This window comes from Hominiventricola filiformis (genome assembly GCF_020686965.1).
GTDB lineage: Bacteria > Bacillota > Clostridia > Lachnospirales > Lachnospiraceae > Hominiventricola > Hominiventricola filiformis.
This window is the reverse complement of sequence record NZ_JAJEPS010000003.1, coordinates 57,672-115,342: the sequence shown is the minus strand read 5'-3', so window position 1 is coordinate 115,342 and position 57,671 is coordinate 57,672. Positions and strand designations below refer to the sequence as shown.

At 47.5% G+C, this 57,671-nt stretch carries 53 protein-coding genes, 1 tRNA gene and 1 riboswitch (2 of these 55 cut by a window edge); of the genes, 49 read left to right on the top strand and 5 right to left on the bottom strand.

What is annotated here, in order from left to right; translation table 11 throughout:
- The 31 genes from LKD36_RS04870 to LKD36_RS04720 form a co-directional block, all read left to right on the top strand.
- A protein-coding gene (locus LKD36_RS04870) for an Ldh family oxidoreductase (RefSeq protein ID WP_308458919.1) crosses the window boundary here: on the top strand, positions 1-228 show its final stretch. 843 nt of this gene lie to the left of the window's left edge; 228 of the gene's 1,071 nt are visible here — the last part of the coding sequence; the start codon falls outside the window, past its left edge; its stop codon occupies positions 226-228.
- A gap of 26 nt (positions 229-254) precedes the next feature.
- Positions 255-1,046, top strand: coding sequence for an aldolase/citrate lyase family protein (locus LKD36_RS04865; protein ID WP_118769305.1), 792 nt, complete (start codon positions 255-257; stop codon positions 1,044-1,046).
- A gap of 1 nt (position 1,047) precedes the next feature.
- Positions 1,048-2,565, top strand: coding sequence for a xylulokinase (locus tag LKD36_RS04860; protein ID WP_118769306.1), 1,518 nt, complete (start codon positions 1,048-1,050; stop codon positions 2,563-2,565).
- A 30-nt stretch (positions 2,566-2,595) separates the two neighbouring features.
- Positions 2,596-3,648 carry a DctP family TRAP transporter solute-binding subunit gene (locus LKD36_RS04855; RefSeq protein WP_308458918.1) on the top strand — a complete coding sequence of 351 codons (1,053 nt, stop codon included), beginning with the start codon at positions 2,596-2,598 and terminating at the stop codon, positions 3,646-3,648.
- Positions 3,649-3,737: 89 nt separating this feature from the next.
- The gene (locus LKD36_RS04850; protein ID WP_308458917.1) at positions 3,738-4,337 is read left to right on the top strand and encodes a TRAP transporter small permease; all 600 of its coding nucleotides are present in this window, start codon (positions 3,738-3,740) and stop codon (positions 4,335-4,337) included.
- A gap of 2 nt (positions 4,338-4,339) precedes the next feature.
- The gene (locus tag LKD36_RS04845; protein ID WP_308458916.1) at positions 4,340-5,623 is read left to right on the top strand and encodes a TRAP transporter large permease; all 1,284 of its coding nucleotides are present in this window, start codon (positions 4,340-4,342) and stop codon (positions 5,621-5,623) included.
- An 11-nt stretch (positions 5,624-5,634) separates the two neighbouring features.
- Positions 5,635-6,099, top strand: a complete 465-nt coding sequence (locus LKD36_RS04840; RefSeq protein ID WP_308458915.1) for a flavin reductase family protein — start codon at positions 5,635-5,637, stop codon at positions 6,097-6,099.
- Positions 6,100-6,113: 14 nt separating this feature from the next.
- Positions 6,114-6,440, top strand: coding sequence for a cupin domain-containing protein (locus tag LKD36_RS04835; protein ID WP_308458914.1), 327 nt, complete (start codon positions 6,114-6,116; stop codon positions 6,438-6,440).
- A gap of 175 nt (positions 6,441-6,615) precedes the next feature.
- Positions 6,616-8,454 carry an ATP-dependent zinc metalloprotease FtsH gene (gene ftsH / locus LKD36_RS04830; RefSeq protein WP_308458913.1) on the top strand — a complete coding sequence of 613 codons (1,839 nt, stop codon included), beginning with the start codon at positions 6,616-6,618 and terminating at the stop codon, positions 8,452-8,454.
- A gap of 31 nt (positions 8,455-8,485) precedes the next feature.
- A riboswitch (cobalamin riboswitch) is annotated at positions 8,486-8,671 on the top strand.
- Positions 8,672-8,792: 121 nt separating this feature from the next.
- Positions 8,793-9,548, top strand: a complete 756-nt coding sequence (gene cobM / locus LKD36_RS04825; RefSeq protein ID WP_118769313.1) for a precorrin-4 C(11)-methyltransferase — start codon at positions 8,793-8,795, stop codon at positions 9,546-9,548.
- A complete protein-coding gene (hemA, locus tag LKD36_RS04820) occupies positions 9,548-10,729 on the top strand; it encodes a glutamyl-tRNA reductase (RefSeq protein WP_308458912.1) in 1,182 nt (393 codons plus the stop codon). The genes cobM and hemA overlap by 1 nt, the downstream gene beginning before the upstream one ends.
- A 3-nt stretch (positions 10,730-10,732) precedes the next feature.
- Positions 10,733-11,464 carry a precorrin-3B C(17)-methyltransferase gene (gene cobJ / locus LKD36_RS04815; protein ID WP_118769315.1) on the top strand — a complete coding sequence of 244 codons (732 nt, stop codon included), beginning with the start codon at positions 10,733-10,735 and terminating at the stop codon, positions 11,462-11,464.
- Positions 11,465-11,501: 37 nt separating this feature from the next.
- On the top strand, positions 11,502-13,904 hold the full coding sequence (gene cobA, locus LKD36_RS04810; protein WP_308458911.1) for a uroporphyrinogen-III C-methyltransferase: 2,403 nt from the start codon (positions 11,502-11,504) through the stop codon (positions 13,902-13,904).
- A gap of 26 nt (positions 13,905-13,930) precedes the next feature.
- Entirely contained in the window at positions 13,931-14,992 is a 1,062-nt protein-coding gene (cobD, locus tag LKD36_RS04805; RefSeq protein WP_308458910.1) for a threonine-phosphate decarboxylase CobD, read from the top strand.
- 5 nt (positions 14,993-14,997) lie between these two features.
- Entirely contained in the window at positions 14,998-16,494 is a 1,497-nt protein-coding gene (locus tag LKD36_RS04800; RefSeq protein WP_308458909.1) for a cobyric acid synthase, read from the top strand.
- Positions 16,494-17,123, top strand: a complete 630-nt coding sequence (locus LKD36_RS04795; protein ID WP_308458908.1) for a precorrin-8X methylmutase — start codon at positions 16,494-16,496, stop codon at positions 17,121-17,123. Before LKD36_RS04800 ends, LKD36_RS04795 begins: the two co-directional genes overlap by 1 nt.
- Positions 17,124-17,128: 5 nt before the next feature.
- Positions 17,129-18,190 (top strand): nicotinate-nucleotide--dimethylbenzimidazole phosphoribosyltransferase, encoded by a 1,062-nt coding sequence (gene cobT, locus LKD36_RS04790; RefSeq protein WP_308458907.1) that lies wholly within the window; start codon positions 17,129-17,131, stop codon positions 18,188-18,190.
- 19 nt (positions 18,191-18,209) lie between these two features.
- Positions 18,210-19,385, top strand: coding sequence for a cobalt-precorrin-5B (C(1))-methyltransferase CbiD (gene cbiD / locus LKD36_RS04785; RefSeq protein ID WP_118769320.1), 1,176 nt, complete (start codon positions 18,210-18,212; stop codon positions 19,383-19,385).
- The gene (locus LKD36_RS04780) at positions 19,382-20,437 is read left to right on the top strand and encodes a cobalt-precorrin 5A hydrolase (protein ID WP_308458906.1); all 1,056 of its coding nucleotides are present in this window, start codon (positions 19,382-19,384) and stop codon (positions 20,435-20,437) included. Before cbiD ends, LKD36_RS04780 begins: the two co-directional genes overlap by 4 nt.
- Positions 20,438-20,440: 3 nt before the next feature.
- Entirely contained in the window at positions 20,441-22,513 is a 2,073-nt protein-coding gene (gene cobK / locus LKD36_RS04775; RefSeq protein WP_308458905.1) for a precorrin-6A reductase, read from the top strand.
- Entirely contained in the window at positions 22,510-23,883 is a 1,374-nt protein-coding gene (locus LKD36_RS04770; RefSeq protein WP_308458904.1) for a cobyrinate a,c-diamide synthase, read from the top strand. The genes cobK and LKD36_RS04770 overlap by 4 nt, the downstream gene beginning before the upstream one ends.
- The gene (locus LKD36_RS04765) at positions 23,877-24,416 is read left to right on the top strand and encodes a bifunctional adenosylcobinamide kinase/adenosylcobinamide-phosphate guanylyltransferase (protein ID WP_308458903.1); all 540 of its coding nucleotides are present in this window, start codon (positions 23,877-23,879) and stop codon (positions 24,414-24,416) included. The genes LKD36_RS04770 and LKD36_RS04765 overlap by 7 nt, the downstream gene beginning before the upstream one ends.
- The gene (locus tag LKD36_RS04760) at positions 24,413-25,177 is read left to right on the top strand and encodes an adenosylcobinamide-GDP ribazoletransferase (RefSeq protein WP_308458902.1); all 765 of its coding nucleotides are present in this window, start codon (positions 24,413-24,415) and stop codon (positions 25,175-25,177) included. The genes LKD36_RS04765 and LKD36_RS04760 overlap by 4 nt, the downstream gene beginning before the upstream one ends.
- On the top strand, positions 25,174-25,554 hold the full coding sequence (locus LKD36_RS04755; RefSeq protein WP_118769326.1) for a bifunctional adenosylcobinamide kinase/adenosylcobinamide-phosphate guanylyltransferase: 381 nt from the start codon (positions 25,174-25,176) through the stop codon (positions 25,552-25,554). The genes LKD36_RS04760 and LKD36_RS04755 overlap by 4 nt, the downstream gene beginning before the upstream one ends.
- The gene (locus LKD36_RS04750) at positions 25,547-26,164 is read left to right on the top strand and encodes a histidine phosphatase family protein (protein WP_308458901.1); all 618 of its coding nucleotides are present in this window, start codon (positions 25,547-25,549) and stop codon (positions 26,162-26,164) included. The genes LKD36_RS04755 and LKD36_RS04750 overlap by 8 nt, the downstream gene beginning before the upstream one ends.
- A complete protein-coding gene (cbiB, locus tag LKD36_RS04745) occupies positions 26,140-27,108 on the top strand; it encodes an adenosylcobinamide-phosphate synthase CbiB (protein WP_308458900.1) in 969 nt (322 codons plus the stop codon). The genes LKD36_RS04750 and cbiB overlap by 25 nt, the downstream gene beginning before the upstream one ends.
- On the top strand, positions 27,096-27,629 hold the full coding sequence (locus tag LKD36_RS04740) for a cob(I)yrinic acid a,c-diamide adenosyltransferase (protein ID WP_308458899.1): 534 nt from the start codon (positions 27,096-27,098) through the stop codon (positions 27,627-27,629). The genes cbiB and LKD36_RS04740 overlap by 13 nt, the downstream gene beginning before the upstream one ends.
- Positions 27,629-28,546, top strand: coding sequence for a radical SAM protein (locus LKD36_RS04735; protein WP_308458898.1), 918 nt, complete (start codon positions 27,629-27,631; stop codon positions 28,544-28,546). The genes LKD36_RS04740 and LKD36_RS04735 overlap by 1 nt, the downstream gene beginning before the upstream one ends.
- On the top strand, positions 28,543-30,096 hold the full coding sequence (locus LKD36_RS04730) for an ABC-F family ATP-binding cassette domain-containing protein (protein ID WP_308458897.1): 1,554 nt from the start codon (positions 28,543-28,545) through the stop codon (positions 30,094-30,096). Before LKD36_RS04735 ends, LKD36_RS04730 begins: the two co-directional genes overlap by 4 nt.
- Before the next feature lie 94 nt (positions 30,097-30,190).
- The gene (gene galE, locus LKD36_RS04725; protein WP_308458896.1) at positions 30,191-31,213 is read left to right on the top strand and encodes a UDP-glucose 4-epimerase GalE; all 1,023 of its coding nucleotides are present in this window, start codon (positions 30,191-30,193) and stop codon (positions 31,211-31,213) included.
- 14 nt (positions 31,214-31,227) lie between these two features.
- Positions 31,228-31,551, top strand: coding sequence for a PTS sugar transporter subunit IIB (locus tag LKD36_RS04720; RefSeq protein WP_308458895.1), 324 nt, complete (start codon positions 31,228-31,230; stop codon positions 31,549-31,551).
- A gap of 49 nt (positions 31,552-31,600) precedes the next feature.
- Here the strand turns inward: LKD36_RS04720 and LKD36_RS04715 are convergent, their stop codons facing one another.
- A complete protein-coding gene (locus tag LKD36_RS04715) occupies positions 31,601-33,241 on the bottom strand; it encodes an ABC-F family ATP-binding cassette domain-containing protein (protein ID WP_308458894.1) in 1,641 nt (546 codons plus the stop codon).
- A gap of 170 nt (positions 33,242-33,411) precedes the next feature.
- Here LKD36_RS04715 and glgA point away from each other — a divergent pair, with 170 nt between their 5' ends.
- On the top strand, positions 33,412-34,863 hold the full coding sequence (gene glgA / locus LKD36_RS04710) for a glycogen synthase GlgA (protein WP_308458893.1): 1,452 nt from the start codon (positions 33,412-33,414) through the stop codon (positions 34,861-34,863).
- A gap of 116 nt (positions 34,864-34,979) precedes the next feature.
- Here glgA and LKD36_RS04705 read toward each other — a convergent pair.
- Positions 34,980-35,052: transfer RNA gene (locus tag LKD36_RS04705), tRNA-Thr, on the bottom strand.
- Between the two features lie 250 nt (positions 35,053-35,302).
- Between LKD36_RS04705 and LKD36_RS04700 the strand changes: the two genes are divergently transcribed.
- The 10 genes from LKD36_RS04700 to LKD36_RS04655 all read left to right on the top strand — a co-directional run bounded on the left by LKD36_RS04700 (position 35,303) and on the right by LKD36_RS04655 (position 47,756).
- Positions 35,303-36,076, top strand: coding sequence for a formate/nitrite transporter family protein (locus LKD36_RS04700; RefSeq protein ID WP_118769335.1), 774 nt, complete (start codon positions 35,303-35,305; stop codon positions 36,074-36,076).
- Between the two features lie 137 nt (positions 36,077-36,213).
- The gene (gene argH, locus LKD36_RS04695) at positions 36,214-37,590 is read left to right on the top strand and encodes an argininosuccinate lyase (protein ID WP_308458892.1); all 1,377 of its coding nucleotides are present in this window, start codon (positions 36,214-36,216) and stop codon (positions 37,588-37,590) included.
- A 130-nt stretch (positions 37,591-37,720) separates the two neighbouring features.
- On the top strand, positions 37,721-38,806 hold the full coding sequence (gene asd, locus LKD36_RS04690; protein WP_118769337.1) for an aspartate-semialdehyde dehydrogenase: 1,086 nt from the start codon (positions 37,721-37,723) through the stop codon (positions 38,804-38,806).
- 144 nt (positions 38,807-38,950) lie between these two features.
- A complete protein-coding gene (gene recA / locus LKD36_RS04685; RefSeq protein WP_118769338.1) occupies positions 38,951-40,054 on the top strand; it encodes a recombinase RecA in 1,104 nt (367 codons plus the stop codon).
- Positions 39,969-40,496, top strand: a complete 528-nt coding sequence (locus LKD36_RS04680; protein ID WP_308458891.1) for a regulatory protein RecX — start codon at positions 39,969-39,971, stop codon at positions 40,494-40,496. Before recA ends, LKD36_RS04680 begins: the two co-directional genes overlap by 86 nt.
- Positions 40,497-40,624: 128 nt before the next feature.
- Positions 40,625-42,172: a ribonuclease Y gene (gene rny / locus LKD36_RS04675; protein ID WP_308458890.1), complete on the top strand. Its 1,548-nt coding sequence runs from the start codon at positions 40,625-40,627 to the stop codon at positions 42,170-42,172.
- A gap of 87 nt (positions 42,173-42,259) precedes the next feature.
- Positions 42,260-43,054 carry a pyrroline-5-carboxylate reductase gene (gene proC / locus LKD36_RS04670; protein ID WP_308458889.1) on the top strand — a complete coding sequence of 265 codons (795 nt, stop codon included), beginning with the start codon at positions 42,260-42,262 and terminating at the stop codon, positions 43,052-43,054.
- A 52-nt stretch (positions 43,055-43,106) separates the two neighbouring features.
- Positions 43,107-43,664, top strand: a complete 558-nt coding sequence (locus tag LKD36_RS04665) for a hypothetical protein (protein ID WP_308458888.1) — start codon at positions 43,107-43,109, stop codon at positions 43,662-43,664.
- Between the two features lie 67 nt (positions 43,665-43,731).
- Positions 43,732-44,613 (top strand): tyrosine recombinase, encoded by an 882-nt coding sequence (locus LKD36_RS04660; protein ID WP_308458887.1) that lies wholly within the window; start codon positions 43,732-43,734, stop codon positions 44,611-44,613.
- A gap of 77 nt (positions 44,614-44,690) precedes the next feature.
- Entirely contained in the window at positions 44,691-47,756 is a 3,066-nt protein-coding gene (locus LKD36_RS04655; protein WP_308458886.1) for a gamma-glutamyl-gamma-aminobutyrate hydrolase family protein, read from the top strand.
- 68 nt (positions 47,757-47,824) lie between these two features.
- On the opposite strand, the gene LKD36_RS04650 is transcribed toward LKD36_RS04655, so the two are convergent.
- Together LKD36_RS04650 and LKD36_RS04645 are read right to left on the bottom strand one after the other, a co-directional pair.
- Entirely contained in the window at positions 47,825-48,853 is a 1,029-nt protein-coding gene (locus LKD36_RS04650; protein WP_308458885.1) for a 3-deoxy-7-phosphoheptulonate synthase, read from the bottom strand.
- 68 nt (positions 48,854-48,921) lie between these two features.
- Positions 48,922-50,418, bottom strand: a complete 1,497-nt coding sequence (locus tag LKD36_RS04645) for a polysaccharide biosynthesis protein (protein WP_308458884.1) — start codon at positions 50,416-50,418, stop codon at positions 48,922-48,924.
- Between the two features lie 122 nt (positions 50,419-50,540).
- On the opposite strand from LKD36_RS04645, the gene LKD36_RS04640 reads away from it, so the two are divergent.
- Genes LKD36_RS04640 through mnmA form a run of 4 tightly spaced genes read left to right on the top strand, consistent with a single transcriptional unit; the run spans position 50,541 to position 53,768 of the window.
- Positions 50,541-51,005 carry an RrF2 family transcriptional regulator gene (locus LKD36_RS04640; RefSeq protein ID WP_118769347.1) on the top strand — a complete coding sequence of 155 codons (465 nt, stop codon included), beginning with the start codon at positions 50,541-50,543 and terminating at the stop codon, positions 51,003-51,005.
- Between the two features lie 6 nt (positions 51,006-51,011).
- Positions 51,012-52,202: a cysteine desulfurase NifS gene (gene nifS / locus LKD36_RS04635; RefSeq protein ID WP_308458883.1), complete on the top strand. Its 1,191-nt coding sequence runs from the start codon at positions 51,012-51,014 to the stop codon at positions 52,200-52,202.
- Positions 52,203-52,249: 47 nt separating this feature from the next.
- Positions 52,250-52,687: a Fe-S cluster assembly scaffold protein NifU gene (gene nifU, locus LKD36_RS04630; RefSeq protein ID WP_118769349.1), complete on the top strand. Its 438-nt coding sequence runs from the start codon at positions 52,250-52,252 to the stop codon at positions 52,685-52,687.
- Between the two features lies 1 nt (position 52,688).
- Complete coding sequence (gene mnmA, locus LKD36_RS04625) at positions 52,689-53,768, top strand: tRNA 2-thiouridine(34) synthase MnmA (protein ID WP_118769350.1); 1,080 nt, start codon at positions 52,689-52,691, stop codon at positions 53,766-53,768.
- 61 nt (positions 53,769-53,829) lie between these two features.
- Here mnmA and LKD36_RS04620 read toward each other — a convergent pair whose 3' ends face one another.
- On the bottom strand, positions 53,830-54,636 hold the full coding sequence (locus LKD36_RS04620) for a histidinol-phosphatase HisJ family protein (RefSeq protein WP_308458882.1): 807 nt from the start codon (positions 54,634-54,636) through the stop codon (positions 53,830-53,832).
- A gap of 226 nt (positions 54,637-54,862) precedes the next feature.
- Between LKD36_RS04620 and gap the strand changes: the two genes are divergently transcribed.
- The 3 genes from gap to tpiA form a co-directional block, all read left to right on the top strand.
- Positions 54,863-55,876, top strand: a complete 1,014-nt coding sequence (gene gap / locus LKD36_RS04615) for a type I glyceraldehyde-3-phosphate dehydrogenase (protein ID WP_117497233.1) — start codon at positions 54,863-54,865, stop codon at positions 55,874-55,876.
- A 99-nt stretch (positions 55,877-55,975) separates the two neighbouring features.
- The gene (locus LKD36_RS04610; RefSeq protein ID WP_118769352.1) at positions 55,976-57,199 is read left to right on the top strand and encodes a phosphoglycerate kinase; all 1,224 of its coding nucleotides are present in this window, start codon (positions 55,976-55,978) and stop codon (positions 57,197-57,199) included.
- 31 nt (positions 57,200-57,230) lie between these two features.
- On the top strand, positions 57,231-57,671 hold the 5' portion of the coding sequence (gene tpiA / locus LKD36_RS04605; RefSeq protein ID WP_117497228.1) for a triose-phosphate isomerase. The gene runs 309 nt beyond the window's last position; only the first 441 of its 750 coding nucleotides appear in the window; the start codon lies at positions 57,231-57,233; the stop codon falls past the right edge of the window.

The following is a 57,671-nucleotide window of genomic DNA, read 5'->3' as shown; positions in this document are numbered from 1 at the left end:
TTCCAGAAGAATGCAGAAGAGTACATTGACAGACTTCATGCACTTCCGATGAAGGAAGGAATGGGGGCTGCCAAATATCCGGGCGAGATTGAGTACGGATGCAAACAGATCAATGAAAAAGAGGGAATTGTCCTTCCGGAGACATTGGTAGAAGATCTTATTAAAACAGGCGAAAAGCTTGGTGTAGACGGAAACTTTTTGAAAGAAACTGTCACAGACAGACAATAAATTATATTTTTAGGAGGGCATTTATTATGGTAACAATGGAGAACAAAATCAGAAAACTTATCAACGAGGGAACTCCGATGGTGAATACCCGTATCTGGAGCCCGTGGGGAACCACCGCAGAGTCTGCTGCTGCATCCGGAAGCTTTGATTATCTGGAGTTTCTTGCAGAATATGTTCCGTATGATATGAGAGAACTTGAGAATTTGGTAAGAGCATGTGAGAATCAGGGTGTTGGTTCCATGCTGAAAGTTGATTTCCAGAATCGTGCATATATGGCTCAGAAGGCAATGGCTATGGGATTCCAGGCAATCCTTTTCACTGACCATCAGAATGCTGAGCAGGTAAAAGAGACGATCTACCTGACTACTCCGGAAACTCCGAAATATAATGGTCGCTTTGGATATCCGAATGGAAGATGGCTTGGATACAATCCGGAACCGTCTCAGATGGAATATGTAGAGATGAATGCAAGCGTTGTAAAAGCATTCATGATTGAGAAAAAATCTGCAGTAGATGATATTGAGAACATCTGTAAAGTTCAGGGTGTAGACATGATCCAGTTCGGACCGTCTGACTACTGCATGAGCATTGGATGCAACTCCGCAGAGCACAAAGAAGAGTGGAAAGCAGCTGAGAAGCACTGTATTGAAGTTGCACTTGCTAACGGCGTTCGCCCGAGAGTAGAACTTTACAATCCGGAGGATGCTGAATACTACAAAGAGCTTGGTGTAAAAGATTTCTGTATCGGTGATGAGTTCGACATTCTGAAAGATTACTGGAGCAATGTCGGCGGCAAGATGAAGAGCATGGTGAAATAATATGAAATTACTGATTGGACTGGATATTGGCACAACCGCATTGAAGGCCGCAGTCTTTGATACTGCCGGGAAACTCCTGGCAGTATCCACTCAGGAATATGACCTCATCACTCCGCAGGTAAATTATGTAGAGGAAAAGGGTGAAGTGTACTGGAATGCATTTAAACATGCGGTTGCGGATCTGAAAGAAAAACATCCCATGAGCGAAGAGGATGAAGCGGCATTGGCAATTTCCGCACAGGGCGAGACGATTTTCTTCTTAGATAAAGATGGAAAAGATCTGAGAAATGCAATTGTATGGATGGACAACCGGGCACAAGAGGAGGCGGAGTTCTTCAAAGAAAAATTTGGAGATGAGACCTGCTATAAAGTAACCGGACAGGTAAGCTTTGAACCGTGCTGGCCGGCATCTAAGATTCTCTGGGTGAAGAACCATGAGCCGGAAGTATTTGCAAAGACTGCAAAATTTCTGCTGATCGAGGATTACTTTATCTACCGTATGACGGGGAAGTTTGCAACAGAAGGTTCTCTGGTATGTTCTTCCACTTACTGGGATATTATTAAAAAAGAATATTGGCCGGAAATGTTAGAATGTCTTGGAGTTAAAGAAGATCAGCTGGCACCGGTATATGAGTCCGGAGAAGTGGTTGGAACGATTATTCCGGAAGTCGCAGAAGAACTGGGACTTTTAAAAAATCTTACGGTATGTACAGGAGCTCTGGATCAGGCAGCCGGAGCAATCGGAGCAGGAAATACCCATGAGGGAATGTTCTCTGAAACCATCGGAGCAGCACTTGCAATTTGTGCACCGGTGGCAAGACCGGTGTTTGATCCAAATCGGAGAATGCCGCTCCACTATTTTGCAAATGCGGATACCTATATGATTCATACCTTTACCAATGGTGGTATGACCTTAAGATGGTTCCGTGACAAGTTCTGCCAGATTGAAATGCAGGCACAGGAGTTGGGGCTGGATGATGCCTACAATATGATCAGCAAAGAAGTAAGTAAAGTACCGGCAGGTTCTGATGGACTGGTAATGCTCCCGCATCTGGCTGGTTCCAATGCACCGGATGTAAATGCCAAAGCAAAGGGGGTATGGTTTGGATTCACATTACAGCACACCAGAGCACATTTTATGAGATCCGTCATGGAATCGCTGGGATATATTGTAAAGCGAAATATTGATTCCCTTGCGGACATGGGAATTGAGGTAAAAGAAATCCGTTCATTGGGCGGTGGTTCCAAGAGCGATGTATGGAACCAGATTAAATCAGATATTTGCCAGATTCCTCTGGAAACGGTGAATTCTATAGAGGCTGCATCTTTGGGAGCAGCAATCCTAGCTGGAAAAGCAACAGGAATCTTTAAAAATCTGAATGAAGCAGCAGAAAGCATGGTGCAGGTGAAGAAGAGAACACTTCCCAATACCGGCAACAAAACTGTTTATGAAGATGGATATGAAATGTATAGAAAATTATTTGGGGATTTAGATCAGTGTTTTAAAAAGTCAATCTAATGTGTTTTTACAAAAGTGGAGGTAAATCTTATGAGAAGAAAAGCGATGGCGCTCCTTTTAACAGTGGCAATGGCAGCAGGCCTGACTGCATGTGGCGGTGGATCTTCTGATCCTGCCAGCAGTTCTGACGCAAGTACAGGTACGGCAAGCTCAGGTAAGGCAATTACGATTAAACTTTGCCATACGGATCCTTCTGGTTGCGCAGTTACCACTGCATTACAGCAGTTTGCAGAGGCAGTAACTAAGGATACAGATGGCCGTATCGTTATTGAAGAGTATGCAGACGGTATCATGGGCGATGATGATGAGATCAACGAGCAGATCTATAATGGAGCTTATATGATGAATTATTCCGATCCGGCACTTCTTGAGCCGTACTATCCGGAGTATTCGATTCTTTTTAGTCCGTACTTCTATAATTCTTATGATGAAATTGCGAAAGTTGCACAGACTGATTTTGGAAAACGTCTGCAGGCAGAATGTAAAGAAGCTGGTCTGATGGTTCTGGATGGAATGAGTTCTTATTACGGATCAAGACAGATCATGTCCAAAAAACCGATTAACACTCCAGATGATCTGAAAGGATTAAATTTCCGCATGCCGAACAATGCAACACAGCTGGAGCTGGCAGAGGCATGGGGTGCAAATCCGGCAACCATTTCCTTCTCGGAGACTTATACAGCATTGCAGCAGGGAGTGGTTGATTGTGTAGAAAACCCGATCGGTGCTCTGAAAGCAAATTCTATTGATGAGGTTTGCCCTTATATTAATATCACCAATCATTTCTATGCAGTAAATGGTCTGGTTATGAATGCAAAGATTTTTGACAGTCTGGATGCAGATCTTCAGCAGATCCTTCTGGATGATGCTGCAGATTTTGTAGAGTATTCTACGAAGATGGTTGCAGATGAGGAAGAGGAAGTACTGCAGCAGATGGTAGAAGACAATGGCGTTACTGTGAACAGAGACGTAGATGTTGAAGCAATGAAAGCAGCAGCACAGAAAGTATTTGAAGTTCATGGATGGTCCCAGGAACTGATAGATGAAGCAAATGCAGCTCTTGCCGAGGTTCGTGGAGAATAAGAGTAATTAAATTAGAATGAGTTGCCTTCCGGGATTCATATGATCCCGGAAGAACATCCATCTTCCCTTAGAGACTGGAGGAATACGTGATGCTGAAGAAGTTATATGTAAATTTTGAGGAAATCATTTCCGGTACCGCATTGTTGATTATGACATTTTGTGTAATCGGAAATGTAATTGGACGTTTGGTAATAAGCAAAAGCAGCGCAGCTTTTGATGAAATATCTTATATTTGCTATGCATACATCATTTTCGTGGGTGGAAGCTCCCTTTACAAGCGATTTGGACATGGAGCGATTGACCTTTTGGTAAAATTGCTTCCGAAAAAGGTACAGGCAATATTAAGTGTGTTTGTAACATCTCTGTTGGTCTTCATTTGTGGGCTGACATTTATCCTGGGGACAGGATACTGTATTCAGGCATGGACCAGAAGAAGTCAAACCCTTCATTTTCCTTATTCTATTACCGCATTTGCACTGGTGCTTGGCTTTTTCTTTATGACAATCCATTCACTGTTCTTTTTAAAGAATGTTATTAAGAAAAAAGACTATTATCATGAAATCCCTATTTATGAGGGAATCTATGTTGTTGATTCTGTGGAAGATCAGACAGAAGCAGCCCTTGCACATGAAGCAGAAAAGAGACTGATGCAAAATACAGTTTCTGATTCTGAGAAAGGCGGTGAATGATTATGCCGAACTTATGGCCGATTCTGATTGCATTTGTACTTTTCTTTGTAGGCGTTCCAGTAGCGTTCTCCATGATTATTGCCAGTTTGATTTACTTTACATTCTGGTGTGACGGAGTAACCCTTTTTAATATGATTTCCGCATTGTTTGAGCAGTCCAGCAGTTTTACCATGATGGCAGTTCCGTTCTTTATTCTGGCAGGTTCAGTTATGGGATATGGAGGTGTATCAGAGAGTCTGATGGATTTTTGCGGAATGCTGACCAGTAAATTTACCGGAGGTCTGGGAGCAACCAACTGTCTGTTATCTACCTTCATGGGTGGTCTTTCCGGTTCTTCCTGTGCAGATGCAGCATTTGAAGCCCGGATGCTTTGCCCGGAGATGGTAAAGAGAGGATATCCGCTTGGATATTCCGCAGCTCTGACGGCAACAACCAGTTGTATTACCCCGATTATTCCGCCTGGAATTGCTTTGATTATTTACGCAACAGCAGCAAGCTGTTCTATTGGTGATATGTTCCTGGCAGGTTATATCCCTGGAATTATCATGTGTGTAGCCCTTCTGGCAGTCAATTACTTTATTGCCAAGACCAGAGGATATCAGCCGGCGGTGAAAGAAAAAGTAACGGCAAAACAGTTTATGAAACAGCTTGGCTCATCTATCTGGGCGCTGCTGATGCCGATCGGTATTGTCATGGGAATGAGAGTTGGTATCTTTACTCCAACAGAATGCGCAGCGATCTGTGTACTGTATTCTCTGTTCTGTGGTGTGTTTATATATCGGCGTCTGAAACTGGAACACATTAAGAAGATTGTGGTGGAGTCCGTACACAGTACTGCAAGTGTTTTGTTGATTCTCTCTGCAGCAAGTATGTTTTCCAGATATATGCTCTGGGAAAACATTCCTCAGATTGGAACGAATCTGCTGATTAAGATCGCACCGAATGGAACTGTATTTATTTTGATTGTGCTGGTATTTATGCTGATTATGGGAATGTTTCTTGACACTGCAGCAGCATTGGTCATTCTTCCTCCGCTTCTGATCCCGGTGGCAAAAACCCTTGGAGTAGATGTGATTCATCTTGGACTGGTTATGGTTTTGATGGATACCCTTGGTGGAGTTACTCCGCCGTTCGGTGTTATGATGTTCTCTGTTATGGGTGTCACTAAAGTAAAGATGAGTGAATACATGAAAGATGGTTGGCCGTTGATTCTGACATTACTGATTGTATGTGCTTTTGTAGCGGTTTGCCCAGTAGATATGATTTTATTGAATTTATTTAGATAAGAGGAACTGATATGAATTCAACAGATGTATCCAAAGCCATGAACACCCTGACTCACGGAGTCTATGTCCTGGGGGTTCATGCCAATGATAAAGACAACCTGATGACTGCTGCCTGGCTTTGCCAGGTAGCTTCCTCCCCCGCGATGCTGGTGGTAGCGGTAAGTACCGGACACCTGACAGCGGATATGATGAAAGAAGCAGGGTATTTTACCGTCAGTGTATTAAGAGATACGCAAAAAGATACTGCAATTGCCTGTGGCCTGGTTTCCGGACGCAAGGAGGATAAAACCAAACTGGTAGAAACGGAATATACAGAAGACGGAATTCCTATGATTAAAGATGCAGCCACACAGCTGGTGTGCAAGGTTGTGGATCAGAAAGTGGTGACTAATCATACCTTGTTTATTGCAGAGGCAGTTAGCGCAACACAGAATGCAGATGAAGTGCTTCTATATCATCAAAAAGACTTTTTTTAAGGAGAATTTCTATAATGAAAGTAATACATTCGACTGACGCGGAATTTTTTATGGACGGTTCGGAAGTGTGCCGTCAGTATATTGCCACTGAAAAAATTACTTTTGGAAGTTCCACACTTCTTCCAGGTCAGACTGGTGGAACTGATCCGGGCCATTCAGAAGCTCATGAGATCTTCTTTTGCAGCAGAGGCCATGTAGCAGTATACAATCGTGATAGTGGGAAATACTATGAGCTGAATGAAGGAGACATCCTTCTGATTGAAGAAGGAGAACCTCATCAGATTTCGAATATCGGAACCGAGACCGCAGTCATTACCTGGAGCTGCGCGCCGTACGCATAAAATTGCTTAAAAGTTGAAAAATTGATAGAAGTGGTTGTAAGTGAAAAAATCCGTTCTGAGCAGACATATGCCGGAGCGGATTTTTTCATTAAATTATCACCTACAGTTTATATTTAATTCACGTTTCGGTGCTATGGTACACTGCAATTAACGATAAAAGGAGGAGTAAACGCATATGCAGCAGGTTAAAAAACCAAAGAAGCCATTGATATTTTATTATGTTCTTGTGCTTCTGGTAATGTTTGTATTAAATACGTTTGTAGTTCCTGGTTTCTTAAAGCATCAGATCAAGGAAGTCGATTATGGTACGTTCCTGACCATGCTGGATGACAAGGAAGTAGCAATGGCCCAGGTAGAGGATGATGTGATCTATTTCACGGATAATAATAAAGACAATCCTACTTATTATTCAACAGTGCCCTTCCCGAATGATACGAGTCTGGTAGACCGTCTGATGGCATCCGGATGTGATTTCGGCGCAGTGCAGGAGCAGAATTCATCATTGTTTGATCAGATTATTCTGGTAGTGATCCAGATTGCTATTTTTGTCGCAATTGGACAGATTTTGTCCAGAATGCTGATGAAAAAAATGGGCGGAGGCGGACTTGGCAATGCCATGCAGTTTGGAAAGAGCAATGCCAAGATCTATGTAGCCAGTGAGACGGGAATCAAATTTCATGATGTGGCTGGAGAGGACGAAGCAAAAGAGCAGCTTCAGGAAATTGTTGATTTTCTCCACAATCCGGCAAAATATCAGGCGATTGGTGCAACGATGCCCAAAGGTGCCCTGTTAGTCGGCCCTCCAGGAACTGGTAAAACTTTGCTGGCAAAGGCGGTAGCCGGTGAGGCAGAAGTACCCTTCTTTTCCATCTCCGGTTCGGAATTTGTAGAGATGTTCGTTGGTATGGGTGCGGCCAAAGTAAGAGACCTGTTTAAGCAGGCAAATGAAAAAGCACCGTGTATCGTGTTCATTGATGAGATTGATACCATCGGTAAGAAGAGAGATGGCTCCGGCATGGGTGGAAATGATGAGCGTGAGCAGACGCTGAACCAGCTGCTCACCGAGATGGATGGTTTTGACGGTTCCAAGGGTGTTGTGATCCTGGCAGCAACCAACCGTCCGGAAACGCTGGATCCGGCACTCTTACGTCCGGGACGTTTTGACAGAAGAATTCCGGTAGAACTTCCGGATCTCATCGGCCGTGAGGCAATCCTGAAAGTCCATGCCAAGAAAGTAAAACTGGGAGATGATGTGGATTTTCATGCGATGGCCAGAGCAGCAGCCGGAGCTTCCGGTGCAGAGCTTGCCAATATGATTAATGAGGCTGCTCTTCGTGCAGTCAGAAGTGGGCGGACCTATGTAAACCAGTCAGATCTGGAAGAGAGTATTGAAGTGGTTATCGCCGGATATCAGAAGAAAAATGCCGTACTTTCTGACAAGGAAAAACTGATTGTGGCATACCATGAGACTGGGCACGCACTGGTAGCGGCGCTTCAGAGTCATTCTGCTCCGGTTACCAAGATTACGATCATTCCGAGAACTTCCGGTGCCCTTGGTTATACGATGCAGGTGGAGGAACATGATCAGTATCTTTTGAGCAAAGAAGAACTGGAGAACAAGATTGCAACTTACGCAGGCGGACGTGCGGCAGAGGCTCTGATCTTTGGTTCCATTACTACGGGTGCTTCCAATGATATCGAGCAGATGACGAAACTTGCAAGAGGTATGATTACCCGTTATGGTATGAGTGATGAGTTTGGCATGATGGCACTGGAAACGGTAAATAACCAGTACATGGGCGGAGATACTTCTCTGGCATGTGCAGCGGAGACGGCAGCCGTTGTGGATGAGAAGGTAAAAGCCCTTCTTAAGAAGGAGTATGACAAAGCTATGACCCTGTTGACGGAGAATAAACAGCAGCTTCATGCCCTTGCAAAATATCTGTATGAGAAAGAGACCATCACCGGAGATGAATTTATGCAGGTTTTGAAAGAAAATTCTGGTGCAAATTGACGAACTATAAGAAATATGATATGCTTTCCTATATGCAAAACCATCAGAAAGTGCTTAGTGAAGCCTAACAGGGAATCGGGTGAGAAGCCTGAACGGTCCGGCCACTGTAAGCGGGAATGAGGAGACTGCAGTAACCATTGCCCTATAAGGGTGAGAAGGGAAAGTTCTTCTTTAAAAGACCGTGAGTCAGGAGACCTGCTATCTGATCTGGGAGAGCTTCCGAAGAAAGCAGATCCTGAAAATTTCTGACAAAGAAATACATTCAGATCAAAAGAAAAATGAGGGAGTCTTCGCGGCTGTGTTGCGGGGACTCCTTTTATTACGTGGAGGGAAAACACATGGTATCATTTATCGGAGCGGGTCCTGGCGACCCGGAACTTCTGACTATTAAGGGAAAGAAGATTATTGACAGCGCAGATGTCATCATTTATGCAGGTTCTCTGGTCAATCCACAGGTATTGGCAGATGCAAAAGAGGGAGCTGTTATTTACAACAGTGCCCTGATGAACCTTGATGAAGTCATTGATGTGATGAAAGATGCAGAAGACAAGGGTCTGAAGGTTGCCCGGGTTCATACGGGAGATCCGGCTATTTATGGTGCTCACAGAGAGCAGATGGACAGACTGGATGAACTGGGCATTGACTATGAGGTGATTCCAGGTGTCAGTTCTTTCCTTGCAACTGCAGCAGTGTTAAAGAAGGAATATACCCTTCCGGGCGTGAGCCAGACGGTGATTCTGACCCGTATGGAAGGACGTACCCCAATGCCGCCGAAGGAAAAGCTGGTAGATCTGGCAAAGCACAATGCCACCATGATCATTTTCTTAAGCGTTGGCATGCTGGACGAGATGTCTGCGATTTTGAGACAGGAATATCGTCCGGAAACTCCGGTAGCTGTTGTCTATAAAGCAACCTGGGAAGATCAGAAGATTGTCCGCGGTGATCTGACCAATATTGCAGAGCGTGTGAAGGAGGCTGGCATTACCAAGACGGCTCTGACCGTAGTCGGAGATTTCCTTGGAAATGACTATGACCTGTCCAAATTGTATGACAAGACCTTTACCACAGAATTCCGAAAGGGAGTGACGGAGTAATGGGAATCTCACTGATCGGAATCAGTCATCATAATACGCCGCTGGCTGTCCGGGAACTGTTTGCGTTTCCGGCAGAGAAGCAGCAGGAACTGATGAAGGAGATGATCGCGAGAGGCATCGCGGAAGAGTGCGTGATTATCAGTACCTGTAATCGAACAGAGGTTTATATTTATACTGCCTGTCCGGGCGGCAATTTTACAGAATTGCAGGATCTGGTGCTGGAATTTGCCGGTGCACAGGATGTGGAAAATATCGGTGACTATATCCGCTTTTATAATGGAAGCAAGGCTGTGCGTCATCTGTTCCACGTGGCAGCAGGTCTTGAGTCCATGGTTATGGGCGAGGATCAGATCCTCGGCCAGGTGAAACGTGCCCATGATCAGGCAAGAGAGACAGGCACCTGCGGCGTCTATCTGAATACGCTGTTCCGCTATGCGGTAACGGCAGCCAAGAAGGTAAAGACAGAAACGGATCTTTCCAGAACCAGTGTGTCCACTGCTACCATGGCCATCAAGGCAGCAGAACAGGGGCTGGGAACCCTTCATGGCAAAAAAGTTATGATCATCGGTGCATCCGGCAAGATCGGAAGCACGGTGTTAAAGAACCTCCAGTGCATTGATGGTGCGGAGGTTTATATTACGTCCAGAAATATGGGACAGGCAGGAGAAGACCATCATCACAAGATTACATACCGCGTTATGGAATATGAAAAACGGTACGAGCTGGTCAATGAGATGGATGCAATTATCAGTGCCACCAGCAGCCCTCATTATACGCTGACTTACAGTAAGATGGCGGAGAAGCTTGTGACAGAGAAACCCCGTGTACTGGTGGATTTGGCAGTGCCGATTGACATTGAGGCAAAGGTGGAGAAACTGCCGGGAATCATGCGTTATGATATTGATGATTTCCAGGAACTTGCCCGGACAAATAACGAAAAAAAACAGCATGAAGTTGTGGCTGCAGACCAGATTCTTGACGAAGTACAGATGGATTTTGAACGCTGGATGGTATTCCAGCTGGCATTGCCGGATATGGCTTCTTTTAAGGAATGGATGGAACAGGAAGCGGAAAAAAAGGGACTTGATAAAGCCATTGATAAGATGTTTTACCGTCTGCGGGATCATTCCACTCCGGCAGAGCTTCACGCACTTTTTGGACATTTAAAGGAGATTGAATAATTTATGGGAAAATTATACGTAGTCGGATTCGGCCCCGGCGGCTATGAGCATATGACAGAGAAAGCCATTGAAGTGATTAAAAATGCGGATGTGGTTACCGGTTATACCACTTATGTAAATATTTTAAAGGAATTCTTTCCGGATAAAAATTACCTTGCAACGCCGATGATGCAGGAAGTAAAGCGCTGTCAGATGGCGGTAGAGGAAGCAATGAAGGACCAGACCGTTGCTATGGTATCCAGCGGCGACAGCGGTATCTACGGTATGGCAGGCATCATCTATCAGGTAGCGGAAGAGATGAATGCCAATATTGAGATCGAGACGGTTCCGGGTGTAACGGCAGCCAGCGCGGCCGCTTCTGTACTGGGCGCTCCGCTGATGCACGATTTTGCAGTCATCAGTTTAAGCGACCTGATGACGCCTTTTGATCTGATTATGAAGCGCGTGGACTGTGCAGGGCAGGGAGACATGATCGTCTGCCTTTACAACCCGAAGAGCAAAAAACGTGTAGACTATGTAGAGAAAGCAGCAGATATTCTGATGAAATACCGGAAACCGGAGACTCCGGTCGGTATTGTGAGAAATGCAGGACGAAAAGATGAGGCTTCCTGTATCACGACCCTGGGAGAACTGAAAAATGCAGATATTGACATGTTCAGTGTGGTGATTGTGGGGAATTCCCAGACATATACAAAGAATGGAAGAATGATTACTCCGAGAGGTTATCGCGTATAGGAAAGCGGACCTTTCATGTATGGAGATGGAGGATAACATGCAGGATCTGATAAGGATCGGAACCAGAAAGAGCCGTCTGGCACTGGTTCAGACAAATATCGTAAGACAGAAGATAGAAGAGGCATTTCCGGGCATTCGGGTGGAGATCTGCGAGATGTCCACAAAGGGTGACGAGCTTCTGGACCGGACATTGACGTCCTTTGGCGGAAAAGGTGTTTTTACCCAGGAACTGGAGGAGGCATTGCTGGATGAACGGATCGATCTGGCAGTGCACAGCGCCAAGGATATGCCTATGGATTTCCCGAAAGGGTTGGGAATCGGGGCAGCATTAAAGAGAGGTCCTGTGGAGGATGTGATCGTTACAAAAGACGGAACGAAGCTTGTTGATCTGAAGCCAGGAAGTGTGGTAGGTACCGGAAGTTTAAGAAGAGAGCTGCAGATCCGGGCACTGAATCCGCTGGTGGTCATTCGGCCTATCCGGGGTAACGTACAGACGAGACTTAAAAAACTGACAGATGGTCTCTATGATGCCATTGTACTGGCATCCGCAGGACTGGAACGTCTGGATATGGTATCCGGCGGCGAATTTCATTTTGAAAAATTGTCACCGGATCAGTGCCTTCCGGCAGCCGGCCAGGCAATTCTGGCAGTGGAGACGAAGAACGGACATCTGACAGAAGTGATGGAAGCATTGAATGATGCAGAAGCGATGGCGATGTTAAGTGCTGAGCGTGCTTACCTGAAAGCGATTGACGGCAGCTGCAATGCACCGGCGGCAGCACTGGCGAAAGTGGAGGGAACGAAGCTTTCTATGGAAGTGCTGTTTGCTCAGGATGCGAAGCATGTAAAACGGGCGTCCGGTTCCATTGAAAATGGAATTCAGCCGGAGCAGGCAGAAGCACTTGGACAGGAACTGGCGCGGAAAATCTGCCAGGGAAAAGTATGGCTGGTCGGTGCAGGACCTGGAGATGAACGTCTGGTGACCCAGAGATGCTTATCCTGTATCCGCAGCGCAGATGTGTTGGTCTATGACAGTCTGGCAACGGACTCCCTGCTCAATGAAGCAAGACCGGATGCAGAGCTGATTTACGCAGGAAAACGCTCTTCCCATCATCATCTGAAACAGGAGGAGACCAATGCGCTGCTCATCCGTCTGGCAAAAGAAGGAAAGAATGTAGTCCGCTTAAAAGGTGGAGATCCCTTTATCTTCGGACGCGGAGGAGAGGAAGCCCAGGAGCTCAAAGAAGCAGGTGTGGATTATGAGATCGTACCGGGTGTGTCCTCCTGTTATGGAGCACCGGCTTATGCAGGTATTCCGGTGACTCACCGGGATCATGCTTCTTCGTTTCATGTGATTACAGGACATGAGGGTGCCCACAAGGACAGCACGGTTCTTGATTATGGAACCCTTGCAAAGGAAGAAGGTACCCTGGTATTTTTGATGGGTCTTAAAAATCTTCCGAATATTACAAAGAATTTGATTGCCAACGGTAAAAATCCGAAGACCCCTGCAGCGGTGGTGCAGGAAGGTACGACGGCCAGACAGAAGGTCGCTGTGGGAACCCTGGAGACCATCGTGGAAGAAGCCAAAAAGGCAGGCATTCAGACACCGGCCATCACGGTAATCGGTGATGTGGTTTCCTTAAGAAATGAGATCGGCTGGTACGGCAATCAGCCCTTATCCGGCAAACGGGTACTGGTGACCGCAACAGAGAAGATGACAGAGCACCTGGCCGAAGTGCTGGAAGAGGAAGGCGCAGAAGCCATCCGATTCAGCCTGATTCATACAGAAGCCCTGGAAAGTCCGGAGCTCGACCGCCTGGTGGCTCATCCGGAAGCCTACGGCTGGATGGTCTTTACCAGCAGCAATGGTGTAGAGCTGTTCTTTGAAAAACTGCTGGCAGCAGGAAAAGATTTCAGAAGCCTTGCAAACCTGAAATTTGCCGTAGTCGGCGAGGGCACGGCGAAAGCACTGGCAGGCAAAGGTTTCCTGGCAGATTTTGTACCGACGAAATATACCAGCCGGACACTGGCAAAAGAGTGGGTACCGACGCTACAGAAGGATGAGCGGGTAGTGCTGGTGCGTGCAGAAGAAGCTTCGAAGGAACTGGATCAGGCGCTGGATGCAGCCGGTATCGCCTACAGTAAGGTATCCATGTATCATACAGCGGTGGATCTGCGGAAAGCAGAAGAGTTAAGAAGAATGATTTCCCAGGTGGATTATGTGACGCTGTGCAGCGGATCTGCAGTACGCGCCTTTGCCTCTATGCTGGAAGAAGACGGCGTCCGTGTGGACTGTCCGGCGAAGATCATCTGCATCGGACCGGTAACGGAGAAGGCAGCAGAAGCAGCAGGACTTGCTGTAGGGCAGTCGGCGGTAGAATACACAGCAGAAGGAATTAGAAATGTACTTCTTGCTGATGTAAAAGCTGGAAAATAAGAGAAATAGAAACAGGAGGACCGGGCATGGGACAGCACGGAGGAGATATTTACAGTGAAGAGATCCAGAAACAGATGGCGAAAGAAGACAGGAAATTTCTGGATTTTTCTGCAAACATCAATCCGCTGGGCATGCCGGCAGGGGTCCGGCTGGCGGTGATGGAGGCTCTTTATAAAGCGGAGCATTATCCGGATCCGGAAAGCCGGAAATTAAAGCATGCACTGGCAGAGTACCATGAAGTCCCGGAAGAAGCACTGATCTGCGGAAACGGCGGAGCGGATCTTATCTACCGCCTTGCCTATGGGACGAAGCCTGCCCATGCCCTTTTAACAGCCCCTACGTTCCTGGAATATGAGGAAGCATTAAAACAGGTGGGAACGAAGATTCACATCTATGAGATGCAGCCGGATTACCGGGTGAGGGAAGACATTCTGGAACAGATGACCGAAGACATGGATGTGATGTTCCTCTGCAATCCCAATAATCCCACCGGAATCCTGGTAGAGCAGGAGCTGCTGCTCCGGATTCTGGAGCGGGCAGAAAGCAGGAGTATTTTGCTGGTGCTGGATGAATGTTTCCTTGATTTTACCGGTCAGGAAGAACGGTCGCTGATTCAGAAAACAACAGAATATAAACATCTGTTTATTTTAAAATCCTTTACTAAAATGTATGCCATGCCGGGCATCCGGCTGGGATATGGCGTCTGCGGTGATGGGGCACTCCTTCGGAAGATGGAAGCAGCCGGACAGTGCTGGGGCATCAGCGTGTTGGCGTCAGAAGCAGGTATTGCGGCCCTTGGGGAAGGGGAATATAAGGAGAAGGCCATTACTCTTGTGAGAGAGGAACGGGCATATCTCAAAAAAGAGATGGAGATTCTGGGGATGACCGTCTGGGATGGACAGGCAGATTACCTGTTCTTCCGCACGGATGGTATCCGGGATCTTTATGACAGGCTTCTGCCGGAGGGGATTATGATCCGCAGATGCAGCAATTACCGGGGACTGGATGAGACCTGTTACCGGGTGGCAGTCAAAGATCATGAAGCCAATGGACGGCTGATAGAAGCATTGAAGAAGACAGCGAGGTGAGAAACGTGGCAAAAGCGATTATGGTGCAGGGAACCATGTCCAATTCCGGAAAGAGTTTCCTGACAGCGGGACTATGCAGGGTATTTAAGCAGGATGGTTATAAAGTGGCACCCTTTAAATCCCAGAATATGGCCCTCAATTCCTACATTACAAAGGAAGGACTGGAGATCGGCCGGGCACAGGCCATGCAGGCGGAAGCATGCGGCATTGATCCGACAGCAGATATGAACCCGATTCTGCTCAAACCCACCAGCAATGTGGGAAGCCAGGTCATTGTAAACGGGGAAGTCCGCGGCAACATGAAAGCCATGGATTATTATAAGAATAAAAAGCAGCTGATTCCGGATGTGCTGACAGCTTATGAGCGGCTGAGCAATGAGTACGACATCATTGTCATTGAGGGAGCAGGAAGTCCTGCGGAGATTAATCTCCATGAAAATGATATCGTCAACATGGGAATGGCGAGAATGGCGAAAGCACCGGTACTGTTGGTGGGAGATATTGACAGGGGCGGTGTTTTTGCGGCCTTATACGGCACTGTAAAGCTTCTCCCGGAGGATGAGCAGGCCATGATTAAAGGTCTGGTTGTCAACAAATTCCGCGGGGATGTGAAGATCCTGGAGCCGGGACTTCGGATGATTGAAGAAAAGACGGATATTCCGGTGGTGGGAGTGGTTCCTATGGAACGGCTGGATATCGATGATGAAGACAGTCTTTCCGACCGCCTTGAGCAGACTCATAAAGGAGCAGGCCTTGATGTGGCGGTGATCCGTCTGCCTCATATTTCTAATTTTACGGATTTCTCCGTCTTTGAGCGGATGGATGGGGTATCCCTCCGGTATGTATCCCAGCCGGGGATGCTGGAAGATCCGGATCTGATTCTGCTGCCGGGTACCAAGAATACCATGGACGATATGCAGTGGCTCCGGGAGTCCGGTATGGAAGCGCTGATTTTACGGCAGGCAGAGAAGAAGACGCCGATCATCGGCATCTGCGGCGGTTTCCAGCTTCTGGGAAAAGTCATGGAAGACCCGGACAATGTGGAGCACGGCGGTACCATGAGAGGCATGGGTCTTCTGGATACGAAGACTGTTTTTGCCAAATCTAAGACCAGAACCCAGATTCATGGCATCATGAGGAAGGGTGTCGGCCTGTGGAGTGACTGGGAAGGAAAAGAAGTGACCGGTTATGAGATTCATATGGGTGTTTCCGAAAATCTGGGCGGCTGTCAGGAGCTGGTTCGTCTGGAGGACGGAAGGATTGATGCCCTTGCCAATGAGGACGGCACCGTTCTGGGAAGCTACCTCCATGGTCTCTTTGATACGGATGATTTTGCAGAGAGCATGATCCGGGAACTTATGAGAAGCAAAGGCCTTGATTACGGCAGCTGGCACTTTGATCTGGCTGCTCACAAAGAGCAGGAATATGACAAGCTGGCAGATCTGGTCAGATCATCATTTGACATGAAAAAAATATACGAAATTCTGGAGGCGGGGATCTGATGCTGAATGAGATTAAGATTGTAAAACCAAATGAGATAGAGAAGCGCAGTATGGAGATTATCACGCAGGAGTTAAATGGAAGAACCTGGCCGGAGCCTCAGTTCTCCATCGTAAAACGCTGCATCCATACGTCTGCGGATTTCGACTATGCGGATAACCTGTGCTTTTCTGAAAATGCAGCCATGCTGGGCGTGGAAGCCTTAAGAAGAGGCGCTGTCATTGTGACGGATACGAAGATGGCATGGTCCGGAATTAATAAGAAAAAGCTGGCAGAGTACGGCGGAGAAGCTTACTGCTTCATGTCCGACGAGGATGTGGCAAAAGAAGCGCAGGAGAGGGGATGTACCCGTGCAGCCATCTGCATGGAGCGGGGCGCAGCTCTCGGCAAAGAAGTGATCTTTGCAGTGGGAAATGCACCGACTGCACTGATCCGTCTCTATGAGCTGATCCAGGAAGGCAAGGTAGATCCGGCACTGATCATCGGTGCACCAGTAGGATTTGTCAACGTGGTAGAGGCCAAAGAGCTGATCATGACGGCGGGGGTTCCCTATATTGTTCCAAGAGGAAGAAAGGGCGGCAGCAACATTGCAGCAACCATCTGTAATGCCATGCTGTATTATAAAGGTTAGAGAAGATGGACAGACTGAAAGAGATCATTGCCGGCATTCAGCCGACAGATGCAAACGCAAGAGAAGAAGCTTGGAAAAACTGGGATTCCTTGTGTAAACCATTAAGAGGACTTGGATGGCTGGAAGAAGTGGTGGTCCAGATCGCCGGAATCTATGGAGATGCCCATCCCCATCCTGACAAACGTGCCGTCGTGCTTATGGGCGCTGATAATGGAGTAGTAAAAGAAGGCGTAACCCAGACGGACAGTTCTGTTACCATGCAGGTACTGGAAAATATGGGAAATGACCTGTCCACTGCCTGCATTATGAGCCACCTGGCGGGATGCACGATGGTTCCGGTCAATATCGGAGGACTGAAGGATGGGGTACATCCGAGGATCCGTAATTGTGTGGTACGTTATGGCACCGGAAACATTGCAGAAGGCCCGGCCATGACCAGAGAAGAATGTGTGCAGGCAATTCTGACGGGTGTGGATACGGTCAGAGACCTGAAAGCAGAAGGATATGATCTGATTGTGACCGGCGAGATGGGAATTGGCAATACAACCACCAGCTCTGCCTGTGCAGCCGTATTGTTTGACCAGGCGCCGGAAGTAGTGACAGGAAGAGGTGCCGGTCTTTCCACCGAGGGACTGAATAAAAAAGTACGTGCCATTGAGCGTGCCATTGAGGTAAACCATCCTGATAAAACAGATGCCATTGACGTGATCTCAAAGGTAGGAGGTCTTGATATTGCCGGTATGGTGGGATGCTATCTCGGAGCAGCTTATTACCATCTCCCAATTTTGATTGATGGCTTCATTTCTGCTATTTCTGCATATCTGGCAGGCATGCTCTCTAAGACCGCAAAGGAATATATGATTCCGACCCACGGATCTGCAGAGCCGGCGGCTAAGCTGGCGATGGAACATCTTGGAATGCAGGCACCGATACAGGCAGGCATGCATTTAGGAGAGGGAACTGGAGCAATCATGGGTCTTTCTCTTATTGACCAGGGACTGAATGTATACTATCATGTGGCAACCTGGGATGGTGCTCATGTGGAGGCTTATACACATCAGAAATAACGGCAGGAGACCTTTTTTGATGGAAGAATACATTTATAAAAACCATAAAAAACTAAGATATGGATATACGACCGGTTCCTGTGCAGCGGCTGCTTCCAAAGCAGCGGCTGCCATGCTGCTTTCAGGGAAAGAGATCTCGGATGTGGAACTGATGACGCCAAAAGGCATTGCCCTTCGGCTGGAAGTGCTGGAAATCCATTGCACGAAAACATCTGTCTCCTGCGCGATCCGGAAGGACGGTGGGGATGACCCGGATGTGACCAACGGCATTCTGATCTATGCGGAAGTGACCCGGATTCCGGCAGATGAACTGGAGGCAGGGGGAGAACGGATTTTGATTGACGGCGGCAGAGGCGTCGGCCGTGTCACAAAACCGGGACTGGAACAGCCGGTAGGGGCAGCAGCCATCAACAAAGTACCCCGGCAGATGATCCGGGAAAATCTGGAGGCTGTCTGCGAAAAATATGGCTGGCAGGGTGGTCTGAAAGCAGTCATTTCCATCCCCCAGGGAGAAGAACTGGCGGCAAAGACCTTTAATCCGCGCCTTGGTATTGTGGGCGGCATCTCGGTTCTTGGCACCAGCGGAATCGTGGAACCCATGAGTGAGCAGGCATTGATCGAGACTATCCGGGTGGAGATGCGGCAGAAACTGGCAAATGGCATGGAGTATCTTCTGGTGGTGCCGGGCAATTACGGGATTGATTTTCTGGAGCAGTACGGACATGGTTTGGACCTCAATGATGCTGTGAAATGCAGTAATTTTGTAGGCGAGGCATTGGATGCAGCCGTGGAATTCGGAGCAAAAGGTGTACTGCTGGTGGGCCACATCGGTAAATTTGTGAAGCTGGCGGGGGGCATTATGAATACCCATTCCCATAATGCGGATTCCCGTATGGAGCTTCTGACGGTCCATGCGGCACTTTTAGGAGCCCCCACAGAACTGCTTCAGAAGATGATGGAGTGTGTGACCACCGATGATGCATTAAAATATCTGAAAGAAGCGGGGCTGTTGAAGCCTGTTATGGACAGAATTATGGAGCGGATGGAGTTCTATGTCAATCACCGGACCCAGAGCAGTATCGAGCTTGGCGTCATTACCTTTTCCAATGTATTCGGAATTCTGGGACAGACTTCCAAAGTGCCGGATCTGGTGGAAAAAATCGGACATCAAAAGGGAGGACAGGCAGATTCATGAAAGCGGGAATCATCTGTTTTACGGAGCATGGAGTTTTGCTCGCTGAGCAGCTGGTAAATGGACTGGCTGCTCACGGAATTCTATGTGAGGCATGGCTTAAGAAGAAAGAATACCGGTCAGCGCTGCCTGTGGAGGTAGCGTTTCTGGAAGGAACCCTGTCAGAATGGACGGCGGAGCAGTTCCGTTCCAAAGACCTTCTGATTTTTATCGGCTCCACGGGAATTGCCGTGCGGAGCATTGCCCCTTACGTGCAGAGCAAGAAGACAGACCCGGCGGTGATCGTGGTGGATGAGCAGGGACGGCATGCCATCTCTCTTCTGTCCGGCCATATTGGCGGAGCCAATGAACTGACCCTTCTGGTGGCAGAGCTTACCGGAGCGGAACCGGTGATTACGACGGCAACGGATCTTCATGGAAAATTTGCAGTGGACGCATTTGCGGCGAGGAGAAATCTATATATGGATTCCATGCCTGCAGCGAAGGAAATTGCAGCAGCACTGGTGGATAATCTGAAAGTCGGCATGTGGAGCGCATTTCCGGTAACCGGTGTAATTCCACCGGAACTGGACACGGAAGGGGAAGAGCCGCTGGGATTTTCCATAGATGTGCAAAAGACCAGCCCTTTTGAGAAGACGCTTCATCTGGTGCCGAAGGCAGTGGTGCTGGGAATTGGGTGTAAAAGAGGAACAGAGAGAGCGGTCATCCAGGAACTGGTGGAAGAAGTGCTGGAGATCAACGGTATTTTCAGGGAAAGTATCTGTAAGATCGCTTCCATAGATCTGAAAAAAGACGAAACAGGGATTCTGGAGCTGGCGGAAAGCTATCAGGTTCCCTTTCTCACCTATCCCGCAGAGGAGCTGAAAAAAGCAGTGTGTGAAGACGGATTTGCAGAGTCAGCCTTTGTAGAATCCGTTACCGGAGTGGGAAATATATGTGAGCGTTCGGCCCTTCTGGCGGCAGGGGTACAGAAACTCCTGATTCCCAAGACGGCGAGAAATGGTGTGACAGTAGCAGCAGCTGTGATGGATCTGACCATCTGTATGGAGGACTAGCGTATGAGACCAGTGATTATATTTGCAGGAACAACAGAAGGAAGAAAATTGTCAGAGTATCTGGCAGTGAGAAAAGTTCCGGTGACCGCCTGTGTGGCAACGGAATATGGCGAGACTCTCCTGACGGAAACGGAATACCTGAAGGTGCATGCCGGACGGATGGACGAGGCAGCCATGGGGCAGTTTTTTGAGGAACAAAAGACGGAGCTGGTAGTGGATGCAACCCACCCCTACGCGGCGGTCGTGTCGGAAAATGTGGCAGCAGCCTGTAAAAAAGCAGGAGTGGAATATCTCCGCCTGATTCGGGAGTCCAGTACTTCTGAGACGGAAGATGCAGTTCTGGTGGATTCCGTGGATGAGGCGGTGAATTTCTTAAAAGAGACCGAAGGAAATATTCTGGCGACCACAGGGAGCAAGGAGCTTTTTAAATATACGGTGATTCCGAATTATGAGAGCCGGGTCTTTGCAAGGGTGCTGTCCACTGCGGAAGTGGCATCAGCCTGTGAAAAACTGGGATTTGTGGGACGAAATCTCATCTGTATGCAGGGACCCTTCAGTGAGGCATTGAATGAAGCCATGTTAAAGCAGTTTGACTGCCGGTATCTGGTCACTAAGGAGACGGGAAAAGCCGGTGGTTACGAGGAAAAGGTAGAGGCGGCAAAGCGTGCCGGAGCAAAACTGGTGCTGGTGGGACGCCCTCCGGAGCAGAAAGGCTTTTCCTATGACCGGGTGGTGGAGATGCTGAATGTGCGGTTCGGACTGGAACCGGAGCAGAAGGAAGCTGCCGGAAGTCATGTGCCGGGAGCACTGGAGAAACGGGCAGAAGAGTCAGGTGCCCGTCGTCAGGTGACTCTTATTGGCATCGGTATGGGCACTGCAGAAGGAATGACGGTGGAAGCAGCAGAAGAGATCCGGAAAGCAGATCTGTTTATCGGAGCCAGACGGATGCTGGACGCTGTACAGACGAAGGGCGCAGATCCGGCCTTTTATGAAGGCAAACAGGAGTTTGCGGCCTATGAGCCCCGGAAGATCGCCGATTATCTGGAGCTTCATCCGGAATATGGACATGCGGTGATTCTGCTGTCCGGAGATATTGGATTTTACAGTGGGGCAAAGAAGCTTTATGAGGTGCTGGATCCTCAGAATTATGAAGTGAAAAGTCTGTGCGGTATTTCTTCCGTGGTATATTTCTGCGGAAAGCTGAAAACCTCCTGGGAAGATGTATGTCTTCAAAGTACCCATGGACGGAATGCGAATCTTATAGGGGCTGTGAAAGCCCATGAGAAGACCTTTACGCTTCTGAGTGCTCATGGAAGTGTGGAAGGACTGTGTAAAGAACTGAAGGAATATGGTCTCATGGATGTGACCCTTTATATTGGAGAGAGACTTGGCTACCCGGAGGAAAAGATTACCACTGGAACGCCGGAAGAACTGGAACAGGGAAGTTACGATGACCTTTGTGTGGCTCTCATTAAAAATTCCCACCCCTTCAAGGGGATCCGCTCCTGCGTGGAGGATGAAGAATTCCTGCGGGGAAAAGCGCCTATGACCAAGAGTGAGATCCGAAGTCTTTCCGTAGCAAAACTGCATCTGGAAAAAGATTCCGTGGTCTATGATGTGGGAGCAGGTACCGGTTCCGTGACCATTGAGCTGGCACTGGCTGCCCCAGATGGTATAGTTTATGCTGTGGAACGGAATCAGGAGGCGTGTGATCTTATTGAGCAGAACAAGCGGAAGTTTGGAACACCGAATATTGAGGTGATTCACGGACTGGCACCGGAGGCCATGGAAGATCTGCCCGCACCGACCCATGCCTTTATCGGCGGTTCTGCCGGTAACTTAAAAGAAATTCTGGAAAGTCTGCTGGCAAAGAATCCGAAGATCCGTGTGGTGATCAATACAGTGACGCTGGAGACCATCGGGGAAGTGACGGAGTGCTTAAAAGATCTGCCGCTGCTGGAGGAAGAGATCGTTTCCGTCAGTGTGGCGAAGGCGAAGAAACTTGGAAGCTATCATCTCATGATGGGACAGAATCCGATTTACATTATTACCTGCAGGGGGGCTGTGAAAGAGTGAAAAGACACATACCGAGAATCCTTCTGACTGCACCGGCCAGCGGAAGCGGCAAGACTCTGATTACCTGCGGGATTCTGCAGGCACTGGTGAACAGAGGGATGAAAGTAGCATCCTATAAGTGTGGACCAGATTACATTGATCCGATGTTTCATGGAAGGGTCATTGGAACCCGGTCAAGAAACCTGGATACCTTTTTTACAGATACAGAGACCACCCGTTATCTCTTTGCAGAAAACGCATCGGACTGTGATATTGCCGTGACAGAAGGGGTTATGGGATATTATGACGGTCTGGGAGGTGTCCGCACGGAAGGAAGCACCTATGATGTGGCGGCTGCCCTTGCCATACCGGCGGTACTGATTGTCAGCTGCAGGGGGGCCAGTCTTTCTATTCTGGCCATGATCAAAGGATTTCTGGAATACCGGCCAGACAGCCGGATCAAAGCCGTGATTCTGAATCAGATTTCTCCCATGATCTACGGGCAGTTGAAGCCCCTCATTGAAGTGGAACTGGGTGTGAAAGTACTTGGCTATGTGCCGAAGCTTACGGATCTTAATCTGGAAAGCCGTCATCTGGGACTGGTACTGCCGGGAGAGATCGAATCCTTGAAGGAAAAGCTGAACCGGCTGGCAGCTGTGCTGGAAGAGACGCTGGATCTGGATGCCTTCTGCACACTGGCAGAAGACACGGAAGAACTGACCATACAGGTACCGGAGATACCGGTATTAGAAGCACCGAAAAAAATACGGCTGGCAGTGGCGGCAGATGATGCCTTCTGCTTTACGTACCAGGATAATCTGAAGCTTTTGGAAACCATGGGTGCAGAGCTTGTCTTTTTCTCGCCCCTTCAGGATAAAAAGCTGCCGGAAGAGGTGGATGGCATGATTTTAAGTGGCGGTTATCCGGAACTTCATGCAAAGACCTTGAGCGAAAATCGCTCTATGAGAGAAGCCATCAGAAAAGCGATCGAGGATGGGATGCCCTGTATCGCGGAATGCGGCGGTTTTCTCTATCTTCACCGGGAGCTGGAAGGACAGGACGGTGTGTTCTATCCTATGGCAGGAGTATTGGATGCGAAGGCCTACAGGACGGACCGGCTGGGACGTTTTGGATATATTACCTTGACGGCAGAGGAAGACCAGCTTCTGGGAAAAGCAGGGATGGAAATTCGCGGACATGAATTTCATTACTGGGACAGTGAGCAGTGCGGAAAGAGTTTCCATGCGAAGAAACCAGTGGGAAAGCGGGAATGGGACTGTGTGAACAGCAGTAAATCCCTGTATGCGGGATTCCCCCATCTCTTTTTCTGGTCCAACCCTGAGGCAGCTTACGAATTTTTAAAGAAATGTGAGGAATACCACGGATGTTAATGATGGTGACCGGAGGAAGCGGCAGCGGAAAATCAGAATTTGCGGAGTCGCTGGTAACCGGACTGGCGGACGGTCCGAATCTCTATATTGCAACCATGTTCCCCTTTGACGAGGAATGCCATAAGCGGATTGCAAGGCACCGGGAAATGCGGAAAGATAAGGGATTTGATACACTGGAGTGTTACACAGGGTTAAAACATGCAGATGTGTCTAGTTATCATACGGTGCTGCTGGAATGTATGTCCAATCTGACCGCCAATGAGATGTATCAGGAGAAGGGCAGCGGGGATCACTGCGTGGAGGAGATTCTTGCAGGAATCCGCCATGTAAAGGAACAGTGCCGGAATCTCATTATTGTGACCAATGAGATTTTTTCGGATGGAATGGACTACGACGAGGAAACCAGGCGGTATCAGAAGTATCTGGGAGAGATCAATGTCCGGATGGCTTCCATGGCGGATCTGGTGGCAGAGGTGGTATATTCCATCCCGCTGATTCATAAGGGAGACTTAAACGAGGTGTTTGGACGATGAAGAAAGTATGGAACAGTTTTTTGATTTCCTTTGCTATGTTTTCCAAGATTCCCGTGCCGCGGGCAGACTGGGATAAGGAAAATATGAAATATATGATCTGCTTTTTTCCGGCCATCGGTGTGATCATCGGTCTGCTGGAATGGGGCTACGGATGGGTGGCAATGAAGCTCGGCTTTGGAAGCCTGATGCGGGCAGCAGGTTTTGTGCTGATTCCGCTCATTGTGACCGGAGGTATTCATCTGGATGGATTTCTGGACACGGTGGATGCCCTCAGCTCCTACCAGCCCTTGGAGAAAAAACTGCAGATCTTAAAGGATTCCCATGCAGGTGCCTTTGCCATTATTATGGGATGTGCTTATTTTACATTGGGACTGGGTGTATGGAGTGAGATGAAGACAGAGCTTCTGCCGGTGATGGCGGTGGCTTTTGCCCTGTCCCGGGCTTTAAGCGGGCTGGCTCTTTCTACCTTCCCGAAGGCGAATAAGAGCGGATCTCTTAGCATGTTTTCTGATGCGGCTCAGAAAAAGATCCTGCTGGGGACACTGACCCTGTGGATTCTTGCCTGTGGGGCAGCGGCCCTTTGGTTGAATCCGGTGATCGGAGGAATTATGCTCCTGACCCAGGCAGCAGTGTTCTGGTATTACCATCATGTAGCCATGAAGGAATTTGGCGGAACGACGGGAGATATTGCAGGATTTTTTGTACAGGTATGTGAACTGGCATGTGCCTGTACGGTGATGCTGGGAGGAAAATTATTATGATTCTGGTGACAGGCGGATGCTTTCAGGGAAAGACAGATTATGCGTGTGAGACCTTTCACATTGCAAAAGAAGAAGCAGCAGATGGCATGGACTGCCCGATGGAAGCCATCTATGAGACAAAGCTTCTCTATCATTTTCATGAGTATATCAAACGGTGTATGGAAGCGAATCAGGAACTGGATCTTGAAGAGCTGGAAAGACGGAATCCGGACATTGTGCTGGTGACCAACGAACTTGGTTATGGGGTGGTTCCCATTGACAAATTTGACCGGGCTTACCGGGAGAAGACCGGAAGAGTCTGCTGTCAGGCGGCAAGGAGGGCATCAGAAGTCCACCGGGTAGTCTGCGGAATCGGGACGGTGATCAAGCATGGCTGAACTTATCCTGATCCGGCATGGTAAGACCGCAGGAAATCTGCTGGGCCGCTATATCGGCAGCCGGACCGACGAACCCTTATGTGACGAAGGAAGAGAAGGACTTGCGGGAAAGCAGCTGCCGGAGGTAGAACGACTCTATGTCAGTCCCATGAAGCGGTGCGTGGAGACGGCAGAAATCCTCTGGCCGGGATTTGACCAGAAAAAAATGCAGAAAGTGACGGATCTCCGGGAATGCGATTTCGGAGATTTTGAAAATAAGAATTATAAAGAACTGTCCGGAAATGGGGACTATCAGGCGTGGATCGACAGCAATGGCACGCTGCCCTTTCCAAATGGCGAGTCCATGGATGCCTTCAAGAGCCGGTGTCTTGAGGCCTTTGCCCGGATTGTAGAAGAAGTGTCCGGGGCAGAGCAGGAATGGATCGCTTCCGGGAAGACCGGGATATTCAGGGCAGGAATTGTGGTACATGGCGGCACCATTATGGCAATCTTGGAACAATACGGCTATCCCAAGGCTGCTTATTTTGATTATCAGGTAAAGAACGGCTGCGGCTATAGGCTGACGCCGGTGGAGGGAACAAGGTTATGGAATTGTCTTTGCTTGCAGTAATCCTGGGATTTGTCCTGGACCTCATAGTGGGAGATCCCCACTGGCTTTATCATCCCATTCGTCTGGTGGGACATCTCATCAGCGGACTGGAGAAGCTGCTTCGGAGTATTTTCCCGAAGACGGAACAGGGAGAGCTGATCGCAGGAGGATTCCTGCTGGTGCTGACGGCTGGAATCACCACGGCTGTTGCCTGGGGACTTCTCCTGGCGGCAGGTCTGGTGCATCCCTATCTGAGATTTGCGCTGGAAGTCATTATGTGCTACTGGGTACTGGCGACCAAATCTCTGAAGACCGAGACCATGAAAGTCTATGATGCACTGAAAGAGGGGGACCTTAAGAAAGCCCGCTTCGCTGTATCCATGGTAGTAGGACGTGACACCGAGGTGCTGGATGACATCGGCGTGACCAAGGCAGCTGTGGAGACGGTGGCAGAAAATGCTTCCGACGGCGTGATCGCACCCCTTCTTTTTCTCATGATTGGCGGTGCACCCCTGGGATTTTTCTATAAGGCAGTCAATACCATGGATTCCATGGTGGGCTATAAAAATGATAAATATCTCTATTTTGGCCGTGCGGCGGCAAAATTTGATGATGTGCTGAATTATATTCCGGCCCGGCTGTCGGGCATGCTGATGTGCGGGGCGGCAGCTTTCTGCGGCATGGATTCGAAAAATGCCTGGAGGATTTATCGGAGAGACCGGTACAATCACAGCAGTCCCAATTCTGCCCACACAGAAGCCACGGCAGCAGGAGCCATGCATATTCAGCTGGCCGGAAATGCTTATTATTTTGGAAAATTATATGAGAAGCCAACGCTGGGGGATCCGGACCGCCCGGTGGAATATGAGGATATTCCGAGGGTGAACCGGCTGCTTTATGCAACGGCAATACTGTCACTTGTGGTCTTTGGATTGGTGAAAGGAATCGTATTATGGCTCATTTAAAGAAAGGCTGTCTGCAGATCTATTGTGGAGATGGAAAAGGAAAAACCACGGCTTCCGTGGGACTGGCGGTCCGTGCAGCCGGCACCGGCATGAAAGTCTATTTTTGCCAGGTGATGAAGGACGGACGCTCCGGTGAGGTGGAGATGCTGAAAAAACTGGGCATCAACTACCATTGCTGTGGGGAGCGGCTGGGATTTTTCTGGAATATGACGGAGGAGCAGAAGGCAGCAGCTGCCAGACTCTATAATCAGCTGTTTGATGAGGCGGTGAAGACCGCCGCAGAGGAAGACTATGATCTTCTGGTCATTGACGAATTTATAAGTGCCTACAATCACGGATTTATTGATCAAAAGAAAGCCCTGCATTTCTTTTTAAACAGACCGGAGCATCTGGAAGTGGTTCTGACCGGAAGAGAGCCGGGAGAAGAACTGCTGGAACTGGCAGATTATGTGACGGAGATGCGGAAGGTGAAGCATCCCTTCGATCAGGGCATCCCGGCGCGAAAGGGAATCGAATTATAGTGGACAGAACAGAATTATACAGGAACTGTTGTCTCTGCCCCAGAGAATGTAAAGTAGACCGGAGGGCAGGAAAGACCGGATTCTGCGGCATGACTTCCGAAGTGATGGCAGCCAGGGCAGCCCTTCATTTCTGGGAGGAGCCCTGTATTTCCGGAACAGAAGGATCAGGCGCTGTCTTTTTCTCTGGCTGTACCCTTCGCTGTGTCTTTTGCCAGAATCACGAGATCGCAGCGGGAGCGGTAGGAAAGCCGGTGACAGAAGAGCGCCTTTCCCGGATTTTTCTGGAATTACAAGAAAAAGGCGCCAATAATATCAATCTGGTGACAGCCACCCAGTTTTTGCCGACAGTGATTCCGGCATTACAACATGCGAAAAAGATGGGACTTACCATTCCCATTGTCTATAACACCGGTGGCTATGAAAAGGTGGAAACACTGCGCCTTCTGGAAGAACTGGTGGATATCTGGCTTCCGGACTGCAAATATCGGAGTGCAGAACTTGCGGCACGCTATTCCCGTGCGGCGGATTATCCGGAGACGGTGAAGACTGCCCTGACAGAGATGGTGCGGCAGACGGGTGCCCCCCTGTTTGACAGGCGTGGTATGATGAAAAAAGGCGTCATTGTCCGGCACCTGGTATTGCCGGGCTGTGTATCCGACAGCAAGGATGTACTGGAGTATCTGTGGGATACCTTTGGAAACCAGATCTATGTGAGCATTATGAGCCAGTATACGCCGCTGCCCCATGTGGCGGCCTATCCGGAGATTAACCGGAAGGTAACGGACGAGGAGTATGAAGAAATTGTAGACTATGCCCGCTTTCTGGGAATGAGCCAGGTGTACATTCAGGAGGGCGGCTGTGTGGGAGAAAGCTTTATCCCCCCATTTAATTATGAAGGAATAGAGAGGAACGTATGAGTATTTTAAATGTCGAACACTTAAGCCACGGATTTGGCGACCGTGCTATTTTTCAGGATGTATCTTTCCGTCTGCTTAAAGGTGAGCATATCGGTCTTATCGGAGCCAATGGCGAGGGAAAATCCACATTTATGAGCATTATCACCGGGAAGCTGCAGCCGGATGAGGGAAAAGTAGAATGGTCCAAAAATGTGCGCGTTGGTTACCTCGACCAGCACACGGAACTGAAAAAAGGCATGACCGTCCGGGAGACACTGGCATCGGCCTTTTCTTTTCTCTTTGAACTGGAAGAGCAGATGAACCAGATGTATGACAAGATGGCGGAGGCGACCGACGAAGAGATGGCTTCTTATATGGAAGAAACGGGCGTGATCCAGGAACTTTTGTCTGCCCATGATTTCTATATGATTGATGCAAAAGTAGAGGAAGTAGGACGGGCGCTGGGTCTTGCAGACATCGGACTGGACCGTGACGTGACGGAATTGAGCGGCGGTCAGAGAACAAAGGTGCTGCTTGGAAAACTGCTTCTGGAAAAGCCGGACATCCTTCTTTTGGACGAGCCTACCAACTATCTGGATGTGGAGCATATTGAATGGCTGAAGCGGTATCTCAATGAGTATGAAAATGCATTTATCCTCATTTCCCATGACATTCCCTTCCTCAACAGCGTGGTCAACCTGATCTACCACATGGATAATCAGCAGCTGAACCGCTATGTGGGCGATTATGATAAATTCCAGGAAGTTTATGCGGTGAAGAAGGCACAGCTGGAAGCAGCCTACAACCGGCAGCAGAAGGAAATCGCACAGCTGAAAGATTTCGTGGCGAGAAATAAGGCAAGGGTTTCCACCAGAAATATGGCCATGTCCCGCCAGAAGAAGCTGGATAAGATGGATGTGATCGAACTGGCAGCGGAGAAACCGAAGCCGGAGTTTCATTTTAAAGAGGCACGGGTGCCGGGCAGATACATTTTCCAGACGAAAGAGCTGGTGATCGGTTATGACGAACCTTTGTCAAAGCCCCTCACTGTGGAGATGGAACGGGGAGAGAAGCTGGTACTCACCGGTGCAAACGGAATCGGTAAGACAACGCTTCTGAAAAGCATTCTCGGACTGATCCCGGTATTGCGTGGAAGTGTAGAATTGGGTGATTATCTGGAGATCGGATATTTTGAGCAGGAGATGAGTCAGGATATCGCCACCACCTGCCTGGAAGAGCTGTGGCAGGAATTTCCGGTATTTACCCAGTATGAAGCACGTTCAGCGTTGGCAAAGTGTGGTCTGACTACCAAACATATCGAGAGCCGTGTGAAAGTATTAAGCGGAGGTGAGCAGGCCAAGCTGCGCCTCTGCAAGCTCATCAACCGGGCAAGCAACCTTCTGGTTCTCGACGAGCCCACCAACCATCTGGATGTGGATGCCAAGGAGGAACTGAAACGTGCGTTGCAGGAATACCGAGGAAGCATTCTCATGGTGTGCCATGAGCCGGAGTTCTACGAAGGACTGGCGACCAAGGTATGGGACTGCAGCCAGTGGACGACACGGGTGTAAAGGCAGAATCCATGTTTGCCAATCCCTGTAAATTGTGCTACACTAATTAAGTTAAGGTTACTTTTTCTATTAAACTCAAGTGAGGTAAGAATCGATGAAAATTTTAGTGACTGGTGGTGCCGGATATATCGGAAGCCACACATGTGTGGAACTGCTGAACAATGGCTATGAAGTAGTGGTTATGGATAACCTGTATAATGCAAGCGAGAAAGCACTGGACAGAGTACAGCAGATCACGGGAAAAACTTTAAAGTTTTATAATGCAGATATGTTGGACCAGCCGGCGATGGATCAGATTTTCGAGGCTGAGAAGCCGGATGCCGTCATTCATTTTGCAGGATATAAAGCAGTAGGTGAGTCAGTGGCAAAACCGATCGAGTATTATCACAATAATATGACCGGCACCCTGCTTCTCTGTGATACCATGAGAAAACACGGATGCAAGAATATTATCTTCAGTTCTTCTGCAACTGTATATGGAGATCCACTGCAGATTCCGATCAGCGAGGAATGCCCGAAGCAGAATCCGACCAACCCGTATGGACAGACCAAGACCATGCTGGAGCAGGTGCTGATGGATATCCATCGTGCAGATCCGGAGTGGAATGTTACCCTGCTTCGTTATTTTAATCCGATTGGTGCTCACAAATCCGGTCTTATCGGAGAGGACCCGAAAGGAATTCCGAACAACCTGCTTCCCTATGTGGCACAGGTAGCCATCGGAAAACTGAAATGTGTTGGTGTCTTTGGAAATGACTATGATACGCCTGATGGAACAGGTGTGCGTGACTACATCCATGTAGTAGATCTGGCGAGAGGTCATGTAAAAGCAATTGAAAAATTTAAAGAAAATAAAGGCGTTCTGATCTATAATCTGGGAACTGGACACGGGTATAGTGTTCTTCAGGTCATTGCGGCATTTAGTAAGGCATGTGGAAAAGAAATTCCGTACGAGATTAAACCGCGCCGTGCAGGGGACATTGCAACCTGTTACTGCACACCGGCAAAAGCAAAAGCAGAACTCGGCTGGGAAGCAGAGTATGGTATTGAAGAGATGTGTGCGGACTCCTGGAGATGGCAGTCACAGAACCCGAACGGATATAACGATCCGGAATAAGGGACGAGGGAAGAATGAAGATCGTATTGGTGTGTTATTCCGGAAGCTCGGCCAGTATTTTGAGAGACCGGATGCTTGCCTGGGCCAGAGCGAATCTAGTGAATGCGGAAGTGATAGTCTCTTCGCTGGCAGGACTTGATTACGACAAAGAAGACGCAGACATCGTACTGGTTGGTCCACAGGTGCGCTGTGCACTTAATAATGTGAGAGAACGTGTGGCACGTAACATTCCGGTTATGGCTGTGGATACCCGTGACTATGGAATGGCAAAAGGAGATCGCGTCATGCAGGATGCCATGGAAGAAATCAAACGGTATCACGAACAGATGCCGAAGTAAAAAAATACCTCTCTGGAAATATTCCAGAGGGGTATTTTTGTGGAAAAGTTTAGTTATCGTCTTCGTCTTCTTTACTGTTGCTGTAGACAGTTCTCTTTCTTGCCATTTCATCGCTTTCCAGATATTCATCATAAGTAGTGATTTTGTCAATGATAGAACCATTCGGCAGAATCTCGATAATTCTGTTTGCGGTGGTCTGCACGATCTGATGGTCACGGGAGGAAAAGAGAAGCACTCCCGGGAATTTAATGAGACCGTTGTTGAGAGCGGTGATGGACTCCATATCCAGGTGGTCGGTCGGCTCGTCCAGAAGCAGGACGTTGGCACCGGAGATCATCAGCTTGCTGAGCATGCAGCGGACTTTCTCTCCTCCGGACAGGACGCGGACTTTCTTCACGCCGTCTTCACCGGCGAAGAGCATACGCCCCAGGAAACCACGGACATAAGTAGCATCTTTGATCTCAGAATATTGGGTCAGCCAGTCAACGATGGTGTCGTCGTTATCGAACTCTTTGGTGTTATCCTTCGGGAAATAGGACTGGGAAGTGGTAATTCCCCATTTATAATTTCCTTCGTCCGGCTCCATCTCGCCAGAAAGGATACGGAACAGAGTGGTCTTTGCAAATTCGTTGCTGCCTACAAATGCAACTTTGTCGTCATGTCCCAGAATGAAGGATACATTGTCCAGAACTTTTACGCCGTCGATGGTTTTGGAGATGCCTTCTACGGTCAGTACTTCATTTCCGATCTCACGGTTCGGACGAAAATCAATGTACGGATATTTACGGCTGGAAGGACGGATTTCATCCAGCTGGATTTTCTCCAGAGCTTTCTTTCTGGAAGTAGCCTGTTTGGATTTGGAAGCATTTGCGGAGAAACGGGAGATGAAGTCCTGTAACTCTTTGATCTTCTCTTCCTTCTTCTTGTTTGCCTCCTTCATCTGACGGATCAGCAGCTGGCTGGACTCATACCAGAAATCATAGTTTCCGGCATAGAGCTGAATCTTGCCATAGTCGATGTCGGCAATGTGGGTACATACTTTATTTAAGAAATAACGGTCATGGGATACGACGATGACGGTGTTCTCAAAGTTAATCAGGAACTCCTCAAGCCATGCGATCGCATCCAGATCCAGGTGGTTGGTCGGCTCGTCCAGAAGCAGGATGTCGGGATTTCCGAACAGTGCCTGAGCAAGCAGGACTTTGACCTTCTGGGCACCGATCAGGTCTTTCATCATGGAATAGTGAAGCTCCGTCTCAATTCCCAGACCATTTAACAGGGTAGCGGCGTTGGATTCTGCTTCCCATCCATCCATGTCTGCAAATTCGCCTTCCAGCTCGCTGGCGCGGATACCGTCTTCATCGGTAAAATCTTCTTTTGCATAGATGGCATCTTTTTCTTTCATGATCTCATAGAGACGTTCATTTCCCATGATGACAGTATCCATAACGGTATACTCGTCATATTTGAAATGATCCTGTTTTAAGAAAGACAGACGCTGTCCCGGCGTGATCACGATCTCACCGTTGGTGCTGTCCAGTTCTCCGGAGAGAATCTTCAGGAAGGTAGACTTCCCGGCACCGTTGGCACCGATCAGACCATAACAGTTTCCCTCGGTGAATTTAATATTCACATCTTCAAAGAGGGCCTTTTTTCCAATACGTAAGGTCACGTTGTTTGCACTAATCATATTCAAACCTCATAATTACAGTAATTTCATGTCTTTAAGCCACGATTTCCATTATTACATGAATGACGGGTTTTTTCAAGAAAAATAATGAAAAATCCCTTTTGAAATGAGTCGGATTATGATATGATATTTACAACAGAATTTTCTTATCTTGTGGGAGGGGTTCTTATATGAAGAAAATATTATTTGCGGCTTCCGAATGCGTGCCGTTTATCAAAACAGGGGGACTTGCGGACGTATGCGGAGCGCTGCCAAAGGGATTTAATAAGGATGAGTGGGATGTGCGTGTGGTAATACCGAATTATACCTGTATACCGGATGAATTCAGGAATAATTTCAAGTATATCACACATTTTTATATGGGAACCGGTTCTTATAATCCAGGTGCCCACGTGGGTGTCATGACTTATGAATATGAAGGGGTTACGTTCTATTTCATTGACAACCTGGTGTATTTTGGAGGCTCCAGACCCTATGGGGATTTCCGGACGGACATTGAAAAATTTGCCTTCTTTGATAAGGCGGTATTATCCATTCTTCCCATCGTTGGATTCCGCCCGGATCTGATCCACTGCCATGACTGGCAGACCGGACTAATTCCGGTTTATCTGAAGACAGAGTTCGCAGCCGGTGAATTTTATCAGGGTATCAAGACGGTCATGACCATTCACAACTTAAGATTCCAGGGTATCTGGGATATCGAGACGATGAAGGGTCTGACCGGTCTGCCGGATTATGTATTTACACCGGATAAGCTGGAGTACAAGCGGGATGCCAATATGCTCAAAGGCGGACTTGTGTACGCGGATTATATCACGACAGTCAGTGAAACCTATGCCCAGGAGATCCAGACACCGGAATACGGCGAGGGAATGGATGGTCTGTTGTCCGCAAGACATATGGATCTTAGAGGAATTGTCAATGGTATCGATTATGATATCTGGAATCCGGAGACCGATGCGAAGATCCCGGATCATTATTCCATCAAAGATTTCAAGAAAGGCAAAGCGGCCAACAAGAGAGCACTGCAGGAAGCATTGGGCCTGACGGTAGACGAAAATAAGATGGTGATTGGTCTTATTTCCAGGCTGACCGACCAGAAAGGTCTCGACCTGATTGCAGAAGTGATGGAGCAGATCGTGGATGATAATACCCAGTTTGTGGTGATTGGTACCGGAGACGAACGGTATGAGAATATGTTCCGACACTATGCATGGAAATATCCGGATAAAGTATCTGCCAATATTTATTATGCAGACGAGATGTCTCACAAGTTGTATGCGGCAGCAGATGCGTTCCTCATGCCGTCGGCATTTGAACCCTGTGGCCTGACCCAGCTCATTTCCCTTCGGTATGGAACCCTTCCGATTGTGCGTGAGACCGGCGGCCTGAAGGATACCGTAGAACCCTACAATGAGTATGAAGGCAAAGGAACCGGATTCTCCTTTACGAATTATAATCCATGGGATATGATGGAAGTCATCAACTACGCAAAATATACTTATTTCGTACATCGCAAAGAATGGGACGAGATGGTAGAACGTGGCATGAAGAAAGATTTCTCATGGGATGCATCCAGATATAAATACGAAGGAATCTACTCCTGGCTGATTGGCTGGTAGGATTTCCACAAAGAGAAACAAAGTCCCCAACTGTGCAGCAGCACGGTTGGGGACTTCTTCATTGCAATATTCTTTTTAAAAAGAAAAAGTCCTGAAATCCAGGACTCCGCAAAGTAAGCTCCCGACCGGATTCGAACCGGTGACCTACGCATTACGAGTGCGTCGCTCTACCTGCTGAGCCACGGAAGCATTGATTGCATTCAGCAACGAAAATTATTATATCTTATGGTAGAGAAAAAGTAAAGTGCTTTTTGAAAAAAATTGAAATTCTAGTTTTGCAGATGAAAAATCAGGAAATGGTTTCCTACAATATGTACAATCACACATAGGAAAAAGTATGTTATTATAATAACAATCTTTAAAGCATATGGGATGGTACAGATAAAGAAATCTGTGACAGTAAGGGACGGAAAAACGAAAACAGATAGGAGAGATGATTATGTTTCGTGATGAATTCAATAGTGTATGCAATGCGGCAAAAGGAAAGATGGCACTTCTTAACAACAATCCAGCTGGTTATTTTATGTCAGCCATGGTGGCAGGCGCCTTTATCACCCTTGGCGGATTTGTAACGTTTACCCTCGGCTCGATTCTGACAGCAGCGGGATGTACGATTACAAAAGTGATTATGGCGTTTTCCTTTGCGTCTGCACTGAGTCTGGTGGTTATGGCAGGAGCGGAGCTTTTTACAGGTAATAACTTTGTAATGGCAGCAGCTTCTTTCAAAAAAGAAGTATCCTGGCTTGACACTCTGAAATTGTGGGTTGTCTGTTATCTTGGAAACTTTGTGGGAGCGGTGATCCTGGTAGCGTTGTTCCAGCTTGGAGGAGTTCCGAAGGGAGCTACCGGTGAATATTTTGCAACGATTGCAGCTGGAAAGATGGGCGGAACCGCATCAGCTTTATTCTTTAAAGGAATGCTCTGCAATATGCTGGTATGTCTGGCAGTCTGGTGCTGCACAAAAATGAAGACAGAATCTGGAAAGCTGATCATGATTTTCTGGTGTATTTACATATTTATGGCATGCGGATTTGAACATAGCATCGCAAATATGAGTGTGATGGCAGTCGGTCTGTTGAATGGTGCAGGTGTGGAAGGCGTTTCCATTGCAGGATATTTTCATAATCTTCTGTGGGTAACACTTGGTAACATAGCAGGTGGTGCACTTCTGGTTGCATTCCCTTATTACATTATTCAGAAAGAAAAAAAATAGTAATTATCTTATATTTGAAATCCCATATAAACCCGGGGCATCAGCACAATTGTCTGATGCCCCGGTCTTGTGTATGGAAATTCTTTGTGTTAAAATAAAACGACAATTTGTACAAAAACCAGAAAGGAAGAACGACCATGGCACAGTTATGGGGCGGACGTTTTACGAAAGAGACCGATCAGCTGGTATATCGTTTTAACGCATCCATTTCATTTGATCAGAAATTTTATAAACAGGATATTCAGGGAAGCATGGCACATGTAAAAATGCTTGCAAAACAGGGGATCCTGACGGAAGACGAGAAAGAGCAGATTTTAAAAGGACTGGAAGGTATTCTTGCTGATGTAGAGTCCGGAAAACTTGAGATTACCGATAAATATGAGGACATTCACAGCTTTGTGGAGGCAAACCTCATTGACCGGATTGGAGATGCAGGAAAGAAACTGCATACCGGAAGAAGCCGGAATGACCAAGTGGCGCTGGATATGAGACTTTATACAAGAGATGAAGTGAAAGAGACGGATGAACTGGTAAAAGGTCTTCTGAAAGTTCTGCTTCGCATCATGGAAGAAAATATCGAGACCATTATGCCGGGATTTACCCATCTGCAGAAAGCACAGCCCATTACACTGGCTCATCATATGGGCGCTTATTTTGAAATGTTTAAAAGAGACCGTTCAAGACTTCATGACATTGCAGAGCGCATGAATTACTGTCCGTTGGGCGCTGGTGCGCTGGCTGGGACTACTTATCCGCTGGATCGTGATTATACAGCGGAACTGCTTGGATTCTATGGCCCGATGCAGAACAGCATGGACGCCGTATCCGACAGAGATTATCTCATAGAATATCTGTCTGCCATGTCCACTATCATGATGCATCTGAGTCGTTTTTCTGAGGAAGTTATTATCTGGAACAGCAATGAGTATCAGTTTGTAGAAATCGACGATGGATACAGCACGGGAAGTTCCATTATGCCCCAGAAGAAAAATCCGGATATTGCAGAGCTGGTACGTGGTAAAACCGGACGTGTCTATGGTGCGCTCATGTCTCTTCTGACTACCATGAAAGGCATTCCGCTGGCTTACAATAAAGATATGCAGGAAGATAAAGAACTGGTATTCGATGCTATTGACACGACCAAAGGTTGTCTTGCACTGTTTACCGGTATGATGGATACCATCAGTTTCCGCAAAGACCGTATGCATGAGAGCGCAAAGAAAGGATTTACCAATGCCACAGACGCAGCTGATTATCTGGTAAATCATGGTGTGCCCTTCCGTGATGCACATGGAATTGTAGGGCGCCTGGTTCTTCGGTGCATTGCAGAAGGAAAATCTCTGGATGATCTGACTTTAGATGAGTATAGAGAAGAAAGCCCGGTATTTGAAAATGATATTTATGATGCTATTTCCATGGAGACTTGTGTGAACCGCCGACTCACCATCGGTGCACCAGGTAAGGAAGCGATGGAAAAAGTCATTGCAGGCTATAAAGAGTATTTGAACGCATAGTGTCATAAATTTGAAAAAGAAAGAAAAAAGGGTTGCTTTTTTTGTCAAAATCCTGTACTATTTCATAGAAATGACAAATGTACGTCATACGCGGACACGCGGCGTGCAAGGATAAGAGGAGAATGAGAAAATGAGTGAAAAGTTGAAAGTAGGTATCCTTGGTGGAACTGGTATGGTAGGCCAGAGATTTATCTCCCTTCTGGAGAATCATCCGTGGTTTGAGGTGGTAACGATTGCAGCAAGTGCTCGTTCCGCAGGCAAGACATACGAAGAAGCTGTAGGAGGCCGCTGGAAAATGGACACTCCAATGCCGGAGGCAGTGAAGAACATCGTTGTTATGAATGTCAACGAAGTGGAAAAAGTAGCAGCAAGCGTTGATTTCGTATTCAGTGCAGTGGATATGTCCAAAGACGAGATCAAAGCTATTGAGGAAGCTTATGCGAAGACCGAGACTCCGGTTGTCTCCAACAACAGCGCACATCGCTGGACTCCGGATGTTCCGATGGTAGTACCGGAGATCAACCCGCAGCATTTTGATGTCATCGAGTTCCAGAAAAAGCGTCTGGGAACCAAGCGTGGATTTATCGCGGTAAAACCGAACTGTTCCATTCAGAGCTATGCACCGGTTCTTACCGCATGGAAAGAGTTTGAACCCTATGAAGTAGTAGCTACGACCTATCAGGCAATTTCCGGAGCAGGAAAGACTTTTAAGGACTGGCCGGAGATGGTAGGAAACATTATTCCGTATATTGGCGGAGAGGAAGAAAAATCCGAGCAGGAGCCCCTTCGTATCTGGGGACACATTGAGAATGGTGTGATTGTAAAGGCAGAAGAGCCGAAGATCACCTGCCAGTGTATCCGTGTTCCGGTACTGAACGGACATACCGCAGCGGTATTTGTAAAATTCCGTAAAAACCCGACCAAGGAAGAACTGATCGACCGTCTGGAGAAATTCAGCGGATTCCCGCAGGAGGCAGGACTTCCGAGCGCACCGAAGCAGTTCATCCGTTACATGGAGGAGGACAATCGTCCGCAGGTTCAGCTGGATGTCAATTATGAGAATGGAATGGGAATCTCTGTAGGACGTCTTCGCGAGGACAGCATCTATGACTGGAAATTCGTAGGACTTTCCCACAACACGGTACGTGGTGCAGCTGGTGGAGCGGTTCTCTGTGCAGAGACGCTGAAAGCAAAAGGATATATTACAAAGAAATAAAGAACAGAGCAGAATCCTGGCAGACAGTCAAAAGCTGTCCGCCAGGATTTTTTTCTTGACAATCCCATGCAAATAAGATAGGATAGATAACAGGGAATCGAACAAAAGTTCGTATTGTGAAATTCGATTATAAGGAGATATTTCATGGGAAAAGAAGATAAAATGCAGAATGGGAAAGCTGTAGCTAAAGAAGAAAGATTAAAAGCACTGGATGCGGCACTTTCTCAGATTGAAAAACAGTATGGAAAAGGTTCTGTCATGAAACTGGGTGATCAGTCCAGCCGCATGCAGGTGGAGACGGTGCCAACCGGATCCTTAAGTCTTGACATTGCGCTTGGTGCAGGCGGTGTACCGAAAGGACGTATTGTGGAGATCTATGGACCGGAGTCCAGTGGTAAGACGACCGTAGCTCTTCATATGGTAGCAGAAGTACAGAAGCGTGGCGGCATTGCAGGATTTATTGACGCAGAGCATGCGCTGGATCCGGTTTATGCGAAAAATATTGGTGTGGATGTGGATAATCTCTATATTTCCCAGCCGGACAACGGAGAGCAGGCGTTGGAGATTACCGAGATGATGGTTCGCTCCGGCGCAGTAGACATTGTGATTGTGGACTCTGTCGCAGCACTGGTTCCCAAGGCGGAGATTGATGGAGACATGGGGGATTCTCATGTGGGTCTCCAGGCTCGTCTCATGTCTCAGGCACTGAGAAAATTGACTTCCATTGTCAGCAAGACCAACTGTATTGTAATCTTTATCAACCAGCTGCGTGAGAAGATCGGCGTTATGTTTGGTAATCCGGAGACGACTACCGGCGGACGTGCATTGAAGTTCTATGCTTCTGTTCGTCTGGATGTACGCCGTACAGAGGCACTGAAGCAGAGTGGAGAGGTGGTAGGTAACCATACCCGCGTCAAAGTAGTAAAGAATAAGATTGCACCGCCTTTCAAAGAGGCAGAGTTCGATATTGTATTTGGAAAGGGAATCTCCACAGACGGAGATATTCTGGATCTGGCAGCGGAATGTGGGATCATTGCCAAGAGCGGTGCGTGGTATGCATATAATGACGCGAAGATCGGACAGGGAAGAGAAAATGCAAAGCAGTTTCTTCATGACAATCCTGAGATTCGCGATGAAGTAGAGATGAGGGTCAGAGAACATTATGGATTACCGGTACCGGAAGAATTCAGACAGACAGAAACCGGAGCAGAAGCTGCCAAAGACAGATCAGACCTCGAATTGTCGTAAGGCAAGATTAAAGGCGCTCAAGATTCTGGAACGGATGGACCGTACGGAGGCACAGCTCCGGGAAAAACTCCTGCAGGCAGAGTTTTCGCCGGAACTGGTGGAAGATGCCATTGCCTATGTGAAAAGTTACGGTTACATTGATGATGAGCGATATGTAAGAAACTACATTGAATACCGGCGGGAACAGAAGAGCCGCCGACAGTTGGAACAGGAACTGCAGTACCGGAAAGGGGTGCCGCAGGAACTGATTCAGAAAGTTTATGAAGATCTGGAACCTGCGGATGAGAAACCACTGATCCGCAGGTTTCTTGAGAAAAAAGGGTATCGTCCGGAAATAACAGATGAAAAAACAAGGCGGAAACTGATCGCCGCACTTTTACGGAAAGGCTTTCGAATGGGGGATGTTCTGGCGGTTTTGAGGGAGACGGACGGCTGGTCGTGAATCACTCATGCAGCGAACAAGTTGCACAAAAAAACACACAGAGCACTTGACACAATTGTAAAAACAGTTTAAAATTTAATATGTTGTGTAATGTACAATGAAAACTAAATAAGGAGGTGCTCCTGTATATGGTTCCGATCATAATAGCAGTTCTGGTTGCTGTTGTTCTGACCGCAGTCATCACCTGGCCTTGTGCAGTCGGCTATCGCAAAAAGGTAGTGGAAGCCAAGATCGGCAGTGCGGAAGACAGAGCAAGAGAGATCGTAGACGAAGCGCTGAAAGCAGCAGAGACAAAGAAACGTGAAGCGATGCTGGAAGCAAAAGAAGAGTCTATGAAGACCAGAAATGAATTAGAGAAAGAGACCAAGGAACGCAGAGCGGAACTCCAGCGTTATGAACGTCGTGTCCTTACAAAAGAGGAAACTCTGGATAAGAAGACAGAGGCGATCGAGCGCAGAGAAGCAAGCTTTGCTGCTCAGGAAGAGCATCTTGCAAAGAGACGTGCTGAAGTAGAAGAGCTGTCCGCAAAACGTGTGCAGGAACTGGAACGAATCTCAGGTCTTACCTCCGAACAGGCAAAAGAATATCTTTTAAAAACAGTTGAAGAAGATGTAAAACATGAGACTGCGAAGCTCGTAAAAGAGCTGGAAAGCAGAGCAAAAGAGGAAGCAGGAAGAAAAGCGAAGGACTATGTAGTCACCGCAATTCAGAAATGTGCAGCTGACCATGTGGCTGAAACAACGATTTCTGTAGTTCAGCTTCCAAATGACGAGATGAAGGGACGTATCATTGGTCGTGAGGGAAGAAATATCAGAACTCTCGAGACTATGACCGGTGTGGATCTGATTATTGACGATACACCGGAAGCAGTTATTTTGTCCGGTTTCGATCCGATTCGCCGGGAAGTGGCCCGTATCGCATTGGAGAAACTGATTGTTGATGGCCGTATCCATCCGGCAAGAATTGAGGAGATGGTAGAAAAGGCCCAGAAGGAAGTTGAAACGATGATCCGTGAGGAAGGCGAAGCGGCTACTCTGGAAGTCGGAGTTCACGGAATTCATCCGGAACTGGTACGTCTGCTTGGACGTATGAAATTCCGCAGCAGTTATGGACAAAATGCGCTGAAACATTCTATTGAAGTTGCTCAGCTGTCAGGACTTCTGGCAGGAGAGATTGGCGTAGATGTCCGTCTGGCAAAGAGAGCCGGACTTTTACATGATATCGGTAAATCCATCGATCATGAGATGGAAGGATCCCATATTCAGATCGGTGTAGAATTATGTAAGAAGTATAAGGAATCAGCTACAGTGATCAACGCAGTTGAATCACATCATGGAGATGTAGAGCCTACTTCCCTGATCGCCTGTATTGTTCAGGCAGCAGATACTATTTCAGCTGCAAGACCAGGCGCGAGAAGAGAGACACTGGAGACTTATACCAACAGATTAAAACAACTGGAAGATATTGCGAACTCCTTTAAGGGAGTTGATAAATCTTTTGCTATTCAGGCAGGTAGAGAGGTTCGTGTTATGGTAGTTCCGGATCAGGTAGATGACGCAGAGATGGTATTGTTGGCGAGAGACATCTCAAAACAGATCGAAGCGGAACTGGAGTATCCTGGTCAGATCAAGGTCAATGTAATTCGCGAGAGCAGAGTTACAGATTACGCGAAGTAAAGACAAAAGATGAAAAGATAACAAAGAGGATGTCGCAATTGCGGCATCCTTTCTGTGATTTTACGCAGGAAAAGGAGAAACAGGATCATGGCAAAGATAGGTTTTATCGGAATGGGCAACATGGGAAAAGCAATTTTGCAGGGTGCTTTAAAAGAGTTTCCAAAGACAGATTTTGTATTTTGTGCAAAGACAGAAGCAACAAAGCTGAGGGTACATGAGAAAACTGGAATTGATTATGCGGATTCTAATGCAGAATGTGCAAATCGGTGCAAATATCTTATACTGGCGATTAAACCGCAGTTCTATGAGGAAGTTTTGAATGCGGTTCGTTATATGTTGACACCGGATCATGTGATTATTTCTCTGGCACCCGGTAGAACCATCGATCAGCTGAAACTCAATCTTGGAAATGATAAAAGGATTGTACGGGTGATGCCCAATACTCCGGCAATGATTGGTGAAGGAATGACAGGAATCAGTTGCCGGAAAGAGGAGTTTACCGATGAAGAACTGGATGTCCTGACCAGAATTTTTTCTTCCTGTGGAAAAGCAGAATATATCGAAGAGCGGCTGATGGATGCTGTAGTATGTGCCAGCGGCAGCTCACCGGCATTTGTTTATATGTTTATTGAAGCGCTTGCAGACGGTGCTGTCCGGTGCGGCATGCCGAGAAAACAGGCATACATATTTGCTGCACAGGCGGTAAAAGGTGCTGCTTCCATGGTACTTGAGACGGGCGAACATCCGGGAGTTCTGAAAGATCAGGTATGCTCACCGGCAGGAACGACGATTGCCGGGGTGGCTGCACTGGAGGAAACAGGATTCCGAAATGCGGTGCTCAAAGGCTGTGAAGCAGTCTATAAGAAATGTATAGAAATCTGACAGTCATAAAAATCCTTCCTCTCCCATAGAATGGGTGGGGAGGGATTTTTTTATGTACGGATTTGAGAAAAACAGGCATCCGGCAGGAGGCAGTATTTATCTTGCGGTGACAGGCATGGGTATGCTGGCAGGAATTGGAATCATACAACTTCAGAGTGATTCTGCGTTTTCCGGAATTTTTGGGGAATATTTTCTGAATCAGTATGCTTCTTTTCGAATTGATTATGTACAGATGATCCGTTATATTGCGGGATATCGGCTGGGACAGTATATGTTGCTTATGGGGGCTGGCATAATCCCCGCAGCTCCGATCTGGATGGGATTCCTGCTCTTTTTATTGGGAATGATCTGGGGAAGTGTATTGAGTATTTCTACACTGCAGCTTGGATTTCGCGGAATTGTGATTTGCGTGGCAGGTCTGCTGCCTCAGGTCTTTTTTTATCTTCCGGCATTCGGATGGATGATTCTGTGGGTAATTTGCGGTGGAAGCAATCGGAAAAAGTATCTGATGCTTGGAGCTGTTGGCGGACTTTTCCTGCTATTTGGAATTCTCACAGAGGCCTGTGTGAATCCGGCAATTTTACGGCAGATTTTAGGAAAAATCGTATAAAAATATTGAAATCTTTCAGATTCTCGGCTATACTGTAACCATCTTTTTTGGAACTCGAGGAAGTTATATGGACGAAGAAATACAGCATTTTGTCGGATATCTGGAGAATGTGAAGAAGGTATCACGGAATACAGTGATGTCTTACCATGGAGATCTTGGCAAGATGACAGCTTATATGAAGAATCAGGGGGTCTGTTCAGTCGATGAGATCAGTGCGACACTGCTGAATTCTTTTGTGCTGAATATGGAGTGTACTGGGAAATCGGCGGCGACAATTTCCCGTTATATTGCATCCATCAAAGCATTTTTTGAATATCTTATGAGAGAACATGTGCTGGAAGAAGATCCGTCTTTCTTTCTGAAAGCTCCGAAAGTGGAAAAAAAAGTACCGGGCATCCTGACGGTACAGGAGATGGAAGATATTCTTGACCAGCCGGTGACGGACAATCCCAAAGGTCTGCGTGACAAGGCAATGCTGGAACTCCTTTATGCGACTGGCATGCGGGTGAGTGAACTTGTGCATCTGGAAGCAGAGGATGTGAATCTGCGTTTTGGGTGGATTATCTGCCGGGAGGAAGGAAAAGAGCGGATGATTCCCTTTGGAGGTACTGCAGGACGGGCACTGCTGGAATATATGGATCGAGGAAGAGATTCCTTTATGAAAAAAAGGCCGGAAAAGCTGCTGTTTTTGAATTGTTCAGGAGCACCCATGAGTCGTCAGGGATTCTGGAAGGTACTCAAAGGTTATGCGGCGAAGGCCGGAATTGATAAAGATATTACACCGAGAATGTTTCGTCATTCCTGTGCAGCACATATGGCGGCAGGCGGAGCAGGTCTTCAGATTATTCAGGAGATGCTTGGCTATACAGATGTGGCTGCAACACAGATCTATGCGGAATTTCAGCCGGGAATAAGAAAAGAATACAGCAAAGCACATCCCCGGGGATAGGCTTTTTACATGACTGCAAAGGCGCAGAGAATTCATAAGGATTCTTTGTGTCTTTTTGCTTTATAAGGAGAAAAATGATGGAACAGCACAGACAATTAATTTCTACAAAGGCGGATACCCTGTTTGCTCTGAAAAATCTCATTCATGAATCGACGATAGAAGAAATGTATATTCTCTACGTCCGGGATTATCAGATGGATAAACTGGAAGTCTGCCATGAGATTATGGACCAGTTTAAGGGACGGAGAATTGTGGTACGAAGTTCCTCATCCGCGGAGGATTCTTTTCAACGCTCCAATGCGGGACATTATAAAAGTATTTTGGACGTAGATTCTTCCAGCGAGGAAGAAATCATTGAGGCAGTTGACGCGGTAATCACTTCTTATAGGAAAGACATTCAGAATCTGTCAGATGAACAGGTGTTGATTCAGTGTCAGGCGCTCCATGTGGTCTGCAGTGGTGTAGTGTTTACCAGAGATATTCAGAGCAATAAACCGTATTATCTGATCAATTATGATGAGACGGGATCCACCGACAGCGTTACTGGTGGAACGGCAGGCAGGATGATGAAAGTGGTCCGGAATGTGGATGAAGGCACACTGAAAACACCCTGGAGGGAACTTTTGAGGGCTGTGCGTGAACTGGAACACATCATGGATGGACTGGCCCTGGATATAGAATTTGCCATTAATAAAGATCATCAGGTGATTCTCTTTCAGATGAGGCCGCTGGTAGCCAGTTATAAACAAGGAAATGTGTACGATGATAATGCTTTTTTTAAATTGCTGGAAAATGCAGCGGATATGTATGAACATCACAAAAATGTGATTACGGGAGAGCCTATGATGATGTCGGATATGGCATTCTGGAATCCTTCGGAGATCATTGGGAATAACTCCAGACCGCTGGATTATTCCCTGTATCGGGCCATCATTACGCACCGGGCGTGGAATCAGGGAATTGCAGGGATTGGATTCCGAAAACTTTCAGAAGATCTGATGCACCGGATCGGAAATAAGCCTTATATCTGCCTGGAATATGCGTTCTACTCGTTGATTCCGCAGAAAGTACCGGAGAAGCTGGCTCGAAGACTGGTACGCTATTATCAGAATGCATTGCGGCATAATCTGACAGCACATGATAAGATAGAATTTGAGATTGTATTTTCCAGTTATGATTTTGGAACGGAGCAGAGAACAAAACGTCTGGTAGAGTATGGATTTACTGAAGAGGACCGAAGAAATCTTGTGGAAAATCTGAAGGAAGTGACTGAAGATGCGGTGCTGAATTATGAAAAGATCCTGGAAGAGGATATGGAAAGTCTCAGAAAACTGGAGAAAATCCGGGGAAGAGAAGAAGATCTGCTGCATCATGATAAGGCTACACTTCATCAGATCATGCAGGCAGTGCAGAGTCTCCGGGCCGGACTGCAGCATTATGGGACGCCGCAGTTTGCACGTCAGGCCCGTATGGCATTTATGGCAAGGGCGTTTTTGCGGAGTTTGACAGAAAACGGACCGGAAGGACAGGAAAAAAACGGTGGGCAAACATGGTTCTGCCAGGAGGATACGGATGCATTTATGCAGTCGATCTCCACGGTCTCCACGGAATTTGAGAAAGATTTCCGGGCCTTTTCTCTGGATGAGATCAGCCGCGCAGAGTTTAACCGGAAATATGGACATCTGCGTGTGGGTACTTATGATATCCGGACAGAACGTTACGACCAGATGAATTTCAGACCGGGCCCATCCAGATCTCAGAGAAAACCAGTGCCGAGGGAAGACGCACTGAATTTAGACAGGCTCACTCAGGCCATTGAAGAGTCCGGGCTTCATGTGACTGCGAAACAGCTTCTGCATTTTATCCGGCATGCCATCGAAGAACGAGAATATTTTAAATTTGAGTTTACAAAATCTTTAAGCCTTATTCTGGAACTTTTAGTGCGGGCGGGAGCCATGATGGAGATTGCCAGAAATGATCTGTCCTGGCTGGAAATTGAGGATTTTGTGCTGCCGCAATATTTGACGGCAGATGGACTGAAGGACCAGCTGGAAGAAAAAATTGCAAGAAGACACCGAAGATATCAGGAATTCCGTGAACTGTATCTGCCGGAGGTGATTCTGAACAGGCGGAGTCTTGATGTGGTGGAAGTCTATGAAGCAAGACCGAACTTTATTACAACAAAAAGGGTGGAAGGAGAGGTCGTGCTGCTGGATGAGGAGCCGGACGCAGATATTCATGATAAGATCGTGGTAGTTCCCAAGGCAGATCCGGGTTATGAGTGGGTGTTTACAAAGGGAATCAAAGCATTTATCACCCGATTTGGCGGAGCGGCATCTCACATGGCCATCCGCTGTGCGGAGTTTGAGATTCCGGCGGCGATTGGCTGTGGAGAGAAGATTTACCATTATGTATCTTCTTTAAGCTATCTAAGCCTTGACTGTAGGGCGGGAAAGATCGAGGAAGGCATCCAGTACCGAAATCTGAGTGCTCTGATTACTCAGAGAGAAGGCGTGAACCAATACGGTGACCCGGTAGATATTCTGGAGTCCGGCTATGTGCGGTTCTATGAGCTGCTGGGATTTATCCCGAAGACCGTCTCCAATTTTACAAAGAATGTAGAGATGATATTCAATAAAAAGAGGGATCTCCTCATTGTGGTGGGAGGCGGTTCCTTGCCGCCGTCCATGTATGACCGCCCCCACGAAGATGAACTGCAGCCCAACCGTGACCGGATGGAGGAGCAGGTGATCCACTACTGTGTGGCCCATGGCATTCCTATTATCGCCACCTGCCGTGGTATGCAGTATATTAATGTCATGTTTGGCGGAAAACTCTGGTATCATCCCAAGCTTCCGGTGACCAGAACGAGAGGCATGGATCATCAGGTGTGGCTTGTGAAAGAACAACGGAATATCTGGGTCAACAATTACCATTCTGACTGTATCTATGAAGAAGGACTGGCACCCTGCTTTGAACCGTTGGCCATTGACCGGGAAAATCATGTGGTGGAAGCCTATGGCTCGGATGAGATGAAGATTCTGGCACTACAGTGGCATCCGGAACGCCGGTTTGAAACAGCCAATGCCTACGAAGAGACAAGGAAAATCGTACTGGATTTTATTCAGAAACATGTGAAATAATGAGGAATAGAAAAGAAGCTTCATGCCGGTAAAACGGCGTGGAGCTTCTTGAGAGTTCTGACTTGATTTTAGCAGGTCTCTGCAATCTCGAAGAGAAGACGTTCGGTCTTCTCCCAGCCAAGGCAGGGATCGGTTATGGATTTTCCATAAACATGATCATGGATCTTCTGGCTGCCATCTTCGATGTAGCTCTCGATCATCAGCCCTTTGACCAGTTTGTGGATGTCGTCGCTGTAACGGCGGCTGTGAAGTATTTCTTTTGCAATACGGATCTGCTCCAGATACTGCTTGTTGGAGTTGGAGTGGTTGGTATCAACCACGCATGCCGGATTCTTCAGGTTCTTCTCGGCGTACAGCTCACAGAGCAGACGGAGATCTTCGTAGTGATAGTTCGGAAGTACCTGTCCGTGCTTGTTGACAGCACCGCGGAGTACGGTGTGAGCAAGGGGGTTGCCGGAGGTGTCGACATCCCATCCTCTGTAAATAAAGGAGTGAGCATGCTGAGCAGCAACAACAGAGTTGAGCATAACGGTCATATCACCGCTGGTCGGGTTCTTCATACCTGCCGGTACGTCAAAACCGCTGACGGTCATACGATGCTGCTGATCCTCTACGGAACGGGCACCGACTGCCACATAGGAAAGCAGATCTGCCAGATACCACCAGTTTTCCGGATAGAGCATCTCATCTGCTGCGGTAAGGCCGGTCTCTTCGATGTTGCGGATGTGAAGTTTACGGATGGCAATGAGGCCTTCCAGAAGGTCCGGTGCTGCTTCCGGGTCCGGCTGATGAACCATTCCCTTGTATCCTTCACCGGTCGTTCTCGGCTTGTTGGTGTAGATACGCGGAATGATGATACATTTGTCTTTGATCTGCTCCTGAATCGGAACCAGGCGGTGCAGATAATCCATAACAGCTGTCTCGTTGTCAGCGGAACATGGTCCAACGATAATCAGAAAACGGTCGTCTTTTCCGGTGATAACATCAGCAATTTCTTTATCTCTCTGTGCTTTTAATGCTGCACATCTCTCGGAAAGCGGGTACATAGCCTTGATTTCCTTCGGGATTGGCAGCTTTTTGTTAAATGTGAATCCCATAACAGTCTCCTTCGTGTGTTTGCTTACTGCGATACATTATAATATAGTTTTTTACGGTTGTAAATACATTACTTTGACGCTTTGACGTAAAAAAGTGGGCGCAGCAGCTTCCAGACCCCGAACGAGAACAACAGGAGTACATATCCAAGACACATCAGTGCGATTTGAACGAAGAGTCCTAAAATACTGGCAGCGGGTTTTAACATATGAATTCCTCCCATAGATAAGAGTATGGCGGCAGCAGGTTTCAATACGTAGGCATCAAGACCGATGGAGGGTGTGACATAAGATGCGACGGAGCGGATGTCCAGGAAGGACAGGAGAAGCTCACCTGCCAGAATGCCCCACAGAACGCCCTGAATGCCGGTAAAGGGAACGAAAAGGACGATGCAGAAAATCCGTACCAGCAGGGCAGCCAGCTGATTAAAAAAAGTAACAGAAGTCTTTCCGAGACCGTGGAGAATACTGCTTAAGTTGCCGGACAGATAAAGGAACGGGCAGATCCATGCCAGGGTCTGTAAGAATTCTCCGGTCAGCGGCTGATGGAAGCATAGTGTTCCCAATTCTTTTCCAAACCGCAGAAAAATACCCATGCAGAGAATACCAATATTCATGCCGAAGAGCAGAGTATATTCGATGGCCTGGGAGATTTTCTGCATATTTCCTTTTGCCTGCTCTTCCGATATGACAGGGAGCAGCATGGCAGACAGAGAAGAAGTGACTGCATTGGGAAAGAGCAGAAAAGACAGGGACATACCGGTGAGAATGCCGTACAGACTTAGAGCTTCTGTGGAAGAGAGACCGGATTGCCGGAGCGACAGAGGAATCAGGACCGCTTCCACACTTTGAAGTAAAGTCAGACTGACACGGCTGGCGGTGACAGGAATGGACATGGTGAGCAATGTCCGGCACCGGTGAAAACAGGCGGACAGGCTGGAGGGTAGCAAAGTCTTATTGGCAGCAAAGGTGAGTATGAAAAGAACCGATGCGATTTCTCCTGTAAGCAGACCAGCAGTAGCGAGCATGGGAGTGATTTCCATACCTTCCTGCAGAAAAATGTGATACAAAAGCCAGACAGAACCGATTCTGACAGCCTGTTCTGTAAGTTGGGAAAACGCAGGAAGAGATGCATTCTTCCGTCCAAGACAGAATCCACAGAAACATCCGTGAAAGCCGGCTAGGGGAATGGTGGCGGCCAAAAATTTTAACAATGGAGCACACCGTGTTTCATGGAGCAGAGTAAGGGCAATGAAATCAGACCTGGTCCAGAGGAAAAGACCGATAACCAGGGATGAGGTCAGCGTCAGAAAGAGCCCGGCCCAGAGATAATCCGACTGCTCATGACCGCGGGAGCGGGCCGTAAAACGGGAAATAGCCACTTCAAGACCGGAGGAAGTCAGGGAATGACAGACGGCAAATACGGGGAAAATAAGCTGATAGATGCCCATCCCTTCCGCACCCATAGCCTGTGCCAGGAATATCTTATAAAAGAAGCCCAAAAATTTGATCAGAAGACTTGAGACAGTCAGAATCACGGTACCCTGAAAGAAGGAGCAAGATCGCATAGATAGTACTTCCTTTTTTACAAAATATATTCAGAATGAGTGCTTGACAGAACGTAACTGGAATGATATTATCAACAATGAAATCCGACAAAAATACTCGGAATTAGAACGGGGTGATGATTATGAAGCTGTCTACAAAAGGACGCTACGGTCTTCGCGCCATGATAGATCTGGCATTGTATTCGGAAAAAGAACCGGCATCAATAGCAAGTATTGCAGCCAGACAACACATATCGGAGAGCTATCTGGAGCAGCTCATTGCGAAGCTTCGGAAGGCAGGCCTGGTTACCAGCGTGCGCGGCGCGTGCGGCGGTTATGTACCGGGACGTCCGGTGGAGGAGATTTCCGTGGGAGATGTGCTCCGCGCACTGGAAGGAAATCTTGACCCGGTGGAATGCCCTGGTATCCAGAACAGCAGTGGATGTGACGGTTCCGATGTGTGTGTGACAAAATATGTATGGCAGCGGATTAACGATAGTATTAATCGGACAGTGGATGAGATAAAACTGAGTGAACTGCTGGAAGAGAGCAGGGCGGTACAGAAGAAAAGTCAGATTCCAGGATCATGTTGTGAAAAAAAGGAGTGATTGGATATGAGCGAAGAGAAGAAGCTTATTTATCTTGATAATGCGGCAACAACCAAAACAGCGCCGGAAGTAGTGGAGGCAATGCTTCCTTATTTTACAGAAATGTATGGTAACCCCTCCAGCGTTTACAGCTTTTCCCAGAAGAGCAAAGAAGCCATTACAGCAGGCAGAGAGAAGATTGCAAAGACTCTGGGAGCAAATCCGGAGGAGATCTATTTTACCGCTGGCGGCAGCGAGTCCGATAACTGGGCGCTGAAGGCAACCGCTGAGGCATACAAAGAGAAAGGCAACCACATCATTACCACGAAGATTGAGCATCATGCCATTCTTCATACCGGCGACTGGCTGGAGAAACATGGTTTTGAAGTGACCTATGTGGATGTGGATGAATTTGGTAAAGTAAAACTGGATGAGCTTGAGAAGGCAATCCGCCCGACCACCATTCTGATCAGCGTAATGTTTGCAAACAACGAGATCGGAACCATCCAGCCGATCAAAGAGATTGGTGAGATTGCGAAGAAACATGGCATTCTATTCCATACAGATGCAGTGCAGGCATATGGACAGCTTCCTATTAATGTAGATGAACTGAACATTGATATGTTAAGCTCCAGCGGACACAAACTGAACGGACCGAAGGGAATCGGTTTCCTGTATATCCGTAAAGGCGTGAAGATCAGAAGCTTTATTCACGGCGGAGCACAGGAGAGAAAAAGACGTGCAGGTACTGAGAATGTGCCGGGTATCGTAGGATATGGCGTGGCAGCAGAGCGGGCGGCAAGAACCATGAAAGAGCGTACTGCAAAAGAGATCGAGCTGAGAAATCATCTGATCGACCGTGTACTGGCAGAGGTTCCCTACACTAGACTGAACGGACACAGAACTGACCGTCTGCCGAACAATGCAAACTTCAGCTTCCAGTTCGTAGAGGGTGAGTCCCTTCTGATCATGCTGGATATGGATGGTATCTGTGGTTCCAGTGGCTCTGCCTGCACATCAGGATCTTTGGATCCGTCCCACGTTCTTCTGGCCATCGGACTGCCCCATGAGATCGCCCATGGTTCTCTGCGTCTGACCTTAAGTGAGGAGACTACCCTGGAAGACATTGACTATGTAGTAGACTGCATCAAGAAGATCGTGGCAAGACTGAGAAGCATGTCTCCGCTTTATGAGGACTTCATTAAAAAACAGAAATAAGAGCGACGGTCTAACCGGCGGAGTATTTTAGAAAAGAGGAAAAAGATATGTATAGTGATAAAGTAATGGATCATTTCCAGCATCCGAGAAACGTAGGAGAGATCGAGAATGCCAGCGGAGTTGGTACCGTAGGTAATGCAAAATGCGGTGATATCATGAGAATTTATTTTGATATCGATGAGAACCAGATCATCCGTGATGTCAAATTCAAAACCTTCGGCTGCGGCGCTGCAGTTGCAACCAGCAGCATGGCAACAGAGCTGGTAAAAGGAAAGAGCATCTATGAAGCTCTGGAAGTTACCAATAAAGCAGTTATGGAAGCACTGGACGGACTTCCGCCTGTAAAAGTACACTGCTCCCTGCTGGCAGAGGAGGCAATCCATGCAGCACTGTGGGATTATGCAGAGAAGAACCACATCAAGATTGACGGACTGAAGAAACCGAAGTCTGACATTCATGAGGGAGAAGAAGAGGAAGAATACTAAAATGGAGAAAAAGAAGGTCGTTGTCGGAATGTCCGGCGGCGTAGATTCTTCCGTGGCGGCCTGGCTTCTTCAGAAGCAGGGGTATGAAGTATGGGGCGTTACCATGCAGATCTGGCAGGATGAAGATCCGGATCAGGTGGAGGCAAATGGTGGATGCTGTGGCCTCTCTGCGGTAGACGATGCCAGAAGAGTGGCATCCAGACTGGAGATTCCCTACTATGTGATGAACTTCAAACAGGATTTCAAGGAGCGGGTCATCGACTATTTTATGGACGAGTACTTAAAAGGCCGTACACCCAATCCCTGTATTGCCTGTAACCGCTATGTAAAATGGGAATCTCTGCTGAAGCGCAGTCTTGATATCGGAGCAGACTATATTGCAACCGGTCATTATGCACAGATTGAACACCTACCCAATGGCCGGTATGCCATTAAGAATTCTGCCACAGCAGCAAAGGATCAGACCTATGCTCTTTACAATCTGACCCAGGAGCAGCTGTCCCATACATTGATGCCGGTAGGAGCTTATACAAAGGATCAGATCCGTGCCTTTGCGGAAGAGGCAGGGCTTCCGGTGGCTCATAAGCCGGACAGCCAGGAGATTTGTTTTGTGCCGGACGGGGACTATGCTCATTTTATTGAAGAAAATTCCGGCAGAAAGATTCCGGAAGGTAACTTTGTGTGGGAAGATGGCAGAGTCATCGGAAAGCATAAAGGAATCACTCATTACACCATCGGCCAGCGGAAAGGGCTTGGACTGGCCATGGGCCGGCCGGTAGTCGTGACGGAGATTCGCCCGGAGACGGGAGAAGTGGTGATCGGAGAGGCAGATGCGGTATTCAGCACCACACTTCGCGCTAATCGTTTGAACTGGATGAGCATTCCGGAACTTGACGGAGAACGGCGTTTTCTGGCTAAGATCCGTTATAATCACAGTGGTGCCATGTGTACAGCACGAATGGTGGGAGAAGATGAAGTGGAATGTGTCTTTGACGAGCCGGTTCGTGCAGTAACGCCTGGACAGGCAGTGGTATTCTATGATGGAGAGTATGTAGCCGGAGGCGGCACTATTATTGGGTAATCAGAATATGAAAATCCTCTGAGGAAATGTTCCTTCAGAGGATTTTTTGCTGGATTAAAAGCTACAGCGGCAGTTCCACAGGTTTTCGGCCTTTGAAAATATAGTAGGAGTGGAATCCACAGGAACGGACAAGTTCTGCTGCTTTTTCAAATTCGTAGGTCAGATATTTCGGATCATGGGCATCGGAACCAAATGTAATGATGGTTCCACCCAGTTCCCGGTAGCGAAGAATAATTTCACGGCAGGGATTGGTGGTGTCAAGGCCGTATTTGTATCCGCCGGTGTTGACTTCCAGGCCGATGTTATAACGGATCAGACGACGGAGAATTCCGTCGATGTATTTCTGATAACGTTCAAAAGAATAGTATTTATTCTTATTAGGACCGTATCTTACGATATAATCCAGATGACCGAAGGTATCGAAATTGGAGTAGGATTCCAGGTTCTGGATACAGCATTCAAAATATTCTTCGTATGCGGTGGATTCCTTCCTTCCTTCGAAGAAGACCGGATAGTAGGGATCTTTTCCGTTTACGAGATGGACGGAACCGATGACGAAGTCAAAAGGATAGGAAAAGATCAGGTTATGATGTTTTTTTGTGAGGTATGGCTGAAGTCCCAGTTCAATGCCGATCCGGAGATCAATCCGGTCTGCGAACTCTTCCTTAAGAGAAAGCAGCTGCTCGAAATAAACTTTCGGGTCAAATTCAAAACAGAGATCACCGTCCGTATAATCATAGTCCATATGATCTGTCAGGCACAGATGGGTCAGACCGAGAGAGAGCGCGCGCTCAATCATGATTCTTGGAGCAATGTTACAGTCACCAGAGAAAGAAGTATGCACATGATAGTCAGCTTGTATGTTCAAAAAAATTCTCCTTTGTGTAAAAAATGGTTTAAATCCCGTGATTGAAACCATCATAGAGGATAAAAAGAGAAAAGTAAAGCAAGAAAATAGATAATCTTTTGAATTTACTATTGATATTTTTCGGCAAAGCAGGTAAAATAAGTAACGGTTGATGATCTTTTAACAATCATGGCAAGAGTTGGAAGATCAGCATATATCATTATTCAACTTTTAGGAGGAATTAATCATGGCAGTAAAAGTAGCGATCAATGGATTCGGACGTATTGGCCGTCTGGCATTCAGACAGATGTTTGGCGCAGAGGGATATGAGGTAGTAGCAATCAACGACCTGACTTCCCCGAAAATGCTTGCACATCTTCTGAAATATGATTCTTCTCAGGGTAAATATGCTCTGGCTGACACCGTATCTGCAACTGATGATTCTATCATCGTTGACGGAAAAGAGATTAAGATTTATGCAAAAGCTAACGCAGCTGAGCTTCCGTGGGGAGAAATCGGCGTAGATGTAGTTCTGGAGTGTACCGGATTCTACACCTCTAAAGAGAAAGCTTCTGCACACATCACTGCAGGCGCTAAGAAAGTAGTTATTTCCGCTCCGGCTGGAAATGATCTGCCGACTATCGTATACAACGTAAACCACAAAACTCTGACCAAAGAGGATACTGTTATTTCTGCAGCTTCCTGTACCACCAACTGCCTGGCACCGATGGCAAAAGCTCTGAACGATCTGGCTCCGATCGAGTCCGGTATTATGTGCACCATCCATGCTTATACTGGTGATCAGATGATCCTTGACGGACCGCAGAGAAAAGGCGATCTGAGAAGAAGCCGTGCAGGCGCTGTTAACATCGTTCCGAACAGCACTGGTGCTGCAAAAGCAATTGGTCTTGTTATTCCGGAACTGAATGGCAAACTGATCGGTGCTGCTCAGCGTGTACCGACCCCGACCGGATCTACTACTCTTCTGTTTGCAGTTGTAGATAAAGCAGTAACCAAAGAAGAGATCAACGCAGCTATGAAAGCAGCAACTACTGAGTCCTTCGGATACAACGAGGACGAGATCGTATCCAGCGATATCGTTGGTATGAGATTTGGTTCTCTGTTTGATGCTACCCAGACTATGGTTTCCCCGCTTCCGGATGGAAAGACCCAGGTTGAGGTTGTATCTTGGTATGATAACGAGAACTCTTACGTTTCTCAGATGGTTCGTACCATCAAATACTTCGCTGAGTTAGCATAATTGCTGACAGGCGGCAGTCTTATATTTTAAGACCTCAAAAGGTCCGGTCTTCAGGACCGGACCTTTTTTTAATCCTGAAAGAAATGGAGGCATTGTCTAATGTCATTAAATAAGAAAACAGTTGATGATATCAACGCAAAAGGAAAACGTGTTCTTGTAAGATGCGATTTTAACGTACCGCTGAAAGACGGCGTGATCACTGACGAGACCCGTATTGTAGCAGCACTTCCGACCATCAAAAAGCTGATCGCTGATGGCGGAAAAGTAATTCTTTGTTCTCATCTTGGAAAAGTTAAGAATGGTCCGAACGAGGGAGAGTCTCTTGCACCGGTTGCAAAACGTCTGTCTGAGAAACTCGGCAAAGAGGTTGTATTCGTATCCGATTATCATGTAACCGGAGAGGAAGCTACCAAAGCTGTTGCAAACATGAAAGACGGAGATGTGGTTCTTCTTCAGAATACCCGTTTCCGCGGTGCAGAAGAGACCAAGAACGGCGAAGAGTTCAGCAAAGAGCTGGCTGATCTGGCTGATATCTATGTATGCGACGCATTCGGATCTTCTCACAGAGCACATGCTTCCGTTGCAGGTGTAACCAAATTTATCAGAGCTAAAGGCGGCGAGAATGTAGTTGGATACCTGATGGAGAAAGAGATCAACTTCCTTGGCAATGCTGTAGAGAACCCGGTTCGTCCGTTCGTTGCTATCCTTGGCGGAGCAAAGGTTGCTGATAAGCTGAATGTTATTTCCAACCTGCTTGAGAAATGCGATACCCTGATCATTGGCGGTGGTATGGCTTATACCTTCCTGAAAGCACAGGGCGCTGAGGTTGGTACTTCTCTGGTTGATGATACGAAACTGGATTACTGCAAAGAGATGCTTGCAAAAGCTGACAAACTTGGAAAGAAACTGCTTCTTCCGATCGATACCGTAGTTGCATCTGCATTCCCGAACCCGATCGATGCAGAGATTCCGGTTGAAACTGTTGACTGCGATCACATTCCGGCTGACAAGCTGGGACTGGATATCGGACCGAAGACTGCAGAGCTTTACGCTGATGCTGTAAAATCTGCAAAGACGGTTGTATGGAACGGACCGATGGGCGTATTTGAGAATCCGATCCTTGCAAAAGGAACTATCGCAGTTGCTAAAGCACTGGCTGAGACGGATGCTACTACCATTATCGGTGGTGGTGATTCCGCAGCAGCTGTCAATACTCTTGGATATGGTGACAAGATGACCCATATTTCCACCGGCGGCGGAGCTTCCCTTGAATTCCTTGAGGGCAAAGAGCTTCCGGGTGTTATGGCAGCAGATGATAAATAAGTTTTAATAAACAATTCAGGAGGCTATGAAAATGGCAAGAAAGAAAATTATCGCTGGAAACTGGAAAATGAACATGACTCCCAGTGAGGCAGTAGAACTGGTAAACACTTTAAAACCGCTGGTAGCTACCGAGGATGCTGATGTAGTATTCTGCGTGCCGGCTATCGACATCATTCCGGTTATGGAAGCTGCAAAAGGTTCCAATATCCAGGTTGGTGCAGAGAACATGTACTTCGAGGAGAAAGGTGCTTACACTGGAGAGATTTCCCCGAACATGCTGACTGATGTAGGTGTAAAATACGTTATCCTTGGACACTCTGAGAGAAGAGAGTACTTCGCAGAGACCAGCGAGACTGTTAATAAGAAAATGCTGAAAGCATTTGAGCACGGCCTGACCCCGATCATGTGCTGTGGCGAGACTCTGACTCAGAGAGAGCAGGGTGTTACCATGGACTTTATCCGTCAGCAGGTT

What these genes read in the sequence shown, in the direction of transcription:
- LKD36_RS04865 (WP_118769305.1), top strand. Translation starts at nt 255, where the DNA reads ATGGTAACAATGGAGAACAAAATCAGAAAACTTATCAACGAGGGAACT.
- LKD36_RS04860 (WP_118769306.1), top strand. Translation starts at nt 1,048, where the DNA reads ATGAAATTACTGATTGGACTGGATATTGGCACAACCGCATTGAAGGCC.
- LKD36_RS04855 (WP_308458918.1), top strand. Translation starts at nt 2,596, where the DNA reads ATGAGAAGAAAAGCGATGGCGCTCCTTTTAACAGTGGCAATGGCAGCA.
- LKD36_RS04850 (WP_308458917.1), top strand. Translation starts at nt 3,738, where the DNA reads ATGCTGAAGAAGTTATATGTAAATTTTGAGGAAATCATTTCCGGTACC.
- LKD36_RS04845 (WP_308458916.1), top strand. Translation starts at nt 4,340, where the DNA reads ATGCCGAACTTATGGCCGATTCTGATTGCATTTGTACTTTTCTTTGTA.
- LKD36_RS04840 (WP_308458915.1), top strand. Translation starts at nt 5,635, where the DNA reads ATGAATTCAACAGATGTATCCAAAGCCATGAACACCCTGACTCACGGA.
- LKD36_RS04835 (WP_308458914.1), top strand. Translation starts at nt 6,114, where the DNA reads ATGAAAGTAATACATTCGACTGACGCGGAATTTTTTATGGACGGTTCG.
- ftsH (WP_308458913.1), top strand. Translation starts at nt 6,616, where the DNA reads ATGCAGCAGGTTAAAAAACCAAAGAAGCCATTGATATTTTATTATGTT.
- cobM (WP_118769313.1), top strand. Translation starts at nt 8,793, where the DNA reads ATGGTATCATTTATCGGAGCGGGTCCTGGCGACCCGGAACTTCTGACT.
- hemA (WP_308458912.1), top strand. Translation starts at nt 9,548, where the DNA reads ATGGGAATCTCACTGATCGGAATCAGTCATCATAATACGCCGCTGGCT.
- cobJ (WP_118769315.1), top strand. Translation starts at nt 10,733, where the DNA reads ATGGGAAAATTATACGTAGTCGGATTCGGCCCCGGCGGCTATGAGCAT.
- cobA (WP_308458911.1), top strand. Translation starts at nt 11,502, where the DNA reads ATGCAGGATCTGATAAGGATCGGAACCAGAAAGAGCCGTCTGGCACTG.
- cobD (WP_308458910.1), top strand. Translation starts at nt 13,931, where the DNA reads ATGGGACAGCACGGAGGAGATATTTACAGTGAAGAGATCCAGAAACAG.
- LKD36_RS04795 (WP_308458908.1), top strand. Translation starts at nt 16,494, where the DNA reads ATGCTGAATGAGATTAAGATTGTAAAACCAAATGAGATAGAGAAGCGC.
- cobT (WP_308458907.1), top strand. Translation starts at nt 17,129, where the DNA reads ATGGACAGACTGAAAGAGATCATTGCCGGCATTCAGCCGACAGATGCA.
- cbiD (WP_118769320.1), top strand. Translation starts at nt 18,210, where the DNA reads ATGGAAGAATACATTTATAAAAACCATAAAAAACTAAGATATGGATAT.
- LKD36_RS04780 (WP_308458906.1), top strand. Translation starts at nt 19,382, where the DNA reads ATGAAAGCGGGAATCATCTGTTTTACGGAGCATGGAGTTTTGCTCGCT.
- cobK (WP_308458905.1), top strand. Translation starts at nt 20,441, where the DNA reads ATGAGACCAGTGATTATATTTGCAGGAACAACAGAAGGAAGAAAATTG.
- LKD36_RS04765 (WP_308458903.1), top strand. Translation starts at nt 23,877, where the DNA reads ATGTTAATGATGGTGACCGGAGGAAGCGGCAGCGGAAAATCAGAATTT.
- LKD36_RS04760 (WP_308458902.1), top strand. Translation starts at nt 24,413, where the DNA reads ATGAAGAAAGTATGGAACAGTTTTTTGATTTCCTTTGCTATGTTTTCC.
- LKD36_RS04755 (WP_118769326.1), top strand. Translation starts at nt 25,174, where the DNA reads ATGATTCTGGTGACAGGCGGATGCTTTCAGGGAAAGACAGATTATGCG.
- LKD36_RS04750 (WP_308458901.1), top strand. Translation starts at nt 25,547, where the DNA reads ATGGCTGAACTTATCCTGATCCGGCATGGTAAGACCGCAGGAAATCTG.
- cbiB (WP_308458900.1), top strand. Translation starts at nt 26,140, where the DNA reads ATGGAATTGTCTTTGCTTGCAGTAATCCTGGGATTTGTCCTGGACCTC.
- LKD36_RS04740 (WP_308458899.1), top strand. Translation starts at nt 27,096, where the DNA reads ATGGCTCATTTAAAGAAAGGCTGTCTGCAGATCTATTGTGGAGATGGA.
- LKD36_RS04730 (WP_308458897.1), top strand. Translation starts at nt 28,543, where the DNA reads ATGAGTATTTTAAATGTCGAACACTTAAGCCACGGATTTGGCGACCGT.
- galE (WP_308458896.1), top strand. Translation starts at nt 30,191, where the DNA reads ATGAAAATTTTAGTGACTGGTGGTGCCGGATATATCGGAAGCCACACA.
- LKD36_RS04720 (WP_308458895.1), top strand. Translation starts at nt 31,228, where the DNA reads ATGAAGATCGTATTGGTGTGTTATTCCGGAAGCTCGGCCAGTATTTTG.
- LKD36_RS04715 (WP_308458894.1), bottom strand. Translation starts at nt 33,241, where the DNA reads ATGATTAGTGCAAACAACGTGACCTTACGTATTGGAAAAAAGGCCCTC.
- glgA (WP_308458893.1), top strand. Translation starts at nt 33,412, where the DNA reads ATGAAGAAAATATTATTTGCGGCTTCCGAATGCGTGCCGTTTATCAAA.
- LKD36_RS04700 (WP_118769335.1), top strand. Translation starts at nt 35,303, where the DNA reads ATGTTTCGTGATGAATTCAATAGTGTATGCAATGCGGCAAAAGGAAAG.
- argH (WP_308458892.1), top strand. Translation starts at nt 36,214, where the DNA reads ATGGCACAGTTATGGGGCGGACGTTTTACGAAAGAGACCGATCAGCTG.
- asd (WP_118769337.1), top strand. Translation starts at nt 37,721, where the DNA reads ATGAGTGAAAAGTTGAAAGTAGGTATCCTTGGTGGAACTGGTATGGTA.
- recA (WP_118769338.1), top strand. Translation starts at nt 38,951, where the DNA reads ATGGGAAAAGAAGATAAAATGCAGAATGGGAAAGCTGTAGCTAAAGAA.
- LKD36_RS04680 (WP_308458891.1), top strand. Translation starts at nt 39,969, where the DNA reads ATGGATTACCGGTACCGGAAGAATTCAGACAGACAGAAACCGGAGCAG.
- rny (WP_308458890.1), top strand. Translation starts at nt 40,625, where the DNA reads ATGGTTCCGATCATAATAGCAGTTCTGGTTGCTGTTGTTCTGACCGCA.
- proC (WP_308458889.1), top strand. Translation starts at nt 42,260, where the DNA reads ATGGCAAAGATAGGTTTTATCGGAATGGGCAACATGGGAAAAGCAATT.
- LKD36_RS04665 (WP_308458888.1), top strand. Translation starts at nt 43,107, where the DNA reads ATGTACGGATTTGAGAAAAACAGGCATCCGGCAGGAGGCAGTATTTAT.
- LKD36_RS04660 (WP_308458887.1), top strand. Translation starts at nt 43,732, where the DNA reads ATGGACGAAGAAATACAGCATTTTGTCGGATATCTGGAGAATGTGAAG.
- LKD36_RS04655 (WP_308458886.1), top strand. Translation starts at nt 44,691, where the DNA reads ATGGAACAGCACAGACAATTAATTTCTACAAAGGCGGATACCCTGTTT.
- LKD36_RS04650 (WP_308458885.1), bottom strand. Translation starts at nt 48,853, where the DNA reads ATGGGATTCACATTTAACAAAAAGCTGCCAATCCCGAAGGAAATCAAG.
- LKD36_RS04645 (WP_308458884.1), bottom strand. Translation starts at nt 50,418, where the DNA reads ATGCGATCTTGCTCCTTCTTTCAGGGTACCGTGATTCTGACTGTCTCA.
- LKD36_RS04640 (WP_118769347.1), top strand. Translation starts at nt 50,541, where the DNA reads ATGAAGCTGTCTACAAAAGGACGCTACGGTCTTCGCGCCATGATAGAT.
- nifS (WP_308458883.1), top strand. Translation starts at nt 51,012, where the DNA reads ATGAGCGAAGAGAAGAAGCTTATTTATCTTGATAATGCGGCAACAACC.
- nifU (WP_118769349.1), top strand. Translation starts at nt 52,250, where the DNA reads ATGTATAGTGATAAAGTAATGGATCATTTCCAGCATCCGAGAAACGTA.
- mnmA (WP_118769350.1), top strand. Translation starts at nt 52,689, where the DNA reads ATGGAGAAAAAGAAGGTCGTTGTCGGAATGTCCGGCGGCGTAGATTCT.
- gap (WP_117497233.1), top strand. Translation starts at nt 54,863, where the DNA reads ATGGCAGTAAAAGTAGCGATCAATGGATTCGGACGTATTGGCCGTCTG.
- LKD36_RS04610 (WP_118769352.1), top strand. Translation starts at nt 55,976, where the DNA reads ATGTCATTAAATAAGAAAACAGTTGATGATATCAACGCAAAAGGAAAA.